Below are 57,671 nucleotides of genomic sequence, written 5' to 3' on the forward strand. Positions count from 1 at the left end.
TTGCACCGGCCTTTTCTCGTTTTTAACAGTGTGTAAAAGTGTGATAGTTAATTTAATTTTTTTATTTTGCTACAACAGTTTTATGCATTCTTTTAAATAGTCATTTGGCTGTTTAATTCTAAGCAATTCTATCGTCGAGGTTAACGATGACTTATTCTTTAACAGAAAAGAAACGAGTCCGAAAGGATTTTGCAACACGTCCATCCATTCTTGAAGTTCCTTATTTGCTCTCATTGCAAAAGGGTTCTTTCCATGATTTTCTTCAATTAGACAAAAAACCTTTAGAGCGAAAATTAGTTGGTTTGCATGCCGCATTTGCGTCGGTGTTTCCTATTCATGGTGTTGCTGGAACAGCTGACCTTGAGTATGTAAGTTACCACATGGGACAACCAGACTTTGATGTTAAAGAGTGTAAGCAACGTGGCGTTACCTATGCGTCTCCTTTACGCGTAAAAATGCGTCTTGTGTTGTTTGACAAAGATGCACCAGCAGGTAAGCGTCCAGTTAAAGACGTTAAAGAGCAGGAAGTCTACCTAGGCGATATTCCTTTAATGACCGATAACGGAACCTTTGTTATTAACGGTACAGAGCGCGTTATTGTGACTCAGTTGCACCGTTCTCCAGGCGTTATTTTCGACAATGACAAAGGTAAGTCGCATTCTTCTGGCAAGTTATTGTTTAATGCTCGAATTATTCCATATCGTGGTTCGTGGTTGGACTTTGAGTTTGACCATAATGATTGTTTGTTTACTCGTATTGACCGTCGTCGCAAACTGCCAGTGTCGATACTGTTGCGTGCAATGGGTTATTCGAATGAAGATATACTCGGTAAATTCTTTGAATCTAATACGCTAAAGCTGACTAAAAAAGGCTTTGAGCTTAAATTTGTATTAGAGCAGTTAAAAGGTCAAACCGCAGGGTTTGATATCGAGCACGAAGGTGTCAAGATTTTAGAAGCCGGTAAAAAGGTTACTGCACGTAATCTTAAGGCGATTCAAGAATCTGGTGTGACTACGGTTATAGTCCCTAATGAATATTTGTTAGGAAAAGTATTGGCAACCGGTATTGTTGATAGTACTACTGGCGAGTTAGTTGCGCGCACTAATGATGTGTTGACAACTGAAACTATTGAGAAAATTTCGTTAATAAAAAATTGTCAAATTCGTATTTTGTATGTAGACGAACTTGAAAATGGTCCTTATATTTCAGATACATTAAATTTAGATTCAACGACTTCGCCGCTTGAGGCGCAGGTTGAAATCTATCGCATGATGCGTCCAGGTGAGCCACCAACAAAAGATTCTTCAGAAGCTTTGTTTAACAGCTTGTTTTTTGATGAAAGTCGATATGATTTGTCAGCAGTAGGACGCATGAAGCTTAATCGTCGTTTAGGCAGAAAGTCAAACGACGGTGCGGTTGTGCTTGAAAAAGAAGATGTCATCGAAGTGCTACGCGAACTTATTAATATTCGCAATGGTTTAAGCACAGTAGATGATATTGACACTTTAGGCAATCGTCGTATTCGTGCGGTTGGTGAGATGGCAGAAAACGCATTCCGTGTTGGTTTAGTTCGTGTTGAACGCGCTGTTAAAGAGCGTCTAAATCAGGCTGAAACTGATGGTTTGTTACCACAAGATCTTATTAATGCTAAGCCTGTTTCTGCTGCCATTAAAGAGTTCTTCGGTTCAAGTCAGTTGTCACAGTTTATGGATCAGGTAAACCCACTTTCTGAGATTACTCATAAGCGTCGTGTTTCTGCTCTAGGGCCAGGCGGATTAACGCGTGAGCGTGCTGGTTTTGAGGTGCGCGATGTTCACCCAACACATTATGGTCGTGTTTGCCCAATTGAGACTCCTGAAGGGCCAAACATTGGATTAATTAATACGTTAGCTATTTACGCTAAGACCAATGAATACGGGTTTTTAGAGACTCCTTATCGCAAAGTGGTTAACGGTCAGGTAACAGACGAAGTTGAATATGTTTCTGCTATTGATGAGGCGCAATTTGTTATTGCTCAGGCCAGTGCGAATATTGACGAAAACGGACGATTCGTTGACAACCTAATTTCTTCACGTCACCAAAATGAGTTTACATTGTCTTCATCTCAAGACGTTGACTATATGGATGTATCGCCTAAGCAGATTGTATCGGTTGCGGCTGCTTTGATTCCGTTTCTTGAGCATGACGATGCTAACCGCGCACTAATGGGTGCAAACATGCAACGTCAGGCAGTTCCTACATTACGTGCCGATAAGCCGTTAGTAGGTACAGGGATTGAAAAAACAGTTGCAATAGATTCGGGTGTTACCGTAATTGCAACCCGTGGTGGAGAGGTTTTATCCTCTGATGCAGCACGTATTGTGGTTCGTATCAATGCCGAAGAGATTAAGGAAGGTGAGTCAGGGGTTGATATTTATAACTTGGTTAAATACCAACGTTCAAACCAAAACACTTGTATTAACCAAAAGCCGATTGTAAAAGCCGGTGATGTGGTAAGACGTGGAGATGTTTTGGCTGATGGTCCTTCTACCGATTTAGGTGAGTTGGCTTTGGGTCAAAATATGCGTATCGCGTTTATGCCATGGAACGGTTACAACTTCGAAGACTCGATTTTGATTTCAGAGCGCGTTGTTCAAGAAGATCGTTATACCACCGTGCACATTGAGGAACTAACGTGTTTAGCTCGTGATACTAAGCTTGGGCCAGAGGAAATTACAGCGGACATTCCAAACGTTGGTGAGTCAGCATTGGCTCGTTTAGACGAGTGCGGTATTGTCTACGTTGGTGCCGAGGTTAAGCAAGGTGACGTTTTGGTTGGGAAAGTAACCCCTAAGGGTGAAACTCAATTAACGCCAGAAGAAAAATTGTTACGCGCCATTTTTGGAGAAAAAGCGTCTGATGTTAAAGACACTTCTTTGCGAGTTACTAAGGGAGTTGAAGGTACTGTTATTGATGTACAGGTATTTACTCGTGAAGGCATTCAAAAAGATTCACGTGCTTTAGCCATTCAGGCTGAAGAACTTTCAAAAATTCGTAAAGACATTGATGAGCAATATAAGATTTTAGAGAAAGATACTCTAGATCGAATTAAAGTTATGTTGCTAGACCAAAACTTAGTAAATGGAACTCAATTAACATCAGAGTATCTAGACAGTATTGAACGTCATAAGTGGTTCTCGTTAAACGTTAACGATACAGAAATTATGCGTCAGTTAGAGATGCTTGAAGCTCAGTTGAAAGAAAAACGCACCTTTTTTAACGATGCTTACGAAGAGAAACGTAAAAAATTAACACAGGGTGATGACTTAGCACCAGGTGTTTCTAAAATGGTTAAAGTATATGTTGCCATTAAGCGTCGTATTCAGCCGGGCGATAAAATGGCTGGACGTCATGGTAACAAAGGGGTTATTTCGCGTATTTGCCCAGTTGAAGACATGCCATATGACGAAACAGGTCGTCCTGTCGATATTTGTCTAAACCCATTAGGTGTTCCGTCACGTATGAACGTTGGGCAGATATTAGAAGTTCATCTTGGATTAGCGGCAGAAGGTTTAGGAACAAAAATTAACGCAATGTTGACGCGTAATGCTGACATAGCTGACATTAGAGGGTTTTTGCATAAAATTTATAATGAAAGCCAAGGACAGCTTGTTGATTTTTCTCAGTTTAGTGACAAAGAAATTATTGAATTATCTCATAATCTTAAAAAGGGTGTGCCGGTTGCATCGGCTGTATTTGATGGTGCATCTGAAGCTCAAATTAAGGCATTATTGCGCTTAGCAGATCTACCAGAATCAGGGCAAATGAAATTATTTGATGGTATTTCTGGTGAAGAGTTTGACCGCCCAGTAACGGTTGGTTATATGTATTACCTAAAGTTAAACCATTTGGTTGACGATAAGATGCATGCACGTTCGACTGGTCCATATAGTTTAGTGACTCAACAACCATTGGGTGGTAAAGCTCAGTTTGGTGGTCAGCGTTTTGGAGAGATGGAAGTGTGGGCACTTGAAGCGTATGGTGCGGCTTTCACTTTACAAGAGATGCTAACGGTTAAGTCGGACGATTTAAACGGGCGTACTAGAATGTATAAGAACATCGTTGATGGTAATGAGTATATGGAACCTGGTATGCCAGAATCGTTTAGCGTATTACGTAAAGAAATTCGTGCGTTAGGTATTGATATTGAGTTGGAGCAAGACTAAATGAAAGATTTACTCGGTTTTCTAAAAAACAAAATGTGTCTAGTGACTTTGATGCGATTAAAGTATCGCTAGCTTCACCAGAGAAAATTCGTTCATGGTCATACGGAGAAGTTAAGAAACCAGAAACGATTAACTACCGTACCTTTAAACCTGAGCGTGATGGTCTTTTTTGCGCCAAAATCTTTGGTCCAATTCGTGATTTTGAGTGCTTGTGTGGTAAGTATAAGCGCTTAAAGCATCGTGGTGTGATTTGCGAAAAATGTGGTGTAGAGGTTACACAGTCTAAAGTTCGTCGCGAGCGTATGGGTCATATTGATCTGGCGACATCTGTTGCTCACATTTGGTTTTTAAAGTCATTACCTTCTCGTATTGGTTTGATGTTAGATAAGACTTTAAAAGAAATTGAAGCAGTATTGTATTTTGAAGCCTTCATGGTCGTTGATCCTGGTCTGACACCTTTAGAGCCTTGGCAGTTATTAACCGAAGAAGAATATTTAGACGCATTAGATGAGCACGGCGATGAATTCGAAGCACAAATGGGTGCAGATGCAATCAAAAAGATGTTGCAGTCAATTGATCTTATTACTGAAGCCGAACGTCTTCGTGAAGAGATGGAAAGTACTAACTCTGAAACCAAGCAAAAGAAGATTTCTAAGCGTTTAAAGTTAATTGAATCGTTTAGCGGATCTGGTAATAAGCCAGAGTGGATGGTTTTAGATGTACTTCCAGTATTGCCACCTGAACTGCGTCCTTTGGTACCCCTGGACGGTGGTCGTTTTGCGACGTCTGACTTAAATGATTTATATCGTCGTGTAATTAACCGTAATAACCGTTTAAAACGTTTGTTAGATTTAATGGCTCCTGACATTATTGTTCGTAATGAAAAGCGTATGTTGCAAGAGTCGGTTGATTCGTTATTGGATAACGGTCGTCGTGGTCGTGCAGTTACCGGCACCAATAAGCGTCAGTTAAAATCACTTGCTGACATGATTAAAGGTAAGCAAGGTCGTTTCCGTCAAAACTTGTTAGGTAAACGTGTTGATTATTCTGGTCGTTCAGTTATCGTTGTTGGTCCAACACTAAGACTGCATCAGTGCGGGTTGCCTAAGAAAATGGCATTAGAGTTGTTTAAGCCATTTATTTTTAGCAAGCTACAAAAACGTGGTTTGTCGCCGACTATTAAAGCGGCTAAAAAGATGGTTGAGCAAGGTTTACCTGAGGTTTGGGATGTACTAGATGAAGTAATTCGTGAACACCCAGTATTGCTAAACCGTGCACCAACATTGCACAGATTAGGGATCCAAGCGTTTGAACCTGTTTTGATTGAGGGTAAAGCGATTAACTTGCATCCGTTAGTTTGTTCGGCTTTTAACGCTGACTTTGACGGTGACCAAATGGCGGTACACGTACCTTTGTCACTTGAAGCGCAAATTGAAGCTCGTACATTGATGATGTCAACTAATAACTTGTTGTCACCTGCAAACGGTGATCCAATTATTGTGCCTTCACAAGACGTTGTTTTAGGACTTTATTACATTACTCGTGAACGTATTAATGCGATTGGTGAGGGTAAGGCTTTCTCAAATTGGCAAGAAGTTCAACGTGCCATTGATGCCAAAGTTGTCCATGTACATACTCGTATTAAGTTAAAGGTGCATGAAACTGTTATCGATGAAGCAGGTGTTGAAACAGTCAGTTCACGTATTGTTAATACCAGTGCCGGTCGTGCTTTATTGTGTCGTATTTTGCCAAAGGGCTTAAGTTTTGATTTGTTAAATACAAATTTAACCAAGAAAAACATCAGTACAGTATTAAACACTTGTTACCGCGTACTTGGTCCAAAAGAAACCGTTGTGTTTGCAGATCAGCTCATGTATGCAGGTTTTAAATGGTCAACATTAGCAGGCCTGTCCTTTTGTTCAGATGACATGTTAATTCCTGATAATAAAGCCGGAATCATTAAGCGTGCAGAAGGGCAAGTAGAAGAGATTCAAAACCAGTTTGCTCAAGGTTTAGTAACCGAAGGCGAGCGTTATAATAAGGTAGTTGATATTTGGTCGCACACCAACGAATTGGTAACCAAGTCGATGATGGATGAGCTTCAATTTGAAACCGTGGTTGATGCCAGTGGAAACTCAGTACAACAAACTTCATTTAACTCGGTTTATATGATGGCGGATTCCGGAGCACGTGGATCAGTAGCGCAGATGCGACAGTTAGGTGGTATGCGTGGTCTTATGGCTAAGCCTGATGGTTCGATTATTGAAACGCCTATTACGGCAAACTTCCGTGAAGGATTAAACGTACTTCAGTACTTTATTTCGACCCACGGTGCTCGTAAAGGGCTTGCGGATACAGCATTAAAAACGGCAAACTCAGGTTACCTTACTCGTCGTTTAGTGGATGTTGCCCAAGATGTTGTAGTAACTGAAGTGGATTGCGGTACTGATAAAGGTATCTTGATGACGGCCAAGGTTGAGGGTGGCGATGTTGTCGTCACTTTAAAAGACACTGTGCTAGGTCGTGTTACGAATGAAGATATAGTCGCTCCTGATGGTACATTGTTGATTGAGCGTGGAACATTGCTTGATGAGCAGTTGGTCGCATTGATTGATGCGCATGCTGTTGATAGCGTTTTTGTTCGTTCACCAATGACATGCGAAACAAAGTTTGGTATTTGTAAGCAATGTTATGGTCGCGATTTGGCTCGTGGCCATCTGGTTAACATGGGTGAGGCTGTTGGTGTAATGGCGGCTCAGTCGATCGGTGAACCCGGAACTCAGTTAACAATGCGTACCTTCCACATTGGTGGAACAGCATCAGGTTCTGCAGCGCAAAGTCAGATTGAAGTTAAGCATACAGGTACTGTTAAATGGGATAACCTAAAAACGATTACCAACTCTGAAAAGCAAATTGTGGTTACTTCGCGTTCAGGCGAGGTATCTGTAATTGATGAGTCTGGCCGTGAAAAGGAACGCTATAAAATCACATACGGTAGTATTTTAGCAGTTCAAGATGGCGGTAAAATAACCTCTGGTGAGGTCTTGGCTCAATGGGATCCACACACGCACCCGGTAATTACGGAAGTGTCAGGGTCGGTTCAGTTTGGTAACTTTGATGGCACTGTTGAGGAGCACATTGATGAGCTGACTGGTTTAACTTCGTACGTAGTTAAAAGTGCAAAAGAGCGCACAACGGCAGCTAAAGAAATGCGTCCATATATTGCATTAGTAAATGCTTCTGGCGTAGCGATTAATTTCCCAGGTACTCAAACACCTGCGATGTATTATTTACCTGAAAACGGTATCGTCGTTGTTCAGGCCAATGTGAGTGTAGGGGCAGGTGATGTAATTGCTCGTATTCCTCAAGCGTCTTCTAAAAATAAAGACATTACAGGTGGTCTACCTCGTGTTGCGGACTTATTTGAAGCTCGTCAACCAAAAGAGCCATCTATCATGGCTGAAGTTCCAGGTGTGGTTGGGTTTGGTAAGGAAACTAAGGGTAAGCAACGACTATTAATTACACAAGATAGTGGTGAGCAATATGAAGCTTTAATTCCTAAGTGGCGTACGGTTAGTGTTTTTGAAGGTGAGCGTGTTGAAAAAGGTGATGTTGTAGTAGAAGGAAGTCCTAATCCACACGATATACTTCGTTTACTTGGTATTGAACGATTGGCTGAATACATTGTTGATGAAGTTCAAGACGTTTATCGTTTACAAGGGGTTAAAATTAACGATAAGCACATTGAAACAATTGTTCGTCAAATGCTTAGAAAGGTTGAAATCAAGACTTCAGGAGACACTGGTCTTATTAAAGGCGAGCAAACAGAGTATGCCAAAGTCATTGAGTTAAATGAAAAAGCGCGTGAAGAAGGTAAGGTTGAAGCTAGCTATGAACGCGTTCTATTAGGGATCACTAAAGCTTCATTAGCTACAGAATCATTTATTTCGGCTGCGTCTTTCCAAGAAACAACGCGTGTTTTAACACAGGCGGCAGTAAGTGGTAAGCGTGATAAGTTAGTTGGTTTAAAAGAAAACGTAATTGTAGGCCGCTTGATTCCAGCCGGTACGGGCTTTGCATATCACCAGGCAAGAAAAGTTGCTAGTGAAAAAACGTTGGATGAACTAAAGGCTTTTATGAAGCATGAGCATCCGGAAGATGTTACCGCTGATTCGGTGTCTGATGAAGAAGTGGTATTAGAAAACGAAGAGGCAGGTGTCTAAATCAAATAATAAATTCAAGTAGTTAAGGCTTGACTTATTGTTTGTGGGCAATTAGAATCCTCAGTCCTTAAGTGTATGACTATAAACGTTTACACTTAAGATTAAAATGTTAGAGTTAATCTCAAATTTGGAGAAAATGAATGGCTACAATTAACCAGTTGGTGCGTAAGCCGCGTAAAGATAAGCGTAAAGTTTCAAACGTTGCTGCGTTGCAGGCTTGTCCTCAGCGTCGTGGAGTTTGTACGCGTGTTTACACAACAACCCCTAAAAAGCCAAACTCTGCTCTGCGTAAAGTTGCGCGTGTACGTTTAACGAATGGTTATGAAGTTGCTTCCTATATTGGTGGTGAAGGTCATAACTTACAAGAACACTCGGTAATATTAATCCGTGGTGGTCGTGTAAAAGATTTACCTGGTGTGCGTTATCACACAGTGCGTGGTGCTTTAGACTGCGCAGGTGTTGCTAATCGTAAACAAGGTCGTTCTAAGTACGGTGCAAAGCGTCCTAAGGCTAAGTAATACCTTAAAATACGTTTTGCAATTTTAGTGTTATATTTATACCGGAAGAGTTAAGAATGGCAAGAAGAAGAGAGATACCAAAAAGACAGGTACTACCTGATCCGAAGTTTGGTGATGTAACGTTGACAAAATTTGTTAACATGTTGATGGTTAGCGGTAAAAAAGCCGTTGCCGAAAAAATTGTATACGATGCATTAGATGTTGTCGTTCAACGTAAAAATGGTGGTCAGCAAGCTTCTTTATTAAAAGATGCATTGGATAATATTGGCCCTATGGTTGAAGTAAAGTCACGTCGTGTGGGTGGTGCAACATATCAAGTACCAGTTGAGGTTCGTTCAGAGCGTAAAGTTGCTTTGGCTATGCGCTGGTTGGTTGATGCCGCTCGTAAACGCAGTGAAAAAGGTATGATGTTACGATTGGCTGGCGAGTTAAGTGACGCGCTAGACGGTCGAGGTTCAGCCGTTAAAAAGAAAGAGGATACACATAGAATGGCCGAGGCAAACAAAGCCTTCTCACATTTCCGTTGGTAATCTGATTGAGGCCCTAAATAGGGCCTTTGTTATTTATGTCATAAATAAAAGGTAAATAAAGTGGCACGTACAACCCCTTTAGAAAGATACCGTAATATCGGTATTATGGCGCACATTGATGCCGGTAAGACAACAACAACTGAACGTATCCTTTACTATACTGGTGTTTCTCACAAGATTGGTGAAGTTCACGATGGTAGTGCAACCATGGACTGGATGGAGCAGGAGCAAGAGCGTGGTATCACCATTACTTCTGCTGCGACTACTGCCCATTGGAGTGGTATGGCTAAGCAATACCCAACGCACAGAATTAATATTATTGACACACCTGGGCACGTGGATTTCACTATCGAAGTAGAGCGTTCATTGCGAGTTCTTGATGGTGCTGTTACATGTTTTTGCTCGGTAAGTGGTGTTGAGCCGCAATCTGAAACTGTTTGGCGTCAGGCAGATAAGTACGGCGTTCCACGTATGGGTTATGTTAATAAAATGGATCGTGCCGGAGCTAATTACCTAAATGTTGTTAAGATGGTGGTAGACCGTTTAGGTGCGAAGCCTGTTCCAGTACAATTACCTATTGGTGCCGAAGAGACATTTTGTGGGGTTGTTGATTTAGTCAAGATGAAGGCTATTTATTGGGCAGAAGAGAACATGGGTATGGAATATCGCTATGAAGATATTCCTGCAGACATGCTTGAACTTGCGCAAGAATGGCGGGAAAAAATGGTTGAAGCCGCCGCTGAAGCAACTGAAGAGTTGATGGATAAATATCTTAATGAAGGTGATTTGTCTGAAGAAGAGATAAAATTTGGTATTAGAAAGCGTTGTATTGCAGTAGAGATTGTTCCAATGTTCTGTGGTTCCTCATTCAAGAATAAGGGTGTTCAAACGTTGCTAGACGGTGTTATTGATTACATGCCTGCTCCAATTGATGTACCTGCTATTAAGGGTGAACTAGAAGATGGTACTCCCGAAGAGCGTCATTCCACAGATGATGAGCCTTTCGCATCATTGGCATTTAAGATTATGACGGATCCTTACGTTGGAACATTAACATTCGTTCGTGTTTATTCTGGTGTTTTAGCTGCGGGCAGCCCAGTTTATAACTCTGTAAAACAGAAGCGTGAGCGTGTAGGTCGTATGTTGCAAATGCATGCTAATTCACGTGAAGAGATTAAAGAAATTCGTGCTGGTGAGATTGCTTGCGTAGTTGGTTTAAAGGATACGACGACTGGTGATACATTATGTGATCCAGACAATAGAATTGTTCTTGAGCGCATGGAGTTTCCAGAGCCAGTAATTTCGATTGCCATTGAGCCGAAAACTAAGCAAGATCAAGAGAAAATGGGTATTGCATTGCAAAAGTTGGCAGCTGAAGATCCATCGTTCCGTGTTCATACGGATGATGAGACTAATCAAACGATCATATCTGGAATGGGTGAGTTGCATCTTGATATTATTGTAGATCGTATGAAGCGGGAATTTGGGGTTCATGCAAACGTTGGAGCTCCTCAGGTTTCATACCGTGAAACAATTAGAACAGCTGTTGAGGCTGACGGTAAGTTTGTTCGTCAGTCTGGTGGTCGCGGGCAATATGGTCACGTCGTATTTAAAATTGCACCACGTGAAGCAGGTGCTGGTTTTGAATTTGTTAACAGTGTTGTCGGTGGTACAGTGCCTCGTGAATACATTGGTGCTGTTGAGAAAGGTGCGAAGGCTCAGCTGGAGAACGGTGTTATAGCTGGTTATCCTATGGTTGATGTTAGAGTTGAGTTAATTGATGGTTCATACCACGATGTTGACTCAAACGAAATGGCATTTAGTGTTGCGGCTGGTATGGGTGTAAAAGCTGGGGTTCAAAAGCGAATCCAGTGATTTTAGAGCCTATTATGTCTGTAGAAGTCACTACACCTGAAGAATATATGGGTGATATTATCGGTGACTTAAACCGTCGTCGTGGATTGATTACTAGCATGAATGACATTCCAGCAGGTAAGGCCGTTAAAGCAGAAGTGCCTCTGTCTGAAATGTTTGGTTATTCAAATCAGATGCGCTCATTGACTCAAGGTCGTGCAAACTACAGTATGGAATTCTTGAAGTACAATGATGCACCGCGTAACATTCAAGAAGAAATTATAGCAAGTGCCAAAAAAGGCGCTTAATTAATAAAGTTATAAAGGTCTTATTTTTAAGGCCTTTAGCATAAAAGGTAATTAGATATGGCAAAAGCAAAATTTGAACGCGCGAAACTGCATGTGAATGTTGGAACCATCGGTCACGTTGACCATGGTAAGACAACTCTAACAGCGGCTTTAACAATCGTGCAAGGAAAGAAATTTGGTGGCGACATCAAAGACTTCGCATCAATCGATAACGCACCAGAAGAAAGAGAGCGTGGAATCACAATCTCTACTTCACACGTAGAATACGAATCAGAAACGCGTCACTATGCACACGTAGATTGCCCAGGTCACGCCGACTATGTAAAAAACATGATCACCGGTGCAGCGCAGATGGACGGAGCGATTCTAGTTTGTTCAGCCGCTGATGGCCCGATGCCACAAACGCGTGAACACATCCTGTTATCACGTCAAGTAGGCGTACCGTACATCGTAGTATTTCTAAACAAAGCCGACATGGTAGATGACGAAGAACTACTAGAGCTTGTAGAAATGGAAGTACGTGAGCTGTTAGACATGTACGAATTCCCAGGTGATGACACGCCCGTTATCATTGGTTCAGCCACACTAGCCATCGCTGGAGACACCTCGGAAATTGGTGCCCCTTCAGTAGAGCGTCTAGTAGCTGCATTAGATACCTACATTCCAGATCCAGTACGTGACACAGACAAGCCATTCCTAATGCCAGTAGAAGATATTTTCTCTATCCAAGGCCGTGGAACAGTAGCGACTGGTCGTATTGAAACAGGCATTGTAAAAGTAGGCGAAACAATTCAAATCGTCGGAATTCGTGACACGCAAGAAACCACGGTTACCGGTGTAGAAATGTTCCGCAAGCTACTTGATCAAGGACAAGCTGGAGACAACGTAGGTGTTCTACTACGTGGAACCAAGCGTGACGACATCGAGCGTGGACAAGTATTGGCGCACAAAGGCACAATCAAACCACACAATAAGTTTGAAGCTGAAATCTATGTATTATCAAAAGACGAAGGTGGGCGTCATACTCCATTCTTCAACGGCTACCGCCCACAGTTCTACTTCCGTACTACGGACGTAACAGGCGCATGTGAATTACCAGCAGGAATCGAAATGGTTATGCCAGGTGATAACGTACAGATGACTATTGAACTCATCAACCCGATCGCAATGGACGAAGGTCTACGTTTTGCGATACGTGAAGGTGGACGTACAGTAGGCGCTGGTGTAGTTGCCAAAATTCTTGCTTAATTGCAGGTTGTTGTAAGAAAAAAAATGGGAGCATTGCTCCCATTTTTTGTTTTTAAATAAAGGATTGTTTTAATTAAAATAAGTTGCTATAATCCGCTCCCTTAGTTTGCATGCTTGAATAAGTGTGTTTTCCTATACTTAAAAAATAAATGAGAATTAATTATGGCGACTCAGAATATACGTATTCGCTTAAAAGCGTTTGATCATCGTTTGATTGATCAATCAGCTCGTGAGATTACTGAGACAGCAAAAAGAACAGGTGCGCAAGTTCGTGGACCTATTCCTATGCCTACTCGTATAGAGCGTTTTACAATTTTGACATCACCACACGTGAACAAAGATGCTCGTGATCAGTACGAAATTCGTACTCACAAGCGTTTGTTAGACATTGTTGATCCAACTGAGAAAACGGTTGATGCATTGATGAAGTTGGACTTGGCCGCTGGTGTAGATGTTCAATTAGAATTACGCTAATCGTAATAAGGTCTTGTCATCAATCGTAATGACGGGCGGTTTTATAATAATGAGGTAATGATATGAGTATTGGTATCATTGGTAAGAAGATCGGAATGACACGTGTGTTTAGTGATGATGGTGTATCTACTCCAGTAACGGTTGTAGAAGTATCATCTAATCGAATTACACAAATTAAGTCAATATTGACTGATGGTTATTCTGCTATTCAAGTTACCACTGGTTCAGTTCACGCTGGACGTATTAATAAGCCTGCGGCAGGGCATTTCGCTAAAGCGGGTGTTGATGCAGGTCGTGGTTTGTGGGAGTTTCGTGTTGATTCAGAGTCAGAATTAGATGGATTACAAGTTGGCTCAGAGCTAACTGTATCACGCTTTAATGAGATTTCTGTGGTTGACGTAACTGGTACTACTAAAGGTAAGGGTTTTCAAGGTGGCGTTAAGCGTCATAACTTCCGTACTCAAGATGCTACCCACGGTAACTCACTTTCACACCGTTCAAACGGTTCAATCGGACAAAATCAGACTCCCGGGCGTGTTTTCAAAGGTAAGAAAATGTCAGGGCATATGGGTGATGTTCGTCAAACAACGCAGAACTTAGATTTAGTTAAAATTGATACAGAGAATGGTCTGTTATTGATTCGTGGAGCAGTTCCCGGGGCTAAAAATAGTACTGTCATTGTTCGTAAAGCTGTTAAGTAAGGTGGGCATGATGGATTTAAAATTAATTGAATTATCAAGTGGTAAAGAGTCAGGTTCTGTATCTGTGTCTGATGCTTTATTTGGTGTTGATTTCAATGAAGCGCTTGTTCACCAGGTTGTTACTGCTTATATGGCAGCTGGCCGTTCAGGTACTAAAGGGCAAAAGAATCGCGCTGCTGTGAGTGGTGGTGGTGCTAAGCCTTGGAATCAAAAAGGAACAGGGCGTGCTCGTGCTGGTACCAGTCGCAGTCCTATCTGGGTTGGTGGTGGACGTGCTTTTGCTGCTCAGAATCGTGACTTTTCACAAAAAGTAAACAAAAAAATGTATCGTGGTGCCATGCGTTCCATCTTTTCTGAATTGAATAGAAGCGGTCGTTTAATTATTGTTGATGAGTTTACGCTGTCTACACCTAAGACAAAAGAATTTAACGCTAAGTTGGCACAGTTAAATGTAACTGACGCATTGGTTGTTACTGAAGGTTTTGACGAGTATTTATATTTGTCTGCACGTAATCTTTATCATGCTGATGTTTGTGATGTTGCATCAATTGATCCAGTGAGTTTGGTAGGTTTTCAAAAATTATCATGACTCAAGGGGCTGTTAAGCGATTAGAGGAGCAATTAGCATGAACAATGAAAGAATTCTAAAAGTTTTGCTTGCTCCTCATGTTTCTGAGAAGTCGGCAATTATGGCTGATGCATCTGAGCAATACGTATTTAAAGTTGAGCCTACTGCCACTAAGATTGAAATTAAACAAGCTGTTGAGTCTTTGTTTGATGTTAAGGTTCAATCTGTTAACGTTTTAAATGTTAAAGGCAAGCGTAAAATATTTAAAGGTCGTAAAGGTCAACGCAATGGCATTCGCAAAGCAATCGTTCGTTTAGCTGCAGGTCAAGAAATTGATTTTGCTACTGCTGAGTAAGGAGTTCAAACATGGCAATTATTAAAAAATCAAAACCGACTTCTCCAGGTCGTCGTTTTGTCGTCAGTGTTGTGGAACCAACCTTGCACAAAGGTAAGCCTCACGCAGCATTGTTAGAAAAGCAGTCCAGATCAGGTGGTCGTAATAATAACGGTCGTATTACTGTTCGTCATCAGGGTGGTGGGCATAAGCAACACTATCGTTTAGTTGACTTTAAACGTGGCAAAGTTGGTATTCCAGCAACAGTTGAACGTTTAGAATATGATCCAAACAGAACAGCTCACATTGCATTACTTAAGTATGCAGATGGAGAACGTGCCTATATTATTGCACCAAAAAATTTACTTGCTGGTGCGACAATTGAATCTGGTGAGCATGTAGCAATCAAAGTTGGTAATTGTTTACCTTTACGCAATATTCCTGTCGGAACAGTTATTCATAACGTCGAGATGCGTCCTGGTAAGGGTGCTCAGATAGCACGTAGTGCTGGTACTTCTGCGTCTGTTGCTGGTAAAGACGGTGCATATGTTTTGCTAAAGTTAAGATCTGGTGAGATGCGTAAAATTCTTGCTGAATGTAAAGCAACAATTGGTGAAGTTGGTAATGCTGAGCATAGCCTACGTAAGCTGGGTAAAGCTGGTGCTAAGCGTTGGCGTGGTGTTCGTCCTACCGTTCGTGGTGTGGCTATGAACCCTGTTGATCACCCTCATGGTGGTGGTGAAGGTCGTACCTCTGGTGGTCGTCACCCAGTAACTCCGTGGGGTGTTCCAACCAAAGGTAAGAAAACTCGTAGCAACAAGCGTACTGATGGAATGATCGTACGTCGTAGAAACAAAAATAAGGATGGACACTAATGCCACGTTCAGTTAAAAAAGGACCTTTTGTTGATCTTCACTTGTATAAGAAAGTGACTGAGGCACAAGAATCTGGTAATAAACGTCCCATTAAAACATGGTCTAGAAGATCGATGATTCTTCCTGACATGATTGGGTTAACTATCGCAGTTCACAACGGTAAAGAACATATACCAGTTTTCGTTTCTGAAAATATGGTTGGTCATAAGCTGGGTGAATTCTCAATGACGCGTACTTATCGTGGCCATGCCGCTGATAAAAAAGCTAAACGATAATTAGGAGAACGTTATGCAAGTAAGTGCAACACATAAATTTGCTCGAATTTCTCCACAAAAAGCTCGTTTAGTAGTGGATTTAATCCGTGGTAAGGATGTTGAAACGGCAGTAAATATTTTGACTTTTAGTGATAAAAAAGCGGCAGATCTTATAAAGACTGTATTAAATTCTGCTATCGCTAATGCCGAAAATAATGAAGGTGCTGATATTGATGAGCTAAAGGTAACTGCAGCTTTTGTTAATGCGGGACCAATCATGAAGCGTATGCGCGCTCGTGCTAAAGGTCGCGGTAATAGAATCATGAAACGTATCAGTCATATTACTGTTACTGTCGGCGATAAATAAGGAGAATCAGAATGGGTCAAAAAGTACATCCTATCGGAATTCGTCTTGGTATCACTAAGGATTGGAATTCTCGCTGGTATGCAGATAGTAAAAACTATTCTGATTTCCTTATCAGTGATGTTGAAATTCGTAAAGAAATTAATCAAAAATTGTCACATGCGTCAGTTAGTAAAATTAATATTGAACGTGTTGCAAATGGTGTTCGCGTTACTATTCATACTGCCCGTCCGGGCGTTGTAATTGGTAAAAAGGGCGAAGACATTGAAAAGCTAAAGCAAGTGTTGATAGCTAAGACTGGCCTGCCAGTTAATATTAATATCGAAGAGATTAAGAAGCCTGAGCTTGATGCTAAGTTAGTAGCAGAAAGCATTGCTCAACAATTAGAAAAACGTATCCAATTTAGACGTGCAATGAAACGTGCTGTTGGAAATGCTATGCGTTTAGGTGCAGAAGGTATTAAGGTGAATGTTTCTGGTCGTCTAAACGGCGCAGACATTGCTCGTGCTGAATGGTATCGTGAAGGGCGTGTCCCGTTACATACATTTCGTGCTGATATTGATTATGCGACATTTGAAGCAGATACTACATACGGTAAGATTGGCGTCAAGGTTTGGATTTTCAAAGGCGAGAAGCTAGGTAAACTAGCACTTAATGATGATAATCAGTCTAAGGGCAAGAAAGGCCGTAATTAAAAGGATAACTAACTATGTTAATGCCTAAACGTACCAAATTTAGAAAAGTTCACAAAGGACGTAACCGTGGTTTGGCGCAAGTTGGAAACAAAGTTAGCTTCGGTGATTTTGGTCTTAAAGCCTTAGAACGTGGAAGAATGACTTCTCGTCAAATCGAAGCTGGCCGTCGAGTAATGACTCGTCACGTAAAGCGTGGAGCAAAAATCTGGATTCGAGTGTTTCCAGATAAACCAATTACCAATAAGCCTTTAGAAGTGCGTATGGGTAAAGGTAAAGGAAGTGTTGAGTACTGGGTAGCACAAATACAACCGGGAAGAGTCTTGTACGAAATCCAAGGTGTTGAAGAAAAATTAGCACGTGAGGCATTTGAATTAGCCGCTGCTAAGCTACCTTTTAAAACCCAAGTTGTAATTAGAACGGTGATGTAAATGACTGCTATAGAATTAAATCAAAAGTCTGTTGAAGAGCTAAAAGCTGAATTGCTTAATTTATTAAAAGAACAATTCAATTTAAGAATGCAACATGCAACTGGTCAGTTATCTAACTCTTCGCAATTAAGAACGGTTCGCCGTTCAGTTGCGAGAGTTAAAACCATCATTCGTCAAAAAGTGAGTAAATAAGAATGGCTGGTCAAGAAAGCAAAGCAAGAACAATGCAAGGTTTGGTTGTAAGTAACGGAATGCAAGATTCTATTGTTGTACTTACATCACGCTTCATTAAACATGCAAAATATAAAAAGTTTATTAAAAAATCTACTAAAGTTATGGCTCATGATGCTACAAATGTCTGTGGCGTTGGAGATACGGTAACCATTCAAGAATGTAAGCCTATTTCTAAAAATAAGTCTTGGACATTAGTTAGTGTAGATGTAAAAGCAAAAATTTAAGTTTTTAGACATTACTTAATATTTTCTGTTATAATTTGTAAATATTGAAACCGCTTTAAGAGTTAAGCCTGATTTTATTAGGAACTGACTTTTTTAGTGGTTTTTGTGCTGTAAGTAAATTATTTATGGATGGAGATCCACCATGATTCAGATGCAAACTGTGCTTGAAGTCGCTGACAATAGCGGTGCACGACGTGTCCAGTGTATAAAAGTATTGGGCGGCTCACACCGTCGTTATGCTCACATTGGTGACGTGATTAAAGTGAGCGTAAAAGAAGCTACGCCGCGTGGTAAGGTTAAGAAAGGCGATGTTTATAATGCTGTTGTAGTTCGTACTGCAAGTGGTGTTAGACGTCCAGATGGCTCACTTATTAAGTTTGATGGTAATGCTGCCGTTATGCTAAATAATAAACATGAGCCTATTGGTACTCGTATTTTTGGCCCGGTCACGCGTGAACTTCGTAACGAAAAGTTTATGAAGATTGTTTCATTAGCTCCTGAAGTTCTATAAGGAAAAAGTGATGAATCGTTTAAGAAAAGGTGATGAAATTATCGTTACTACAGGTAAAGACAAGGGTAAACGCGGTTCGGTTTCTAAAGTTTTTGCTGACGGTAAAGTTATGGTAGATGGTATTAATTTAGTTAAAAAGCATACTAAGGCAAATCCTACAACAGGATCAGCTGGTGGGATTATTTCTAAAGAAATGCCGATCGATGCCTCTAATGTGGCTTTAATCAATCCTGATACCAATAAAGCCGATAAGATTGGTTTTAAATTGGACGGTGATGTGAAAATCCGATTTTTTAAATCTACTGGTAAAGCGGTAAACGCTTAATTAAGGGTAGAACAATGGCAACATTACAAAAAAATATAAAGACCAAGTTGTTCCGATGTTAATGGAACAGTTTGGGTACAAGTCTCCAATGCAAGCTCCAAAGTTAACTAAAATAACCATAAATATGGGCGTTGGTGAAGCGATTGGCGATAAAAAAGTGTTGGATAATGCAGTTTCTGATATGGAAGCAATTTCAGGGCAGAAAGCTGTAAGAACTCTTGCTCGTAAGTCTGTAGCAAGCTTTAAAGTACGCGATGGTTACCCTTTAGGTTGCAAAGTGACTTTACGTGGCGAACAAATGTATGAGTTTCTTGATCGACTAATTAATATTGCTTTACCACGTGTAAGAGATTTTCGTGGTGTAAATCCGAAGGGATTTGATGGCCGAGGTAATTATAACTTGGGTCTTAAAGAGCAAATTATTTTCCCTGAGATTGAGTTCGAGAAGGTGGATAAAATTCGTGGAATGGATATTAACTTCGTCACGACTGCTAATACTAATGACGAGGCCAAAGCACTTTTAGAAGCCTTTAATTTTCCATTTAAGAAATAAGGGATTTTCTGATGGCTAAGCAATCAATGATTCAACGAGAAAAGAAACGAGCTGAAACAGTTGCTAAATTTTCTGCAAAGCGTGCTTTGTATAAAGAGCAAATTGTTAATATGTCATTAAGTTTCGAAGAGCGTATGGAAGCTATGGATAAGTTGCAAGAACTTCCACGTAATGCTTCTCCTGTTCGTCAGCGTAATCGCTGTAGAATTACGGGGCGCCCACACGGCGTATACAGAAAGTTTGGTTTGTCACGTAACATGCTACGTCAGTTAGCTATGCAAGGTGATGTTCCTGGTTTAAGAAAAGCCAGTTGGTAAGGATAATTATCTATGAGTATGTCTGATCCAATCGCTGATATGTTAACTCGCATTCGTAACGGCCAAATGGCTGGTCACGCTAGCGTATCTATGTCATCTTCAAAAGTAAAAGTAGCTGTTGCGAAATTGCTGGGTGATGAAGGTTATATATCTGCATTTAGTATTAAAGAAAATGATGGTAAAGCTGAGTTATCAGTTGATCTTAAGTATTTTGACGGTAAGCCTGTTATTGACATGATTAAACGTGTTAGTCGTCCAGGTTTACGAGTTTATAAAAACAAAGATGAATTACCTGAAGTCATCGGTGGTCTTGGTATCGCTGTAATTTCAACATCTAAGGGTATTATGACCGACCGTGATGCGCGTAAAGCTGGCATTGGTGGTGAGGTTGTTTGTTACGTAGCATAAGGAGTTAGGTATGTCTAGAATTGCGAAAGCTCCTGTTACGTTACCAAATGGTGTTGAAATTAGCATTAATGGTACAGAAGTAACAGTTAAAGGTTCAAAAGCGACCTTAACAAAAGTTATAAATTCAGCTGTCAATATTAATAACGTAGATGGTTCTATTGTTTGTACTCCGGTCGAGGGTGCAGCAAATGGTTGGGCGCAGGCTGGAACAGCTCGTGCTTTAATCAATAACATGGTTATTGGTGTTACAGAAGGTTTTGAAAAGAAATTACAGTTAGTTGGTGTTGGTTATCGTGCAAAAGCTGAGGGTTCTGTACTTGATTTGACCCTAGGTTTTTCGCATCCTGTAAAGCATATATTGCCAGCGGGTATTACTGTAGAAACTCCAACTCAAACTGAAATCGTTGTAAAAGGTGCTGATAAGCAAGTTGTTGGTCAAGTTGCTGCAGAAATCCGTGGATACCGTCCTCCTGAGCCTTATAAAGGTAAGGGTGTTAAGTATGCTGGTGAACGCATTTTACGTAAAGAAGCTAAGAAGAAATAAGGCTGGAAATTAATATGAATAAAAAAGCAGCCCGTCTTCGTAGAGCCAAGAAAACTCGTGGAAAAATTGCTGAACTTCAAATGCCTAGATTGTGCGTGTTTCGTACATCTCAGCACATTTATGCTCAGTTGTTTTCTGCCGATGGTACGCAAGTAATTGCTTCTAGCTCTACTGTACAAGCGGACGTTAAAAAGAAATTAGCAACACTGGTAATAAAGATGCCGCTAAAGCAGTTGGAAAGTCGATTGCATTAAAAGCAGTATCTGCTGGTATTACATCTGTTGCCTTTGATCGTTCAGGTTTTAAATATCACGGACGTATCCAACAATTAGCAGACTCAGCCCGTGAAAACGGTCTTGAATTTTAATAGAAGGATTTATTATGTCTTCACGTGAATTACAAGATGCATCTGATGGACTAATTGAGAAATTAGTGAACGTGCGTCGTGTCGCTAAAGTTGTAAAGGGTGGACGTGTGTTTGCTTTTTCAGCTTTAGCAGTAGTAGGTGATGGTGAAGGTCGTGTAGGTTATGGTAGCGGTAAAGCTAGCGAAGTACCTGTAGCGATCAAAAAAGCCATGGAAAAAGCTCGTCGTAATATGAAAGACGTTCAATTAAATAATGGAACAATCCAATACCCTGTTAATTTTAAGCAAGGTGCAGCAAACATTGTTATGTTGCCAGCGTCTGAGGGTACTGGGGTTATTGCTGGTGGTGCAATGCGTGCTGTTCTTGAAGCAGCTGGTGTAAAGGATGTATTATCTAAGTGTGTCGGGACAACGCGTCCGGTAAACGTAGTACGTTCAACAGTTAATGCTCTAACGGGTATGAACAGTCCTGAATACATTGCAGCTAAACGTGGTAAAACCGTTTCTGAAATCGTAGGTGGTTAACATGTCAGATAAGAAATTTGTAACTGTGACATTAGTTAAAAGTCCAATCGGTCGCCTGCCTAATCATAGAGCGTGTGTTGCTGGTCTTGGTTTAAGAAGAATGCACCATACTGTAACTGTTGTTGATACCCCTGCAAATCGTGGGATGATCAATAAGGTTTCTTATTTGTTAAAAGTAGAGGGTGCATAATTATGTTATTAAATTCTCTTAAGCCTGCAGATGGTTCAACATCTGAAAGAAAGCGCGTTGGACGTGGTCAGGGTTCTGGCTGGGGAAAAATGGGTGGACGTGGTCATAAAGGACAAAAGTCTCGTTCTGGTGGTATGCCAAGAATTGGTTTTGAGGGCGGTCAAATGCCTATTCAAAGAAGACTTCCAAAAGTAGGATTTTCTTCTAGAACTTCAGCTTACGTTACTGAAATACGTCTAGATACACTTTCTAAAATTTCGACAGATATTATTGATATTGCTGTTTTAAAGCAGCAGATTTAATTTCTGACAAAATTAAGGTTGTTAAGGTAATAAATTCTGGTGAGCTTACTAAAGCAGTTAAATTATCAGGAATTAAAGCCACTGCGGGTGCCAAGGCTGCTATTGAAGCTGCTGGTGGTAGCGTAGAAGCCTGATTATGAATAGTTCTATTGCATCAACAGGTATGAGTGATTTAAAGAATCGAATTCTATTCGTTTTAGGTGCGATAATCGTCTACCGATTAGGTACACATATACCGGTACCATCTATTGATCCGATTGCTTTAGCTGCAATGTTTGAACAGCAAAAGGGCACTATTTTAGACATGTTCAACATGTTTTCAGGTGGTGCACTTGAGCGTTTATCTATTTTCGCACTAGGAATTATGCCTTATATTTCGGCATCTATTATTATGCAGCTGTTAACGGTTGTTTCACCTACTTTAGAACAACTAAAAAAGGATGGTGAGCAAGGTCGTCGAAAAATAACGCAATATACTAGAATGGGAACGGTTGTTTTAGCAACTTTCCAAGGTTTAGGTGTCGCTATAGCCTTAGAATCCCAAAATATTAATGGCATGGCCGTTGTTATTGATCCAGGTCTTTTGTTTAAAATCACAGCAGTATTTACTCTCGTTGGAGGAACTATATTTTTAATGTGGTTAGGTGAGCAAATAACAGAACGTGGTATAGGTAATGGTATTTCTATCATTATCTTTGCCGGGATTGTTGCTGGTCTTCCTTCTGCCCTTGGTGGTACGTTTGAACAAGTAAATACTGGGGCAATGCATGCTATTACTGTTTTTATATTATTAGCATTAGTTTTTGCGGTCATTGCGTTTGTTGTTTTTGTAGAGCGCGGTCAACGTCGTATACCAGTTCATTATGCGCAAAAAATGCGTGGAAGAAAATTATATGGTGGTCAAGAAAGTCATCTACCACTTAAGTTGAATATGGCGGGTGTAATTCCTCCAATTTTTGCTTCTAGTATAATTTTGTTTCCAGCAACTCTTGGTGGTTGGTTTGGAGCTGCAGAGGGAATGGGTTGGTTAAAAGACATTGCTACCACAATGTCGCCTGGTCAACCTTTGTACGTATTGTTGTATGCTTTAGCGATTATTTTCTTTTGCTTTTTTTATACAGCAATAGTGTTTAATCCTAAGGAGACAGCAGACAATTTGCGGAAGTCTGGTGCTTATCTGCCTGGTATTCGCCCAGGTGCACAGACTGCTCGTCATATTGACGGTATCATGGGTCGACTAACCTTAGCAGGTGCTATTTATATAACAGCAGTTTGCTTGTTGCCAGAATTTTTAATTTTATATTGGAATGTTCCGTTTTACTTTGGGGGCACTTCTTTATTGATTATAGTTATTGTAGTTATGGATTTTATGACTTCAGTACAGGCACAAATGCAATCTAGTCAGTATGAAAGTATGATGAAAAAATCAAAATTAAAAGGTAAATAACCAATATTGGTTATAAATCTAGTATTTAGAGTGGAAGACGGGTATAATCGCTCGTTTTTCAGTAGATGGAATTAAAGGGAGCGTCAAAATGGCTCGTATTGCCGGCGTAAACATACCAGTAAACAAACACGTTGTTATTGGATTGACTTCGATCTACGGGATTGGTTCAACTTCAGCAAAAGCAATTTGTGTTGCTGTGAAAATTGATCCAAGCACGAAAGTTCGATTACTGACTGAAGACCAGTTAGAAGCACTTCGTTCAGAAGTATTAAATTTCACGATCGAAGGTGATCTTCGTCGTAAAGTATCTATGGACATTAAACGTTTAATGGACATGGGTTGCTACCGAGGAATTCGTCACCGTCGTAGCCTACCTCTTCGTGGGCAACGTACTAAGACTAATGCACGCACTCGTAAGGGTCCAGTTAGACCTATTAAGAGATAATGCGTAATTGCGAGATAAGATATGGCAAAACCAAATTCGCGTGTTAAAAAGAAAGTAAAACAAGTTGTTACCGATGCAATTGCACACGTGCATGCAAGCTTTAACAACACAATTGTGACAATTACAGACCGTCAAGGTAATGCATTGTGCTGGGCAACATCAGGTGGTAGTGGTTTTCGCGGATCACGTAAAAGTACCCCTTTTGCAGCACAAGTAGCAGCCGAGAAAGCTGGAATGGTAGCGCATGACTATGGTGTAAAAAACATGGAAGTTTTAGTAAAAGGTCCAGGCCCAGGCCGTGACTCAGCTGTCCGTGGTTTACACAGTGCTGGTTTCAAAATTACGTCAATTGCTGATGTAACTCCGATTCCACACAATGGTTGCCGTCCACCTAAGAAACGTCGCGTTTAATATTTGAGGTAAACATGGCTAGATATATTGGTCCAAAATGTAAACTTGCACGTCGTGAAGGTACTGATCTGTTTTTGAAGAGTGGTGTGCGTAGCATCGATTCAAAATGCAAGATTGATCAGTTACCTGGTCAACACGGTGCGGGTCGTAAGAAAGTTACTGAATACGGTTTACAGTTGCGTGAAAAGCAAAAAGTTCGTCGTATTTATGGTGTTCTTGAAAAGAAATTTCGTTTGTACTATCAAGAAGCTGATCGTCGTAAAGGTTCAACTGGTGTTAACTTGTTGCAAATCTTGGAAAGTCGTTTAGATAACGTAGTATATCGTATGGGTTTTGCTGCAACGCGCTCTGAAGCACGTCAGCTTGTTTCTCATAAATCAATTTTAGTAAATGGCAAATCGGTAAACATTCCTTCTTATGAAGTTAATGCTGGTGACACTGTTTCTATTAGAGAAAAGTCTCGTAACCAAAACCGTATCGCTTCTGCATTAGAATTAAATGCACAATCTGGTACAGTTTCTTGGATTGACGTGAATAAAACTGCATTTGAAGGAACGTTTAAATCTGTTCCAGATCGTTCAGATTTATCTGCTGATATTTCAGAAAACCTAATTGTTGAGCTTTACTCTAAGTAAACTTTGAAACGGAGATAACTTCTAATGCAAGAGATGTTGGAACAGTTGTTAACACCTCGCTTGGTTGATATTCAAAGATTGTCTGCTTTTCATAGTCGTGTGACTTTAGAACCACTTGAACGTGGTTTTGGTCATACTTTAGGGAATGCATTACGCAGAATCTTACTATCATCTATGCCTGGTGCAGCTATTGTAGAGGCCCAAATTGATGGTGTTTTACATGAGTACTCTTCTATTGAAGGTGTAAGAGAAGATGTTTTAGAAATTCTCTTAAATTTAAAAGAAGTTTCTGTAAAGCTACACACTAGAGACAGTGCTGAATTGTCCCTTAATATTAAAGGTCCTGCTGTTGTTTGTGCTTCTGATATTCAGTTAACCCATGATGTTGAAATTGCAAATCCGGATCATATTATTGCGCATGTTTCTGAAGGTGCCGTACTAAATATGACGATTCGTGTCGAAACCGGTATGGGTTATCGCGCTGCAGTACAGTCTGATTCTGATTCAGGTCATATTGGTGTATTGCGTTTAGATGCAAGTTTTAGTCCTGTTCATACTGTAAGTTATGAAGTCCAAAATGCTCGTGTTGAGCAGCGTACGGATTTAGATAAACTTATTTTGGATGTGGTAACTGATGGAACTTTAGATCCTGAAGATGCAATTAAACAAGCAGCAACGGTTCTTCATTATCAGTTAAATGCATTTGTTGATTTGAAACACAAAGAAGTTGTTACACAGGAAGAGGAAGAGAGTGAGTTTGATCCTATTTTCCTACAGCCTGTTGACGATTTAGAATTAACAGTACGTTCAGCAAACTGTCTAAAAGCAGAGCAAATTTATTATATTGGTGATTTAGTGCAACGAGCTGAGCCTCATTTGCTAAAAACACCAAACCTAGGTAAAAAATCTTTGCAAGAAATTAAAGATGTTCTTGCTCAAAGAGGTTTAAGCTTAGGGACTAAGTTAGAAAACTGGCCACCAGCAAGTTTGGTAAGTAAAGAGTCAGCTTAATATAAGGAAGCTATCATGCGTCATGGTAAATCAGGTCGTAAGTTAAATAGAAACAGCTCACACCGTAAGGCAATGTTTAAAAACATGTCTGCTTCACTTATCGAGCACGAAGTAATTCGTACTACGGTTGCAAAGGCTAAAGAACTTCGTGGAGTTGCTGAGCCTTTAATTACACTAGCCAAAGAAGATAGTGTACATAACCGTCGTACTGCATTTGCCCGTTTAGGTAATAAAGCAGCAGTTGGTAAATTGTTTCAAGAGTTAGGTCCTCGTTACCAAACTCGTCCAGGTGGATACATTCGCATTTTGAAGTGTGGATCTCGTCCTGGTGATAATGCGCCCATGGCCATTGTTGAGTTAGTTGACCGTCCAGTAGGAAGTTCAGCTGCCGCCGCTGAGTAATCAGTGTTTAAAAAGCCGGTCTTGACCGGCTTTTTTATGTCTTAATTTTTAGTTTTTTTATGTCTATAATTGTTGATACTCATTGTCATCTTGATGTGTTTCCCTCCCCAGTTTTTCATCAGCAATCTGCTGAGTTTTTGTCTATTCATCTCTCACCAATTTTTTTAACAATGGGTGTTTCTCGTTCTAACTGGTTAACAATTTTGCAATTGTCTAACAAATATCCTAATGTTTATGCATCTTTAGGCATTCACCCTTGGTATGTTAACGACGAATCACTGGTTGATTTATTAGAGTTACGCCATTTATTATCACAATATTCAGTGTGTGCTCTAGGTGAGATTGGCTTGGATTTTTCGGGAGATTATCGGTCAAGTCGAGTTTTGCAGATGGATGTGTTTTCTGAGCAATTAAAGTTAGCAGAGTATTTTAATAAACCCATTTCTGTGCATTGTAACAAGGCTCATAATGAAATGCTTGGGTTGCTTGGTACATACCGTGTTTGTGGTGTTATGCATGGTTTGGGAGCGAGCGTGCCTTTAGCGCAGCGCTACATTGAACTGGGTTTTAAAATTGGACTAAATGCTGTTTTAATGCGCGCTAATGCGGTGCGCTATCATCAGTTAGTTAGGCATTTTGGATTAGACTGCTTTGTACTAGAGTCGGATGCTCCAAATGTTCGTTTACCTGGTTGTGATACGAGTCATTTAACCGATATATTTCAGGTAGCCCTTAAAGTAGCAGAGTTAAAAAACAGGTCAGTTCAAGCGGTTTTACAGCAAACAACGGCGAATGCACGTTGTATTTTTGATTTTATAAAGTAGGGTTTATTAAATGCTTGATCCATTATTTGAACGCAGTGTTCTAGTTTTTAGTGAAGCAGGCCTGGTTAGATTACAAAACTCTCATATTTTGGTGGCAGGCGTGGGTGGTGTAGGTGGTTTTGTGGTAGAAGCTTTGGCGCGTGCTGGCGTGGGTCGGTTAACCATTGTTGATCATGATTCGGTTTCGGCGTCGAATAAAAATCGCCAAATCATCGCATTAAACTCAACGCTGGGTATGAATAAGGCTCAGGTTATGGCACAACGCATCGCTGACATTAATCCGGACTGCCAGGTGACTGTAAACACCTCTTTTTTGCGCCCTGAAGACATGGAGCCTTTGCTGAGCACGGGTTATGATTTTATGGTGGATGCGATTGACAGTTTAAATTGCAAGGTTGCATTGGTTGCGACTGCTGTGAAACTCAACCAGCCCATTGTTTCGAGTATGGGGGCAGGTCGACGTGTTGACCCCTCTAAAATTCACTTGCTGGACATCTCTAAAACACACGGATGTGCTCTTGCTCGCAATGTACGCCAGCGGTTAAAAAAACAGGGTATTGAAAAAGGCGTTATGACGGTGTTTTCAAGTGAATTGCCCCAGGCACCTGGCCCTATGGAGGCTATTGAAGGTGCTCGTGGCCGTGTGGTAAATGGTACGGCCAGTTACATGCCTGGTTTATTTGGTCTTATGTTGGCCGGTCATATTATTAAAACACTTACGAGTGACGCTACAGCCACTCAGGCAAAGGTCAAATTAGTTAAACAGTAATGGATAGATTCCACCTTGATTAACTAATTTATTGGCGTTTTCAATAACACCTGTATTTTGTAAAGTTTGAATTTTTCTTGAAATGACCGGTTGGCTTTGCTCAAACGCCATGCCTGAGGTCAGCTCGGGGTCGTATAAGATGGTTAAAAAAACATAATCCAGTCCGGTGAGCAGATCAAGTCGGCTGGCGTCATTGGCGACACTTGGTGTGACCCAGTCGGAATCGTTGGGTAAACCCATCATTTGGGTGGACTCTTCCACCACGCAGGCCGTGAGCAATCCACGGCTAAAGGCGTGGTCCACAGGGATAATAATGTCACCGCTAACGATGTTGTGCTGATTGTCTAGGTGCAAGGTGCCCATACAATTGCTTTCTCGACTTAGGTTTTTAACGCTGTCGTTGTTGACTTGTTTAATAACGCTGGCGTATTGCGCGTCTTTAAGCAGATGAATGGTTAGGTTAGCGTTGCCTTCTGTTGGGGCAATGGCGTGCCCGGTGATGCTGGCTAAATGTTTAAAGTGTTCATTAAACAAGGTTTCAACCATGGGATTGTTTGGAAGCTCGTGGTATTTAAAGCGGTATAAGATAGGTATTTGCCATTTTAAAATGCGTTTTTCGGTGGTCTTGTATTCATTTTTTAGGGCGATTTCGTTAAACGCTTTTTGAATATAGCGCGGATTTTGCCAGTCGTTGTGCATGCTGAATGCACTGTTACTGTAAAACGTTAAAAAGGTTATGACCAGGCCTGGTAAGACTGCAAATAAGATGGATTTCACTTTAATTACCTTTTAGGAGTTTGACCAGGCCTGGTTAGATTGATTATTTAAGCAATTTTTTAAGATAGTGCCCGGTAAACGACTCTGGGTGGTTAGCAATTAACTCTGGTGAGCCGGCGGCCAAAATTTGGCCTCCACCCGAACCGCCTTCTGGACCTAAATCAATGACCCAATCGGCGGTTTTAATTACGTCTAAATTGTGTTCAATAATCACAATCGTGTTGCCTTGATCGCGCAAATGCCTAATGACTTTAAGCAACAGCTCAATGTCGTGAAAATGCAATCCAGTCGTGGGTTCGTCCAAAATGTACAGGGTATTGCCGGTGTCGCGTTTGGACAATTCTTTGGCCAGCTTAACGCGTTGCGCTTCGCCGCCCGATAAGGTAGTCGCACTTTGCCCCAATTTAATGTACCCCAAACCTACCTCAAGCAACATTTGCAGTTTGCGGGCAATCATCGGAATCGCATCAAAAAAGGCGCGCGCGTCTTCTACGGTCATCTCTAGGATTTGGTGAATGTTTTTGCCCTTGTACTGCACCTGCAACGTTTCTCGATTGTAGCGTGCGCCATGGCACACGTCGCACGGCACATAGACATCGGGTAAAAAATGCATTTCAACTTTCAGTACGCCATCGCCCTGACACGCTTCACAACGCCCGCCTTTAACGTTAAAACTAAAACGCCCCGGGGTGTACCCTCGCGTGCGTGATTCGGGCGTGGCCGAGAGCAGTTCGCGGATAGGGGTAAACAGCCCAGTATAGGTGGCCGGGTTAGAGCGTGGGGTGCGACCGATGGCACTTTGGTCAATGTTGACCGATTTATCAAATAAATCCATGCCCAATACGGCTTCGTGTGGCGCGGGTTCGTGCAGTGCGCCGTTGAGCATGTTGGCGGCTAATTTTGACAGTGTGCCGTTAATCAGCGTGGATTTTCCTGAGCCGGATACACCCGTTACACAGGTAAGCAGGCCAGCGGGAATGTGTAAATCGACCTTTTGCAAGTTGTGGCCACTCGCGCCTTTAATGGTGAGCCATTTGTCTTTTTGTGGCTGCAAGCGTTCGCTGGGAACCTCTATTTTTCGTGTACCGTTTAAAAACTGTCCGGTGAGTGAATTGGGGTTGTCCATGACCTGTTGTGGTGTGCCTTGCGCCATAATGCGCCCACCATGAATGCCCGCGCCAGGACCAATGTCCAGCACATAGTCGGCGGCGCGAATGGCGTCTTCATCGTGCTCGACCACAATGACCGTATTGCCTAAATCGCGCAGGTGCATCAAGGTGTCCAATAAGCGGTCGTTGTCGCGTTGATGTAACCCAATGGAAGGTTCATCCAGTACATACATCACCCCTACCAGGCCTGCGCCAATTTGGCTGGCCAAGCGAATGCGCTGGCCTTCGCCGCCCGACAGCGTGTCGGCACTGCGGTTTAAGGTTAAGTAGTTTAGGCCAACGTTGACTAAAAAGGTTAGGCGATCGTGCACTTCTTTGGTGATTTTGCTGGCGATTTGGCCTTTAGCACCTTCTAAAGTTAGGGTGCTAAACAGGGTGTGCAAGTCACCCACCGGCAAGCTGGTGAGTTGTGGCAAGCTGTGGTTGGCGATAAACACATGGCGCGCCACCTCGTTTAAACGCGTGCCACCGCAACTGCTGCACGGTTTGGTGATGCGGTATTTGTCGAGCTCATCGCGCACGGTTTTACTCTCGGTTTCGGCAAAACGGCGCTCCATATTAGGCAGCACGCCTTCAAAACGCCGCGTGTCGCTGTATTTGCCGTGTGGCAGTGCAATTTTGTCTTTGCCCGAGCCAAATAAAATGATGTGCTGATGCGCGGTCGATAGGCTTTGCCACGGCGCTTCAATGTCAAAACCATAATGGTCGGCTAAGGCTTTAAGCAAATCGTAATAATATTTATGGCGACGATCCCAGCCTCTAATCGCGCCGCCGGCCAGACTTAGCTCTGGGTGGGTGATTACGCGTTCGGGATCAAAACTTTCTTTTACGCCCAAACCATCGCAGGTGGGACACGCGCCGTGCGGGTTGTTAAACGAAAAAATACGCGGTTCGAGCTCGGGCACGCTGTAACCGCAGTGCGGACACGAAAATTTTTCTGAGAACATCAACGCAAAATCGTCTTCTTCGTCCATGGGCAATACTTGAGCGATTCCGCCCGCCAAACGCAATGCGGTTTCAAACGATTCCGCCAAACGCTGTTTTAAGTCCTCGCGAACTTTAAAGCGATCAATCACCACTTCGATGTCGTGTTTTTTGTTTTTATCCAATACCAGCGTGCCGTCTAGGTCGTGCACCACGCCGTCCACACGGGCGCGAATATAACCTTGTGCTTGCAGTTCGTCTAATAATTGGTGGTGCTCGCCTTTTTTACCGCGGATGATGGGGGCAATCAGCAGACATTTGGTGCCTTCGGGCAGGCTTAATGTGTGGTCAACCATTTGACTGACGGTTTGCGCCTCTAGGTCACAGCCGTGCGTAGGACAACGTGGCGTGCCGGCGCGGGCAAACAACAGACGCATATAGTCGTAAATTTCGGTGACGGTTCCCACGGTAGAACGCGGATTGTGCGAAGTGGATTTTTGTTCAATTGAAATGGCCGGTGACAAACCTTCGATGTGATCGACATCGGGTTTTTCCATAATGGATAAAAATTGGCGCGCATAAGCCGACAGAGATTCAACATAACGGCGTTGGCCTTCGGCGTAAATGGTGTCAAACGCCAGTGAGGATTTTCCCGAACCCGACAGGCCGGTAATCACAATCAGCTTGTCGCGGGGCAAGGTAACGTCGATGTTCTTTAGGTTATGAGTGCGCGCCCCACGAATAATAATCTCTTCTAACATGCTGAACCGTCTACTGAATGGAATAAAAACCGCATTATACCAATATTACAACCATTAAAGGCGTTGCCGGACGTTTGAGCTCGACCGAATCAGTCAAGCAGAAGAATCGTACCGGACACTTGCACACCCAGCGTGCTTTTGCCCGACTCTAGCGCGGGCTGTGCGGCGCTTGCAAGGCTCATTTCGGCGCGTGCAAATCTGGGTTGAGGCATAAGTCCGTCGTTTAATGTGTTGATCTGACTGTGCAAAATGCGCAGGCTTTGCGCGCCAAAGCTTTGGCGAATGAGTTCGGCTTGCTGTTTAAAACGGCTAATCGCCTGGGTGGTAAATTGCTCAAGCAGCGACTCTGTGCGAGCTTTTGAAACGGTAAACTGCATGGACTGATAAGTGACGTGCGGTTGCAGTTCGCTTAACACTTTGACCAGGCCTGGTTGATTGTCTAATTCAATGGTTAACGTTTGCTGGCCGTTCCAGTGACTGATAAGATTGTTTTTAGCGTAGGCTGGGTGAATCGAGTAATTGGACGTTTGTGCGGTAATGTCTGGGTAGCTTTTTAAAATGTGCAACGCACGCTGCATCGCCGGATTAATGCTGTCGGCGACGGCCTGCGCGCTATCGCCTTGCGCCACGCGATGAAACTGCACGCTTAAACGGTCGTTATCAACCGACTCGCTGTGGGTCACGGTAAAATCGACTTTGTGGCCAAGCGGCTCGTTGGCTTGAGCCATTGGTGTATGAAGGAGTGTGGCGATTATAAAAAGGCCAGCAAGCCCTAAGCGCGCGCGAAGCGGCCAGAGATTAAAAAGGACGTTAGGTAAAAATCGAGTTGAGAATCGGTGTAATAAAACTGTGTGCGTCATGTTTAAAACTCCTTTAAGTCGTGTTGTAAGCCGGTGATAACCATCAGACACTTAATTATAGCCCTCACAAAAATAATTCAAATTGATAATGCTATAATCTCTGGTTTAAATTTAAGTGCGTATTTGGCTAAATCCATTGTTATTGGCAAATGGGTTTGGCTTTTGAACCAAAAGGACCTGTTCATGTCTATCCCACAACCCAACGCTATGAGCCCGCTTGAGCGTCGCGCGACGTTTTCGATAGCCGGCATTTTTTCAACGCGAATGCTGGGTCTGTTTATGATTTTTCCGGTGTTTGCGCTGTTTGCCGAAGAAGAATTTAGCAATATTACCGGTCTGCAGATTGGTTTGGCTATGGGGATTTATGGCTTAACCCAAGCCTTTTTGCAGATTCCGTATGGCATGTTGTCCGATAAATACGGTCGCAAACCGTTAATCATCGTTGGGATGTTTGTGTTTATGCTGGGCTCGATTATTTGCGCTTTAGCCAGCTCGATTGAAATGATGATTATTGGCCGTGCTATTCAAGGAATGGGCGCGGTTGCGGCGGTGTTAATGGCCTCGGTGGGCGATTTGGTGACCGAGCAATTTAGATTGCGCGCCATGTCGATTGTGGGGTTGACCATCGGTTTGTCGTTTACGCTGTCGCTGATGGCCGGCCCCATCTTGGCCTCGTGGTTTGGCGTGCGCGGGATTTTTTGGGCGATCGCTTTGTTGGCCGTGATTGGTATGGTCGTCACCTGGTTGGGTGTGCCACAAATAAAAAACCAAGTGTTTCAACGTGAAGCGCAAACCGACGTGGGTCAATTTAAAGAAATTTTGCAAAACAAACAATTATTACGTTTGGACATGGGCGTGTTTATTTTGCACGCCATTCTTACGGCCATGTTTGTGGTGGTGCCGCTAACGTTACGTGATTCGGCCGGTTTAGTGGTGATGGACCATTGGCATGTGTATTTGCCGGTCATGCTGCTGTCGTTTGCGCTGATGGTGCCGTTTATTATTCAGGCCGAAAGCCGTGGCCGTATGAAGCCTGTGTTTGTCGGTGCGGTGCTTACTTTAGCCTTATCGCAGTTGGGCTTTTTGTTTTTTGGGCAAAGTTTTTGGTCACTGTTTGCGTTACTGCTTATCTTCTTTACGGCGTTTAATTTGCTTGAAGCCTCACTGCCGTCGTTGGTGGTTAAGCTGTCGCCCGCCGATAAAAAAGGCACGGCCAGTGGTGTTTATTCCACCAGCCAGTTTTTAGGCGCGGCGGTAGGCGGTGTTTTGGGAGGCTATTTTTATCAGCATTACGGTTATAATGGTGTCTTTGCATTTACCGCACTGATTGGCTTTATGTGGTTTGTAGCCGCTATGAGCATGCAAAAACCCTTGCCATTAAGCATCGCTTCGGTCGCCATTGGCGTGGTGCAGCCAGAAGACGTCGCGTTATTAGAACAAAAAATGTTGGCGTTTGACGGTGTGTACGAAGCGGTAATTCGCGCAGATGAACAGCGCGCCTATTTTAAAGTAGACAGACAAATTATTAATGAAGCGGGTTTGATTCAATACATTGAACAAAGTCGATAAAGTCCCATTACCGGTTTTATAAACGAGAGAGAGAACACGATGCGTGGAGTTAACAAAGTAATTTTAGTCGGCACCTTGGGTGCTGATCCAGAAGTAAAATACGCCGCCAACGGCAACGCCATTGCCAATTTAAGCGTGGCCACCAGCGAAGAGTGGAACGATAAAGCCACGGGTCAAAAACAGCAAAAAACCGAATGGCATCGCATCAGCATTTTTGGCAAGTTGGCCGAGATTGCTGGGCAATACCTTAAAAAAGGTTCGCAAGTCTATTTAGAAGGTAAATTGCAAACCCGCAAATGGCAAGATCAAAGTGGCCAAGACCGTTACACCACCGAAGTGGTGTTAAGCGGTTACGAGGGTGTTATGCAAATGCTCGGTGGCAATACCGGTGGTCGTCAAAGTGATACGGCGTTTGATCAATCTGGTTTTAACCAAGCACCACCGGCCAGACAAGCCGCGCCCATGGGCAATCCAAACGCCGGAAATCAGGGGATGCAACCGCACTATCAGCAACCCATGCAGCAAGCTCCTATGGGCAATCCAATGAACAATCAAATGGGTCACGCCGGGCAAGGTTTTGGGGGGCAGCCTGCGCAATCGGCACCACAACCACAGCGCGCACCAGCGTACGCGCCAAATGATTTTGACGATGACGATGTGCCATTCTGACGTATACTTGATGGTGTGTTGTTAAATTTCCAAAGCCTGCAAATTGCAGGCTTTGCCGTTTTTAGGATGTTCATGTGCAAGGTCTTAAAATAAACTTCAAAACAAATTATTGGGTTTGACCAGGCCTGGTCGAATGAGTATTTTCCAATACAGTGCGATTAATAATGCAAAGCCGGCCATCCAGCTAAATTGACTGAGTTGAATCCATAATAGGGTTTGCTTGGCAAACAACAGCGGAAAAATCACGCGCAATACCGCCGCCAAGGTCAGTGCGATAAACACCCATTTAAGCTCCAGTGTAAGACCCAGCACACTAAGACTTGGTGGCTGCAAAATAGAACGTTGTGTGTGTCCAAGGCTTATTCTGGCCAGCATCGCTGAGCACAAAAGCCCAACCCCGCCGGCAGCTAAGGCGTGAATGGCTAGGCTGGTGCTCAGCCAATTTAAATGGGCAAAGCCTAATAATATAAGACCTAAGGTGATAAACCCATAAGCCAAATGCAGCGGCCATAATAAAATTTGTGTCCAAATTTTATGCTGGTACCAGCGCACGCCCCGATAGGCAAACAACGCGCTCACGCCCCACGCCAACAGGCTCGTAACCAGAAGGTTGGGCCAAATAATCACCGCCAACATAAGCGCTAAAAAACCCAGCATGGCGGCGTTATCCAGCCAGTTCTGCGGTTTAAGGGGTGCTAATTGCAACGATTTTTCGGTAAAAAACGGTATCATCCGCGCCATCATCGTGAGGTTAATGGCTAAAATGACAAACAGCCCGGCGGTTAGAATGTTGGCCAGCGTGCTTAAATTCGTGCTTGAAGGCGACATAATCAGCCCATAAAATAGCGCGTTAAGCGTCAGTAATGCGGCAAACAAACCGACCAGGCCTGCTTGTGTCCACAGGCGTTTTTTAATAATAGGCCAGGCAAACAAGGCCAGTAAACCCGCGTTAAAGCCTAAATCAAACAGTGCAATCCAGCCGATGGGCAAATTTATTAAATAGCCTAAACGTGCTAAACCCCATAGCGTAAAAATAACCGCCAGCGGCAGGCCTCGCGCCGAGTTCATGCCACTCCAATTAAGAACGGCGGTTAATAAAAAGCCCGTCACAATAGCAAGAGCATAACCAAAAATCATCTCATGAGCGTGCCAGTCAACCGAGCTTAAACCGGAAAACGCTAGGCTGGGATGGGTAAACTGCCAAGTCCACATAAACATAGCGACCAGCGCAAACACCGCACCGCCTAAAAAGAAAGGTCTAAAAGCACGTTCAAAGACGGTGTGAAACATGGTTTTTCCTTAAAAAATTAGAACTATAAAAGATGCATCTTATTTGAATCTTTAGTATTCTGTCAAATCTAGTCTTTAAACGCCGCGTAGGAGGCCGTTATGCAACTGACCAAACAGACCGATTTTGCTTTTAGAGTCTTAATTTATTTAGGCACCGCGCCCGAGTCGTGGGCGACCATTCAAACCATTGCCAGTGATTTTTCTATTTCAAAGAGTCATCTAATGAAAGTGGTGCAAAAACTTGTACAGCACGGTTACGTGAGTGCTTTGCGCGGGAAGCATGGCGGCATTAAGTTGGCGCAAGCTCCGAGTCCATTACCTTGCGTGCTGTTATAGAGCGCATGGAAACCACGCTAGACCCGATAAATTGTTTTGAGCCACCCTGCGTGTTAGGCCAAGGCTGTGCGTTAAAGCGTTTTTTATGGCAGGCCAATGGGCACTTTTTAACGTATTTAGAACAGGTGACCTTGGCCGATATTTTGCCAAGTATGCGACCGGTTGAATTTTCACTTAACCGATTAACGACGGAGCGTGTGCTATGAAATTTTTCAACGATACCCAGCGCGCGGTTGTGCTTCGTTTTTATTAAAACGCCGTGATTAGTTTGACATGACCTTGTTCATTTTAGGGTGTTTTTAGCCATGAGTATGCTTATTGGCTCAATCTATGCAAGCACAGCGCGCATTATATTCAGGCGCAACAGTGTTACAAAATTGACCAGGCCTGCTACCGTGCAAGCAAGGTCGCATAAGATTTTAATAATTTAAAGGAACTTTTAACATGATCAAATATTGGCGTATTGGGGTTTCTTTGTTGGGGGTAGGCTTATTGGCTGTGTTGTTTTACACTCAAATTTTTTTGCCCAAATCTACTTACCAAACAACCCAACCTATTCAACAAGATTTTGACGTGTGGGTGTCGGGCATCGGCAACTTAGATGCCCAATTTATTTATCCGCTGGGCTTTCCGGTTACAGGGCGATTATTAGGGGTGTATGCCGACCAAGGGAGTCGGGTTAGCCCTAATCAGTTATTGGCGCAATTGGACGATAACGAACTCAATGCCACGTTCAATGAAGCGAAAGCCATCCTAGCCAAAACCAAGTTGGAAACTCAATTTACCCAGCAAGAACTTAAAGTGTCTCAAGAACAGTTCGATTTTAACGAACTCACCTTTGAACGTTACAGACAAATGTTAGTCAAAAGCAATGTCTCTAAAGAGCAATTTGACCAGGCACGCAGTCAAATGTTGCAATCTAAAGTTGCCCTAGAAATGGCCAAAACCCATTTGGAGTTGACCCAACTCGAAAGCCAGCGCGTGCAAAAAAGCCTAGAAGTCATTCAAGCCAAGTTAGCGTTATTAAAAATGGTTAGTCCGGTTGATGGTATTGTTATAGAACGCCTGGCCGAGGCTGGGCAAACCGTAGGGGCGGCCCAGACGGTTCTTAATATTTTAGACCCCCAATCTTTGTGGGTAAAAACCTATATTGATGAACGCATCAGCGGCACTTTGGCGGTAGGTCAGATGGCCAAAATTGTTTTGCGTTCTTTGCCCAATCAAGTGCTTAGCGGACAAGTAAAGCGAGTAGATTTTCAAAGTGACCCGGTCACCCTAGAGCGTGTGGTGTATATTGGGTTTGACCAACCTTTAAAACAGGCGTTTTTAAAAGAACAAGCCAAGGTGCAAATTCTTACCCACACGCTGCCAAAAGTGGCTACTTTACCCAACACCACCTTAAGTTACTACCAAGGAACACAAGGCATTTGGTGGGTGCAACGCAACAAAGCACAATTTTCTGCCATCGAGTTTTTAGCCGCCAATGATCATCAATTTGCTTTTAATGCCCAGCTGCCCGCTGATGCGCAAGTTATAAAACCTGATAAAAGTAAAAAGCCACTGTATAACGGCGCCAATGTTTACCATGATTAATCTCGCCTACAAAGACATTCAACACACGCTAAGCAAATTTTTGGTCACGGCGATGGGCGTAGGCATGTTGTTGGGCATTGTGCTCATTATGATTGGGGTTTATCGTGGCATGGTGGAAGATGCACGCATTTTACTCAACGACATTCACGCCGATTTATGGATTGTGCAGCAAGACACGCTGGGGCCATTTGCCGAATCTTCAAGGCTGTATCGTGATCTTGAGGACTCTTTAAAAGCGCTAGAAGGCATCGATAAAACGGCGGCACTCACGTTTCAAAACCTGCAAGTTTTTGACAGCCAACAAAAAGCCGTTCGAGTTCTAGCGGTTGGCTATGACCCGATGGGCGACTATCCCATCATCAATCCTAGCCGCTTAATAGAAGGCCGTTCACTGCACGCGCAACATTATGAAATGGTAGTGACTGATACAACAGGTTTAAAGTTGGGTGAAAAAATAGCCATCGGTCGAGAAATTTATAGCGTGGTGGGCTTGACGCAAGGAACCGTGTCTTCCAGTGGCGACCCTATTATTTATGTGAGCTTAAAAGATGCGCAACAAATGCAATTTTCATATTCCAACCCCCAAATCCGCGCCGATAGAGCACGCGGTGTTCAGGACAAAACGCCACAATTGGTCAATACGATTGTTGCCAGTTTAAAGCCTGGTTATTTACCGGATGCGGTCATTCATTTTATACAAGGTTGGAAATACCTCACCGTTTACAGCCACGAACAACAAAGCCTAATCTTAAGCCGCAATGTGATCGAACGCTCTTCTAAACAAATAGGACTCTTTACCTTAATATTAGTGGTGGTGAGTGGCATTATCATCGGTCTGATTATCTATACCATGACCTTGGAAAAAATGAAAGAAATTGCCATTATGAAACTCATCGGCATTCCTAACTATCAAATTATTAAGATGATTATGCAAGAAACCCTTATTTTAGGCACACTCGCTTTTGCTTTTGGCAATCTGTTTGCCTATTTGATTCACGGCAATTTCCCCAAAAAAGTCCTGTTACTTTGGCCAGATGCATTTATGTTGTTGAGCGTGATTTTAACCGCGTCTTTATTAGCCTCTTTGGTTGGCGTGTATAAAGTAGTCAAAGCCGATCCTTCAACGGCTATTGGTGGTTAAGATGATAAATACCCGCATTAAGATCGAAAACCTTTACAAACATTTTGGCGAGGGTGATAATCGTAGCGACATTATTAAGGGCGCCAATTTTTCGGTTGATCAAGGTGAGTTGGTGGCTTTGGTTGCCCCCAGTGGCGCAGGTAAAAGCACCCTTTTGATGATGATTGGCTGCGTGCTTGAACCCAGCAGCGGTCAAATTTGGCTGGGCGAAGAAAAGGTGTTTGACAACCGCTGGCTCACACGCAACACCCGCGCCATTCGCCGCGAAAAAATTGGCTTTATTTTTCAAGCGCACTATCTCATCCCCTTTTTAAATGTGTTGGACAATGTGCGCCTGCTGCCACTTAATAATCATGAAGATGAGGCCATCGTTACCCAAAGAAGCATCGACCTTCTCAACTATTTAGGGCTGGGCGACAAACTACACGCCCAATCCAGCGATTTGTCGGGTGGGCAAAACCAACGAGTGGCCATTGCCCGGGCGCTCGCAAACCAACCACAAATCATTTTGGCCGACGAACCTACTGCCGCCCTAGATTTTGAACGCGCCCTCAGTGTAGTGCAACTGTTAAAACAACTGGCCAAAGAACAAGCCGTGGCGATTATTATGGTCACCCACGATGACCGCCTGCTGCCTTATTGCGATAGAGTGCTCAAAATTGTAGACGGTTTGGTAGAATCGCATGCAAACCTATCCCTTGCCTGACCGTTAATGCGAGCGCCGTTAACTCGTGCAAAGGCCTCAATCAATAGCTTTGATTTTAGAGAGTGTGATGAGAAAGGTTTTTACCATTGCATCAAGTTTACATTTTTGGTTTGATGGGGGTGTTTTTGATGTTTACAAACAAAAACGGCCAAGTCCATTGGTCTTGCGCTCGATGGACTTGGCCGTTGCGGGCAGGGCTTATGTACGATTATTTATCCGCAATGCGCTCTTGCATTTTGGTGCGCATTGCTGGGTACACTTCTTTGATTAATTTAGTGTATTGCTCTTCGGTTAAGAGCTTTTTCATAAACTGGTGGCAGGCCATTTTGCCTTCCATGATTTTAGCGCGCAACTCAGCAATTTCGGCGTGACGTACTTTCATTGCGGCTAAGTCTTCACCGGCTAAAGCAGCGTCGTGTGCAGCGGCTTCTAGTTTAATGATTTTTTCGATGACCATTTTGCCCTTAGCGGCTTTGTCATCTCTAAACGCAGTCAATTTAGTGCACTGTTCAGCGGTTAAGCTCAGTGCTTCTTGGTTCATCATTACGACTGGAATAAAGTTTGGCATGTAGTTGCTGTGAAGGTTGGCGCGAATCGATTCAATTTTAGGCTGAACTTTTTCACACGTTGCACCAGCTTCAGCAGCATGGCTGATAGCGGGAGAGAGCGTTAAGCTTGTTAAGGCGGCAACTAATAATATTTTATGCATGATTTTATCCTTATAAATTATATGGTTAATGAGTGGTTTTTATTCACTCTTGGTAAACATACTAGCATAAAATTCGTCATCATCAAATAAACTTATATTGGCATTTAATTAACTTGGTGTATTTATACCAGGCCTGGTGAGGTTTATTTGTTTAAGCTTATTAAGATTTTGGTGGTTGTGTCGATACGTTATAAACACAGGGTTTATAACGCGGTTTGGTTATTTGAGATGCGATGTAAGGGCATTTGTAAATGATGGTTTAGAGTAGGAGGCTTAAATGAAAAGCACCAAGCCAGTTTCACCAGCGGTAAAGTATTTTTTACCCAATTAGAAAAGCGTTCGGATGAGCTTATGCTCGATTCGGCACATCAAAAAGAGCGCCTTCAAGAGGTGCCATTTGACGATGTTGAAGTTTTTTTGCGCCAGATTATGACGCAAAACATTTTTATTCACACGGTGGGTGTTAACGGCAAGCACGAGTCAACCATTTTGGCCAAGGCAGTTTTTAGCATGAATAAGGTGGTGCGACTTTATTACAGCACCAGTTTTGACGAAACCCAATCGGGATTTATTAGAATTAGACCCGACGTAGAGCAACAATTAATTGTGGTGGAGCGCTTGCACGGTTACCGCAGCACGCCAGAGATTTTGTACGCCAGTCACGAGCAAGCACACGTTATTAGGTATGTGGTGCGTTGGTTGTTGCGGCGTATAGATTGGAGCAAAACTAAGTTGACTAATTTGGATTTGTATAAGCGTTATATAGAACAAGAGCAAGAAGAGTATTTAGCAAAAATAGCTCAAGAAGAGTTGGCGCGCCAGGAGGCCGAAGTGGCCCAAGTGATAAAAAAACACGCCAAACAACTGCCAAAAAGAATCGTAGCGCCGCATCTGTAACAACGGTTTTAACGTTGATTAATGCGTGCGATTCACCGCCAAATCGGCCAAGGCCAATAAAGCGGTTTTAATGGGGCTGGGTTGTAAATCGTTTAAAGCCTGCTTAGACAATGTGGCTTCGTGTTGGGCGCGTTGCAAGGTGAACGCAATTGCACCAGAGCGTTTAATAATATCGGTAACTTCACTTAATAGCGCAACCCCTTCAGTTTCAATGGCGCGACGCACAATGGCTTTGTCTTCGGCGCTGCCGTTTTCGAGCACAAAAATAATGGGTAAAGTAGGCTTGCCTTCGGCTAAGTCATCACCAATATTTTTGCCTAACTCTTCTTCGTTGGCGGTGTAATCTAAGGCGTCGTCCACTAATTGAAACGCCGCGCCTAAATGGCGACCATAGTCTATAAATGCCGATTCTAGTTGTGGCTGATTAGCCAGAATAGGCCCCATTTGGGTAGCCGCTTCAAACAGCTTGGCGGTTTTGCGGTGAATCACTTCCATGTAGCGCGCCTGAGTGGTGTCGGCATCGTGGCAATTAAGCAGTTGCAAGACTTCCCCTTCGGCAATCACGTTAGTGGCTTGCGACATCACTTGCATAATGCGCAATAGACCTGGTTCAACCATCATTTCGAACGAACGTGAATACAAAAAGTCACCCACCAGTACGCTGGCAGCATTGCCCCAGACTTCGTTGGCAGTTTTATTGCCACGGCGAGTGTCTGATTCGTCCACCACGTCGTCGTGCAAAAGGGTTGAGGTGTGAATAAACTCGATAACGGCGGCCATAAGAGTATGGTGCGAGCCTTGATAACCGCAGGCGCGCGCGCACAGCAAAACCAATAATGGACGTAAGCGTTTACCGCCACTGTTAATAATGTAGTGGCCAATTTGGTTAATGAGCACCACGTCCGACGACAGACGTTGGAGGATGAGTTGGTCAACAGCGTCAATATCGTCTTGAACTAACGCACGGATTTCAGATAACGTCATAGGCTTTTGGCCAGTTGGCCGACTCATAGATAATGGCAAGGCGGCTATTTTAGTATGAATGCAGGACGCATACTAGGTTTTGGATGGTGTGGATTGGGGTTTTTTATTTAGACACGCAATTATTTACGCTTTTTTGATAAATAATTTTGACCTATTTTTAAAAAGTCTATATAATTTCGCCTTTGCCATTATTGGCTAGTTAACCAGAATTTTTAGAATCCGGGAGAAGTTCCATGTACGCGGTAATCAAAACCGGTGGTAAGCAGTATCGAGTTCGCGAAGGTCAAGTATTACGCATTGAATCTCTGAATGTAGAAGCAGGCGATGCAGTTGAATTTGACGAAGTATTGATGGTGGGTGAAGGCGCTGACATTAAAGTTGGTATGCCTTTTGTTGAAGGTGCAAAAGTTGCAGCAACCGTTGAATCAAACGGTCGTGGCAAAAAAGTAACCATCATCAAGTTCCGTCGTCGTAAGAACAGATCTAAAACTAAGCAAGGCCACCGTCAGAACTATACTGAAGTTAAAATCGGCAAGATTTCAGCTTAATTAATTTGAACGTAAACAGGCGTTGCTTCTGAGTAGGGGGCAGCACTGTTAATAAAAGGACTATACCATGGCTCATAAAAAGGCAGCAGGTAGTACTAGAAACGGTCGTGACTCCAATGCAAAACGTTTAGGTGTTAAAGCGTTTGGTGGTCAAGAAGTTTCAGCGGGTAGCATCATTGTTCGTCAACGTGGAACTAAATTTCACGCGGGTGTAAACGTTGGTCGCGGTAAAGACGATACCTTATTTGCAAAAGCGGCTGGTCAAGTTGCTTTTGTTAAAAAAGGTAAGCCATTACGTACCTTCGTCACAATTGTTTCTGAATAATTCAGGTTCAATTTGAATGAAAACGCCCCGCATTGACGGGGCGTTTTTGTATGCGTTATTCCCATAACCAGGCCTGGTGAGTTTAAAAATCGTTTAAAAACCCTTTAAATAGGTTTTTAATACGGTTAAATACGCATAGGTTTGGGTGGTTTTCTGGCTCGAATGTTTCATGAATTTGTGCTGAGATTGCGCAGAGCATTGGTTTCAAAAGGAAATTTTCGAAGGCGTGCCGTATCCATGATTACGGCCAACTGAGAAAATATTTTTTGTGGAATCAAGGAGCAAGCAAGATCGGTCAATTTTGTGAAATATTCGGGCTAAAGTTAGGGTATTTAATTTGCCCCGTTTCACGTTTTAAACTCAAAAAAAGGAAGTAACATGCAATTTGTAGATGAAGCCCCTATCCGTGTCGAAGCCGGTCGCGGCGGTAACGGCGTGGTTAGTTTTCGCCGTGAAAAATACATTCCTTTTGGTGGGCCAAACGGCGGTGACGGGGGCGATGGCGGCAGTATCTATTTAATTGCCGACCGTAACGTAAATACGTTGGTTGATTTTAGATACATCAAACATTACAGCGCGCAAAATGGCCATTCGGGCATGGGACAGCAAAAGTCGGGTTGCGCGGGTGAAGACTTGGTGATCCGCGTGCCCGTAGGCACCAAAATTACCGATGTGGACGCCGATGAGGTGTTGGGCGATTTGACCGAACACGGTCAAACCCTTTTGGTGGCTCAAGGCGGCCGTCACGGTTTAGGCAATATTCACTTTAAGAGCAGTAAAAACCGTACACCGCGCCAATGCACGTCTGGAGAAGACGGCGACGATCGCAATTTATTGCTTGAGTTGATTGTTTTGGCCGATGTGGGTCTATTGGGTATGCCCAATGCCGGTAAGTCGAGTTTAATCAGTGCCGTTTCGGCGGCACGTCCTAAAGTGGCTAACTATCCGTTTACCACTTTGTACCCCAATTTGGGGGTGGTGCGCGTGTCACCAGAGTCGAGTTTTGTAATTGCCGACATTCCTGGCTTGATTGAAGGCGCGTCCGAAGGCGCTGGTTTAGGCATTCAGTTTTTAAAGCATTTATCGCGTACAGGCTTGTTGCTGCACGTGGTGGACATCGTGCCCGAAGACGCCTCTGACCCGGCACAAAATATTGTAATTATTCAAAAAGAACTCGAAAAATACAGTGACGAGTTATTGGATAAAGAGCGCTGGTTGGTGCTTAATAAAATCGACTTATTGCCAGAAGACGAAGCGCGTGCGCTGTGCGAGCGTATTGTAAGTGACATTAAGTGGCAAGGTCCGGTGTATCAAGTATCAGCCGCACAACGTCAAGGCACGCTTAAATTGGTGCAAGACATTGCCTATGCGTTAGAGCGCAACCGCAAAGTGGACGACGAAGAAGAGCCGATGCGTGCCAGCGTGCCGGTAGATGAAGATTTTGATTTTTAAAGTGCGGGCGGCAAGACAGGATGAATCGTTCACAATTAAAGCAAACTAAACGCTGGGTGGTTAAGCTGGGCAGTGCCCTGTTAACCGACGACGGTCAAGGGTTAAATTTAGACGCGCTTGAGTTATGGGTGGCGCAAATTGTTGAGCTGCAACAACACGGTGTTGAAGTGGTGATTGTCTCTTCGGGTTCGGTGGCCGAAGGCATGCAACGTTTGGGTTGGTCGGCGCGTCCTTCGGCGCTTAACGAGTTACAAGCCGCCGCCGCTGTGGGGCAGATGGGCTTAATTCAGGCCTACGAATCTAAGTTTGCCAAATACGGCATTCGCACCGCACAAATTTTAATGACGCACGACGATTTATCCAATCGCAAACGCTATTTAAACGTTAAAAACACCATTCAAACCTTATTAGAATACCGAGTGGTTCCCATTATTAATGAGAACGACACGGTGGTAACCGACGAAATTCGCTTTGGCGACAACGACACCTTAGCGGCGTTAACCGCCAACTTAATTGCAGCGGATATTTTGGTTATCTTGACCGATCAGCAAGGTTTGTACGACGACAATCCACGTCAAAATCCCAACGCCAAGCTGATTATGGAGGCGCAAGTCAGTCGCAAAGACATTGAGGCGATGGCCAGTCCAGAAGGCGGTGCATTGGGCAAAGGCGGCATGTACACCAAAGTGATGGCCGCTAAGCGCGCGGCGCGTTCGGGTACAGCCACGTTAATTGCTTCGGGACGCGAACCGGCCATTTTGCCCAAATTGTTTTCGGGACAAGCCTTTGGTACGTTGTTAATTCCTGATTTAGAGCCGTTAACTGCACGCCAGCAATGGTTGGCCGGACATTTGCAAGCCAAAGGCACGCTGGTGTTGGACGACGGTGCGGTGGCCATGTTGCAAACCTCGGGTAAAAGTTTATTGCCCATTGGCGTTAAATCGCAAATTGGACAGTTTCAGCGCGGTGAGATGGTGGTGTGCTGTGACTTGCAAGGCCGCGAAGTGGCGCGCGGTTTGGTGAATTATCCCGCCAACGAATCGCAAAAAATCTTAGGTAAATTGAGCTCACAAATTGAAGCCATTTTGGGCTACATAGACGATGAGTCGTTAATTCACCGTGATAATTTAGTGCTGTCTGAATAGCGCGTTTCTATCTTGTAACCAGACCTGGTCAATTCCTACCAGGCCTGGTTAACGTCTTTTATACGCTGTTTTTGCGTCAAAAACCTTGAATATTGTTCTGTATGTCTATATTGAGTTGACTTGAATGCGCAGATGGCTAAAATTGTTAGCACTCTGCTATGACGAGTGCTAAACCCGTCTGGCGTTCCCAAAATTTATTATCCAATTATTTATTTCAATGACTGTTAATAGGAGACACCTGATGAACATTAAACCTTTGCAAGATCGCGTCGTAATTCGCCAAGTTGAAGAGGCTAAAGAGTCCTCTGGCGGTATTTTGTTACCGGGTTCTGCACAACAAAAGCAGACTATTGGCGAAGTGGTTGCGACCGGCCCAGGTAAAGTGGCTGACAATGGCACGATTATTCCAATGACCGTTAAGGTAGGCGATAAAGTTCTTTTTGGCCAATACTCTGGTCAAGAAGTAAAAGACGATGCCGGCAAGCCTTTAATGGTGATGCGTGAAGATGACATTATTGGCATCGTGGGATAAGAATTTTACGCCCCACTTTTTAAGATTGATAGAACTTACTACAACAGAATTAAAGGAAAACCCAACATGGCAAAAGACGTCAGATTCGGAATGGATGCACGCGAAAAAATGGTTGAAGGGATTAACATTCTAGCCGACGCAGTAAAAGTAACCTTAGGGCCAAAAGGCCGTAATGTGGTATTAGAAAAATCGTTTGGCGCACCTTCTGTGACCAAAGACGGTGTTTCTGTGGCGCGTGAAATTGAACTTGAAGACAAGTTTATGAACATGGGCGCACAAATGGTAAAAGAAGTGGCTTCACAAACCAACGATGTGGCCGGTGACGGTACCACAACCGCCACTGTATTAGCGCAAGCCATTGTCCGTGAAGGCATGAAGTCGGTTGCGGCCGGTATGAACCCAATGGATCTTAACCGTGGTATTCACAAAGCGGTTGAAGCGGTCGTTGAGCAAATCAGATTAATGGCACAGCCTTGCACCACCAAAGCGTCTTGGGCGCAAGTAGGTACTATTTCAGCCAACTCCGATTCAAGCATTGGCGCGATGATTGCCGAAGCGATGGAACGCGTGAGCACTGAAGGCGTGATTACAGTTGAAGAAGGTTCTTCATTAACCGACGAGTTGGTGGTAGTGGAAGGGATGGAATTTGACCGTGGTTATTTATCACCGTATTTTGTCACCAACCAAGAAAAAATGGTGGCTGAATTAGACAATCCATACATCTTATTGCACGACAAAAGAATCTCTAACATTCGTGAATTGTTGCCGACACTTGAAGCCGTTTCTAAAGCCGGTCGTTCACTGTTGATTATTGCTGAAGACATAGATGGCGAGGCACTTGCCACTTTAGTTATTAACAACATGCGCGGCATTGTGCGCGTAGCGGCTGTTAAAGCGCCTGGTTTTGGTGAGCGTCGTAAAGCGATGTTACAAGACATTGCCGTATTAACCGGTGGGACATTGATTTCAGAAGAAGTTGGCTTGTCGTTAGAAACCGTAACGTTAGACCTTTTAGGTCAAACTAAAACTGTTTCAGTTGGTAAAGATTCTACTAAGCTAATTGATGGCTTGGGATTAAAAGCTGAAATTGAAGGTCGTTGTGCGCAAATCAAATCACAACTTGAAACCACAACATCTGATTACGACAAAGAAAAACTGCAAGAGCGTTTGGCTAAGTTGTCTGGTGGAGTTGCTGTCCTTAAATTGGGTGCGGCCACTGAGATGGAAATGAAAGAGAAAAAAGATCGTGTTGACGATGCTTTACACGCCACGCGTGCTGCGGTTCAAGAAGGAATTGTACCAGGCGGTGGGGTTGCATTAGTGCGCGCTAAGTCAAGAATTAACGTAGTGGGCGACAATGCCGATCAAAACGTCGGGATTCAAATTGCTCTGCGTGCAATGGAAGAACCAATGCGTCAAATCGCGGCCAACTGTGGTTTAGAAGGTTCTGTGATTGTAAACAAAGTAATGGAAGGCGAAGGCAACTTTGGTTTTGACGCGGCAAAAGAAATTTATTGCGACATGCTAGAAGCGGGTATTATTGACCCAGCTAAAGTAACACGTTCGGCTTTGCAAAATGCCGCATCGGTTGCAGGCTTGGTGTTAACCACTGGCGCGGCCATCGCTGATTTACCGGCTAAAGCCGGCAGTTCATCCGAAGGTGGCATGGGCGGCGGAATGGGCGGAATGATGTAATTTGCTGTTATAGGGTGCAAATCCTATGCGCATTACACACGCACGCTGTGTTTAAAATGTATTTAAGCGTTGTTTAAAAGCTGTTTAAAAGCTGTTTAAATTCTTAAATCCGGCACAAAAAAATCCCGCACTGGTTGCGGGATTTTTTTTGTCTGCGAATGCGTTAATAGAACACTTTGTCCGTTTGCATATGTAGGGTGCCAACCCATGTATTGCACCCGTGCTCAGTTTTTATTCAGTCAAAGCGATTGCATAAGAGCCATCTTTGTCGTGGGTTTCCTGACCCGTAACGGGCGGGTTGAACACGCACACCATGCGCATGCCAACGCCCTTGTTGGCCTTTAAAATGTGAGCATCATGTTCATTAAGTGCATACACTGTGCCTTCACGTATGGGATGCGTTAGGCCATTTTTTTTCTCTACAATCTCACCTTCACCGGCAATACAATACACTGCCTCCAAATGGTTTTTATAGCATAGATGCAATGCTTCACCGGGTTTAATCAAGGTGTCGTGCAACGAAAATCCCATGCCCTCTTTTGCCAGTAATAAACGTCGGCTGTTCCATTGCGCTGACTCCACGTCTGCACTTGTGCCAATAACATCATCGTATAGGTTTTTAACAATCATAAAGAGACTCCTGCTTGAGGTGATTGTGCTTGTAAGCGACGTTTTTCTAATACCTGTGCCGTAGCATGTTCTAAGACATCAAAGCCCTCATTAATTAAGGCTTCGGTGATGATTAAGGGGCCTAAAAACTTAATAACATCGCCGCTTGCGCCGGCGGTTTCAATAACCAAGCCGTCTAAAAAGGCTTGCGCGCAAATCTCGCTGGTAAGACTGGCATCTTTAAATTCGGCACCCCAAATCATGCCATGCCCACGTATTTCACGAATGTGCGGAGCAAAGCTCAACGCTAAATTTTGCATACGCTGTTCAACCAGGCGTGATTTTTCTTTAATTTGTTGAGAAAAGGTCTTATCAGACCAGTAGTGATTAATGGCAACCGTTGCAGCCACAAAGGCCAAATTATTGCCTCTAAAAGTCCCTGAGTGTTCTCCTGGACACCATTTGTCGAGTTCAGGTTTAAGCAATACCAGCGACATAGGGTGGCCGCCGCCAATCGATTTAGAAAGCGTGATAATGTCGGGTTGAATATTGGCTCTTTCAAAGCTAAAAAAGTCACCAGAACGCCCGTTACCTACTTGAATTTCATCGGCTATTAGCAAAATGTCAAAGTCATCACAAATCTTACGCAGTGCTTGGAGCCATTGCGGGCCGGCGACATTAATGCCCCCTTCGGCCTGGATGGTTTCGAGCACAATCGCAGCAGGCAATTCGGTTCCGCTCGAATCATCGCTTAAAATTTTGTGCAGATAGGCAATCGTGTCTACTTTATCGCCTAAATAATTATGAAAAGGCACCTGGGTTGTGTAGCCAGGCACGCCATAACTTTCATCGTGGTAATAACGGTTGCCGGTAATGCTCAGTGATCCCATTGACATGCCATGAAAACCATTTGTAAATGAGATGACTTGTTTACGCCCCTTAACTTTACGGGCAATTTTTAGAGCGGTTTCAATGGCGTTGGTGCCAGTTGGTCCAACAAATTGCAGTTTGTATTCGAGGTTTCTGGGCTTAAGAATGTGGTTTACAAAACCTTCAATAAACGAACGTTTGGCAATGGTTCCCATATCCAGCGCATGACCAATGCCGTTGTGTTGCAAATATTCAATAACCGCGTCATTGATAAGAGGGTTATTGTGGCCATAATTTAGCGCGCCCGCACCGGCAAAAAAATCAATATAACGTTTACCCGATTCGTCCCATATTTCGGCCATTGTAGAGGTGGCAAAAATGGTTGGAAAAGAACGGATGTAACCGCGAACTTCAGATTCGTATTCGTTAAAAATAGACAATGACATAAGGAGATTCCTTTAAGAAAAGTTACCCAAAAGTGAGGTAACTAACGGTTGATGGGTTGGCGAGGAAAGGATATAAAGCGTTTCGGCTTCATGGGTGTGTTCACCAAAGTGCGAGCGTTCAATAAAAGGCTCGGTGGTTAAATGCAGATTGTGCGCATGAGCCAACCAAGCAAACAAACCCTGCGAAGCCTTGTTGGAATCACTGATGGTGCAAGTTAGTTGGGTAATGCCGGCAAATCGGTTGGTTGCATTGGTTGTATTGCTGACACCAAGTGGTGCTGTACAAAAGAGTTGCTGTAATAGGGCATTAAGCAGAGCTTTAGCTAGCCCTTGGCCGCGCATAGACTGTGCCACAGCAACTTGCCAAACAAACAGGGTTGTTGGGTTGTTGGGTTGAATATAAGCCGAAACAAAGCCAACTACCTGTTTGTTTTTCAATGCCACCATGCACGTATCGGCAAAGTGCGACGCTTGCAGTAAATACAAATAGTGTGAGTTTAAATCCAATGGCGTGCACGATTGAATCAATTGGTAAATGGCCGCGCCATCGTTCAAAACGGGTGGTCTAAAATGAATCTGTGGATGCGTGTTGTGAGTCATGTTCTCCTACAAAAAATTCAGTGAGTGTTTACTAAGATGGAGAGTTTTACGGTGCGGTTCATTGCCTAAAACAGGCAAAAAGCAATATTGATATATGATTGAATGAAGAATCCAAAGGTGTCGCGTAATAAGTTCTTTGAGGGCGTGCCGTTTGAATACATTAGACCAGCCATAATCAAGAAAAGAGGGGCGTTTAAACGCAAGTAACGGGGAATGTTCTACTGCTAAAAAAAAGATAAAAAACCTTTGTGGTTGAGTTGATTCTTTTAAAGCATAACAAAAATAAATTTATTTATCAACATGTTAGCTAATATTCTTGTTATTTAGACTGCTAAAGAGTGGTTTTAAGAAAGGCTTTAAACCCTTTAAAAGCGCCTATAATTAAAGGGTTGGCAGTCATTAAAGCGTGGGTGGTTTGCCGGCTTAATACAAGGCGTAAATAAGACGTGATTGTGTAATTAAATGTGTTTTGATTGGGTGTTTTTTACTAAGCAGTCTTTATAAAAGCAAATATTTTCAGCCGTAAATTGACCAGGCCTGGTCAGTTGACTGTTGAAAATATTGGCACGTATAAGTTCAGGTATTTTAAATAAGGTTTACGGTTTAGCGGGCGCGGCAGGGCTATTAAAAAATAAAATGCCGGTACAAAGGATTGACAAGGCTTTAAGGGCTGGGTATATTATGTACCAATTTGATACATAATTAATCTAATTGTCTTATTCAGAGTGTTAATTTGAGTTAATCCGCTTTAGGTTTTACCGTGGGTTTATTGTTTTTAGCAATTTCAAGTAATTGATTGTACGTTACTTCGTCAATTTTATTGCTCTGATCGGCAAGTAAAATATCGCTTAAAATCGCGTGAAGTTGCTCATGTTTATCAGGAAGCATTTCTTTAGACCCAGAGAATTCTGGTGGGTCTAAAAAGCTATGGTCAATGTCTAACCAAAACTCAGAAATGCAAAAGCAGCGTTCAATATGTCTAGCCAGCCTTTCACCAATGTTTCGAGTAGGGTTTTTGCCCACAAAACGACTGACTTGCGTTGGGCTTCGTTCAATTTGGCGAGCAAACTCCATCATAGAGCCTGCATGTTCAACCAACAAAACACAGCTTTGTCGGCGAATTTCGTGAATGTTTTTCATATTTAGTGCAATATTAAAGAGAGACGTTTGAAATTACATCTGCAGGTGGTGAATTAAGTGATAAATGACCTTATAGAAATTGCCTATACCAGTAGAACGGTTAAAGCATTACCGTTGGAACAATTAAATTGTATTCTTAAAGAGGCACGTGAATTTAACGTAGCTAATAATATTACCGGATTATTGTTATATAAAGATGGCTCGTTTTTTCAAGTGATTGAAGGCACGGCTCAAACAGTTGAAATATTATATCAGAATATTCAACGCGATTTACGCCACAAAAATGTACGAACGTTGTATCAAAAACCGTTAATGGTCAGAAACTTTACAGATTGGGCGATGCTGTTTCATGATATTTCGAGTTTTGAGGCCGACGGGATTACGCCTGTTGTGAATAATATGCATGGTTACTTACCATTCGATTGTCCTGAAACGTCGTTAGATCAATGGGTCAAACCCAGCGTTGCACGAGTGCTGATTGAAGCATTTAGGCATCACGCTTAACGATGTGTTGCCCCAATGACTTTGATGGCAGAGTGGTTTTTTAAGGAAGGGCAATGAAACGACCAGGTAAAAAAATTGAACAGAACGAAATGGGCTCAGAAACGTTTTTGGGTTATGTGGTGGGAATCGGTGCTTCAGCCGGCGGATTAGAAGCCTTAGAACGCTTTTTTTCGACGTGTCCTTACGATTCAGGTTTAGCGTTTGTGGTGGTGCAACATTTATCACCAGACCATAAAAGCATGATGGCCGATTTATTATCACGATACACTAAAATGCCTATTCATCTGGTCGAGCATGGTATGTTAATACGCGCCAATTGCGTGTATTTAATTCCGGCTGGTACCTTAATGAGAATTGTAAATCATCATTTTCAACTCACACCAAAATCACCGCACATTTTTACGCTGCCCATCGACATCTTTTTAAATTCATTGTCTGAAAATTATCACGCGCACGCTATTGGCGTAATTTTGTCGGGTACTGGTTCAGATGGTACTCGTGGGGCTTACGCGATTAATGACGAGGGTGGATTTTTATTAGCCCAAGAACCTGCCTCTGCTAAGTTTGATGGCATGCCCAACAGTGTGATTGCAACAGGCCTGGTAGATGAGATTTTACCGGCCGAAGCCTTGGCCGCGCGCATTATCGCCCATACCATCAACCCACAAAAAAAGGTTGCCTTGCCCATTGCGGCCATTAATGAAAGACCCTTTGACGAAGATTCGGCATTAGAAATGATTTTTCAACGCCTTGCCCAGTCAGGTGGTGTGGATTTTCACGATTATAAAATGGCCACAGTCTCGCGCCGTTTAGAGCGCAGAATGCAGGTTAAACGCATCGCTAATGTTCAAGATTACGCCCTGTTACTAGAAGAAGACTCTGTTGAAGTTGCTAATTTGCGTAGGGAGTTGTTTATTCCTGTCACCAGCTTTTTTAGAGATACGTTAGCGTTTGCTGAGTTGTCTAAAGTGGCTGTGCACAACATCGTTTTAAAAGTCCCTGCGGGCGAAACGATTCGAGTTTGGTCAGCGGGTGTTGCTACGGGTGAAGAGGTTTATTCGATTGCTATGCTGTTTATGGAGGCGTTTGAGCAGGAAAAACGTTGGCCTAATTTAAAAATATTTGCAACCGACGCTAACCCGCTTATTTTAGAAATGGCCGCCGCAGGACAGTACCCAGAATCGATTGCCGCCGAATTGACTCCGGAACGCTTAGAGCGGTTTTTTTATAAAACGGGGTCGTCATTTACCATTAAGCCTGAGTTAAGACAATGCGTTGTCTTTGCGCGCCATAATTTGCTGGTAGACCCTCCGTTTACGCGCATGGATTTAGTTTCTTGCCGCAATACCTTAATTTACTTTAAAGCCGAAGCCCAAGTTAAAGCATTGCACCGATTGCAGTATGCCACCAAGGCAGAAGGCTATTTATTTTTAGGGTCTAGTGAGTCTTTGGGGGGAATGAACAAAAGTTTTACCACCTTAAGCAATAAATATAAATTATTTCAGAGAAATCAAGCTAGCCTGCCTTTTGTGCTCGAGGCTAATATTGGTGAAAATAGTTTATATCTTCCACAAGTGGTTAAACGCAATAAAAGCAACTTAAGAACGCGGGTTTTAAATGACATTTCACTGATAGATGAGTCTACGGCAAGTTTGTTAAAAGCCTATGCACCACCGTCTATTTTGGTGAATGAACGCCATGAAGTCATTCATATTTTTGGCGACTTGCAATCGTATTTAAAGTTGCGTGAAGGTTCGGCCAGCTTAGACATTAATCGTGTTTTGCCCGAGGTGCTGGTGTCGGTCGTGTCGGCTTTGCTGTACAAAGCCTTTAAGGATAAAACCACGCTTTATTCTGATATGGTAACGTTAAAAGCCAATGACCAATCACAACGAACGTTACGGCTTTGCGTAAGGCCGGTACACATTGAGTCAGATGATCGATATGCGCTGGTGGTGTTTGAAGAACAAATGTCCAAATCGGCCATAGATTTTAAAGTGGTTGATATTGACGCTCAAACCAGTGAGCGCATAGAGGTTTTACAGCTAGCCTTAGCGGCCACGCGTGAGAGTCTTCAGGCTACGATTGAAGAGTTAGAAACTTCTAACGAAGAGTTGCAAGCCACCAACGAAGAGTTGATGGCCTCTAATGAAGAGCTTCAAAGCTCTAATGAAGAGCTCCAGTCGGTTAATGAAGAAATGAATACGGTGAATGCTGAGTTTCAAGAAAAAGTTTTGCGCCTTAATCAAGCAAATGCCGATTTAGACAGTATGGCTAAAGCGGTGGGCGTGGCCACTATTTTTGTAGATCCGCAATTGCAAATAACGCGTTTTACCGCCGATGTAGTGGGTTTGTTTAAATTACGCGACACCGACATTGGGCGGCCATTAAGCGATATTAGGCACACGTTGCACGACACTGATTTAACCCATTATTTTGAAACCACGCTCAAAACCGGACGGGTGTTTGAGCAAGAAGTGAGCAGTGAAAACGGCCACACTTATTTGCTTAGAATTTTGCCTTACCATGTGCCTTCATCTCATCTTCCTGGCGCAGTAGCCACCTTTACCGATGTAAGTGCCATACAAGACAAGTTGCGCCTACAAGCCATATTAAACGCCTTACCTGAGCATTTGGCGGTCTTGGCTCACGATGGCAGCATTGCCATGGTGAATGAAGCATGGCGTCGTTTTGCCAAAGCCAACGGCGACCCACTTTTATTGCATTCGGCTGAGGGCAGTAACTATTTAGAAGCCTGTCAGATTTTAGACGAGTCGGCTCAAACATCTTCTAATAAAGGGGACGATAATTCCGACCTTGTTTCTGCCCAAAAAGCCTATTTTGGGGTTAAAGGCGTTTTAGAAGGTCGACTTGCCTTTTTTAGCCACAAATATCCATGCCATAGCCCAACCGAAAAACGCTGGTTTGTCATGAATGTAGCGCCCATTTTAGGTCAGTACGAATACGGCGTGGTGGTGAGTCACAACAATATTACAGCTTGGGTTGATGAATAATCTCATGAGTGAACGTTTAAACAATCAACCGGATCCAAGCCACAATACACTTACTGAGCAAGAACGCTCTTCGTTGCGTGAAAAAGCCTTGCAGGCATTGTCTAACGGCGATTTGCAATTGCAGGGCATTACCCAAATACAACAGGCTACATTAGACAGTGTGTTTGAAGAGTTGCGAATTTATCAAGCCGAATTAGAAATTCAAAATCAAACATTACGCTTAGCGCAAACTCAACTGCAATTAAGTCAAACACTGTATCAAATGCTGTTTGAATCATTGCCCATGGCAGCCCTGGTGTTAAATTCAATGGGGGTGATTGTTCAGGTTAATAATGAAGCCATGCGGTTGCTGGTATTGTCCCAACGTCGGCACTTGGTTAATCACTCTATTTATCGTTATATAGCGCAAGAAGGCGCTAGCTGGCTGGCGCATCGGCTAACTCAGGGGCACACACACACCATATCAGAGCAGCAAATGGAGGTCTATACCGCACAAGGCACCCAGTTGGTGGCCGCCCATTTGGTTCGATTGCCTATTGATTCTATGCAAGCGCAATCGGAGCATAAATTTATAATTTTGCTGGCCGATTTAAGCCTAGAAGTTGCTAAACAAGAGCAATGGCAATTGTTTGAATCCATTATTAACAACAGCCCAACTTTAATTTACGCATTTGACCGCGAGGGGCAATGCATTTTAGCCAATAACAAAATGGTTGAGCAGATGGGTTTAAGCGACACGTCTGAAATCATAGGAAAAAATAGAGTCGATATCATTAACTCACAAGATGCCAATGTGCATTTTGAAAATGACGGCTTGGTCTTTTCAACCGGACACTCTATTGGTTTTGAAGAAGGTTTTTTACATCAAGAACATCAGCGCTATTATCTAAGCAATAAGTTTCCCCTCAAAAATCTTAATAATGAAATTTATGCAGTCGCGGGTATTTCGTTAGACATTACCGAACAGCGAATGAGTGAAATTCGTTTAAAAATTGCCTTACAGGTTTTTTCACAGGGGCAGGAAGGTATTTTAATATGCGATCATAATCAGCAAATACTGTCGGTTAACCATGCGTTTGAGGCGATTACTGGCTTTAGTGAAATTGAAATGATAGGCAAAAATCCACGAATTTTAGCCTCTGGCAAACACCCTTTGTCTTTTTACCAATCCTTGTGGCAGTCACTTTTATCTGACGGTAAGTGGTCGGGTGAGATATGGAACCGACGCAAAAGTGGCGATGTTTACCCGCAGTTTTTAACCATTAGTTTGGTGTACGATTCGTTTGGCCAAGTTACACATTATTTAGGTGTTTTTAGCGACATTACTGCGCGCAAAGCCGCCGAAGAAGAGATTCAATATTTAGCCTTTTACGACTCTCTCACCGGCACGGCCAATCGGTTTTTATTGCGCGAGCGTGTAGAGCAAAAAATAAGAGAGGCTGATCGCAACGAATTAGAATTTGCTATTTTGTACATTGATTTAGACCACTTTAAAGAAATCAACGACGTTTACGGTCACGATGCTGGGGACGCATTACTTAAAAAAGTCACGTCCAGAATTTTGGATCAAATTCGCAAACAAGACACATTAAGCCGTATTGGAGGTGATGAGTTTGTGTTAATGCTGGATGAAATTAACAGCACGCAAGCTCTTTACACAGCACAAAAAATTGTATCACTTTTGGTTGCTCCTTATTTTATTGACGGCTTAGAAATGAATATTTCAGCGTCCATTGGTTTGGCTATTTATCCCGAACATGCGCAAGACTTTGACTCATTGCTAAAATATTCGGACGTGGCGATGTATCAATCTAAAACCAATGGCCGCAATAGTTGCACGGTCTTTGAAAATTGGATGATTAAAACCTCGCAAGAGTTTATTACCATCGATGTAGCGTTGCGTAACGCCATATTGGCACAGCAATTACAATTGGTTTTTCAGCCGCAAATTTCGTTTGTAACCCAGCAAGTTGAAGGTTTCGAGGCTCTGTTGCGCTGGACGCATCCCGATTTAGGTGAAGTGTCGCCAGCGATTTTTATTCCCATTGCCGAAAAGTCCGATTTAATTGTTGAGATTTCTGACTGGGTCATTCAAAAAAGTTTAGACACCTTGAGCCACCTTCAATCAGAAGGTTTTATTGCGCCTTGTATTAGCGTAAATATTTCTGCGCGTGAGTTTATTCACCCCAACTTTGTGGGGCGAATTAAAAGGCACTTGGAGCGATACCCCACTTTAAAACCGGCCTGTTTAGAGCTTGAGTTAACAGAAAGGGTTGCTATACACGAGCCCGAAAAAGTAAGGAATATTTTTGAGCAACTCAATGCAATGGGGGTTTTACTGGCTTTAGACGATTTTGGTACAGATTATTCTTCGCTTAACACGC

The 57,671-nt window shown here is 43.0% G+C and carries 55 protein-coding genes and 6 pseudogenes (1 of these 61 only partly in view); 51 read left to right on the top strand and 10 right to left on the bottom strand.

Annotated features, from left to right (window positions below; genetic code table 11):
• Positions 1–146 precede the first annotated feature (146 nt).
• The 35 genes and pseudogenes from rpoB (at position 147) to EP181_RS01635 (ending at position 28,022) form a co-directional block, all read left to right on the top strand.
• Positions 147–4,205 (top strand): DNA-directed RNA polymerase subunit beta, encoded by a 4,059-nt coding sequence (gene rpoB, locus EP181_RS01465; protein WP_127470082.1) that lies wholly within the window; start codon positions 147–149, stop codon positions 4,203–4,205.
• Positions 4,206–8,428, top strand: a pseudogene (rpoC, locus tag EP181_RS01470) (DNA-directed RNA polymerase subunit beta').
• Between the two features lie 140 nt (positions 8,429–8,568).
• A complete protein-coding gene (gene rpsL, locus EP181_RS01475) occupies positions 8,569–8,946 on the top strand; it encodes a 30S ribosomal protein S12 (protein ID WP_127470084.1) in 378 nt (125 codons plus the stop codon).
• Positions 8,947–9,002: 56 nt separating this feature from the next.
• Positions 9,003–9,476: a 30S ribosomal protein S7 gene (gene rpsG / locus EP181_RS01480; protein WP_127470085.1), complete on the top strand. Its 474-nt coding sequence runs from the start codon at positions 9,003–9,005 to the stop codon at positions 9,474–9,476.
• A gap of 60 nt (positions 9,477–9,536) precedes the next feature.
• Positions 9,537–11,638 (top strand): annotated as a pseudogene (gene fusA / locus EP181_RS01485) (elongation factor G).
• A gap of 57 nt (positions 11,639–11,695) precedes the next feature.
• Positions 11,696–12,886 carry an elongation factor Tu gene (tuf, locus tag EP181_RS01490; RefSeq protein WP_127470077.1) on the top strand — a complete coding sequence of 397 codons (1,191 nt, stop codon included), beginning with the start codon at positions 11,696–11,698 and terminating at the stop codon, positions 12,884–12,886.
• Positions 12,887–13,048: 162 nt separating this feature from the next.
• On the top strand, positions 13,049–13,360 hold the full coding sequence (gene rpsJ, locus EP181_RS01495) for a 30S ribosomal protein S10 (protein WP_127470086.1): 312 nt from the start codon (positions 13,049–13,051) through the stop codon (positions 13,358–13,360).
• A gap of 62 nt (positions 13,361–13,422) precedes the next feature.
• Positions 13,423–14,061: a 50S ribosomal protein L3 gene (gene rplC / locus EP181_RS01500; RefSeq protein ID WP_127470087.1), complete on the top strand. Its 639-nt coding sequence runs from the start codon at positions 13,423–13,425 to the stop codon at positions 14,059–14,061.
• A gap of 10 nt (positions 14,062–14,071) precedes the next feature.
• Positions 14,072–14,691, top strand: a pseudogene (gene rplD / locus EP181_RS01505) (50S ribosomal protein L4).
• Complete coding sequence (rplW, locus tag EP181_RS01510) at positions 14,688–14,984, top strand: 50S ribosomal protein L23 (RefSeq protein WP_127470088.1); 297 nt, start codon at positions 14,688–14,690, stop codon at positions 14,982–14,984. The pseudogene rplD and the gene rplW overlap by 4 nt, the downstream one beginning before the upstream one ends.
• Positions 14,985–14,995: 11 nt before the next feature.
• On the top strand, positions 14,996–15,838 hold the full coding sequence (gene rplB, locus EP181_RS01515) for a 50S ribosomal protein L2 (protein WP_127470089.1): 843 nt from the start codon (positions 14,996–14,998) through the stop codon (positions 15,836–15,838).
• The gene (gene rpsS, locus EP181_RS01520; protein WP_127470090.1) at positions 15,838–16,113 is read left to right on the top strand and encodes a 30S ribosomal protein S19; all 276 of its coding nucleotides are present in this window, start codon (positions 15,838–15,840) and stop codon (positions 16,111–16,113) included. The genes rplB and rpsS overlap by 1 nt, the downstream gene beginning before the upstream one ends.
• A gap of 13 nt (positions 16,114–16,126) precedes the next feature.
• A complete protein-coding gene (rplV, locus tag EP181_RS01525) occupies positions 16,127–16,459 on the top strand; it encodes a 50S ribosomal protein L22 (protein WP_127470091.1) in 333 nt (110 codons plus the stop codon).
• A gap of 11 nt (positions 16,460–16,470) precedes the next feature.
• Complete coding sequence (gene rpsC, locus EP181_RS01530; RefSeq protein WP_127470092.1) at positions 16,471–17,151, top strand: 30S ribosomal protein S3; 681 nt, start codon at positions 16,471–16,473, stop codon at positions 17,149–17,151.
• A gap of 14 nt (positions 17,152–17,165) precedes the next feature.
• The gene (gene rplP, locus EP181_RS01535; RefSeq protein ID WP_127470093.1) at positions 17,166–17,579 is read left to right on the top strand and encodes a 50S ribosomal protein L16; all 414 of its coding nucleotides are present in this window, start codon (positions 17,166–17,168) and stop codon (positions 17,577–17,579) included.
• Positions 17,580–17,771 (top strand): 50S ribosomal protein L29, encoded by a 192-nt coding sequence (gene rpmC, locus EP181_RS01540; protein WP_127470094.1) that lies wholly within the window; start codon positions 17,580–17,582, stop codon positions 17,769–17,771.
• Positions 17,772–17,773: 2 nt separating this feature from the next.
• The gene (gene rpsQ / locus EP181_RS01545) at positions 17,774–18,037 is read left to right on the top strand and encodes a 30S ribosomal protein S17 (RefSeq protein ID WP_127470095.1); all 264 of its coding nucleotides are present in this window, start codon (positions 17,774–17,776) and stop codon (positions 18,035–18,037) included.
• Positions 18,038–18,179: 142 nt separating this feature from the next.
• Positions 18,180–18,548, top strand: a complete 369-nt coding sequence (rplN, locus tag EP181_RS01550) for a 50S ribosomal protein L14 (protein ID WP_127470096.1) — start codon at positions 18,180–18,182, stop codon at positions 18,546–18,548.
• Between the two features lie 10 nt (positions 18,549–18,558).
• A complete protein-coding gene (rplX, locus tag EP181_RS01555) occupies positions 18,559–18,873 on the top strand; it encodes a 50S ribosomal protein L24 (RefSeq protein WP_127470097.1) in 315 nt (104 codons plus the stop codon).
• 22 nt (positions 18,874–18,895) lie between these two features.
• Positions 18,896–19,426 (top strand): 50S ribosomal protein L5, encoded by a 531-nt coding sequence (gene rplE, locus EP181_RS01560; RefSeq protein WP_269471161.1) that lies wholly within the window; start codon positions 18,896–18,898, stop codon positions 19,424–19,426.
• An 11-nt stretch (positions 19,427–19,437) separates the two neighbouring features.
• Positions 19,438–19,743, top strand: a complete 306-nt coding sequence (gene rpsN / locus EP181_RS01565; protein WP_127470099.1) for a 30S ribosomal protein S14 — start codon at positions 19,438–19,440, stop codon at positions 19,741–19,743.
• 12 nt (positions 19,744–19,755) lie between these two features.
• Positions 19,756–20,151, top strand: coding sequence for a 30S ribosomal protein S8 (rpsH, locus tag EP181_RS01570; RefSeq protein WP_127470100.1), 396 nt, complete (start codon positions 19,756–19,758; stop codon positions 20,149–20,151).
• A 10-nt stretch (positions 20,152–20,161) separates the two neighbouring features.
• Positions 20,162–20,695 (top strand): 50S ribosomal protein L6, encoded by a 534-nt coding sequence (gene rplF / locus EP181_RS01575; protein WP_127470101.1) that lies wholly within the window; start codon positions 20,162–20,164, stop codon positions 20,693–20,695.
• A gap of 14 nt (positions 20,696–20,709) precedes the next feature.
• Positions 20,710–21,062: pseudogene (gene rplR, locus EP181_RS01580) on the top strand (50S ribosomal protein L18).
• Positions 21,063–21,076: 14 nt separating this feature from the next.
• The gene (gene rpsE / locus EP181_RS01585) at positions 21,077–21,586 is read left to right on the top strand and encodes a 30S ribosomal protein S5 (RefSeq protein ID WP_127470102.1); all 510 of its coding nucleotides are present in this window, start codon (positions 21,077–21,079) and stop codon (positions 21,584–21,586) included.
• A gap of 1 nt (position 21,587) precedes the next feature.
• The gene (gene rpmD / locus EP181_RS01590; RefSeq protein WP_127470103.1) at positions 21,588–21,776 is read left to right on the top strand and encodes a 50S ribosomal protein L30; all 189 of its coding nucleotides are present in this window, start codon (positions 21,588–21,590) and stop codon (positions 21,774–21,776) included.
• Positions 21,777–21,778: 2 nt separating this feature from the next.
• A pseudogene (gene rplO, locus EP181_RS01595) lies at positions 21,779–22,212 on the top strand (50S ribosomal protein L15).
• A 2-nt stretch (positions 22,213–22,214) separates the two neighbouring features.
• Positions 22,215–23,525 (top strand): preprotein translocase subunit SecY, encoded by a 1,311-nt coding sequence (gene secY / locus EP181_RS01600; RefSeq protein ID WP_127470104.1) that lies wholly within the window; start codon positions 22,215–22,217, stop codon positions 23,523–23,525.
• Between the two features lie 88 nt (positions 23,526–23,613).
• Positions 23,614–23,970, top strand: a complete 357-nt coding sequence (rpsM, locus tag EP181_RS01605) for a 30S ribosomal protein S13 (RefSeq protein ID WP_127470105.1) — start codon at positions 23,614–23,616, stop codon at positions 23,968–23,970.
• A 21-nt stretch (positions 23,971–23,991) separates the two neighbouring features.
• Positions 23,992–24,381, top strand: a complete 390-nt coding sequence (gene rpsK, locus EP181_RS01610; protein WP_127470106.1) for a 30S ribosomal protein S11 — start codon at positions 23,992–23,994, stop codon at positions 24,379–24,381.
• Positions 24,382–24,395: 14 nt separating this feature from the next.
• Positions 24,396–25,016: a 30S ribosomal protein S4 gene (gene rpsD / locus EP181_RS01615; protein WP_127470107.1), complete on the top strand. Its 621-nt coding sequence runs from the start codon at positions 24,396–24,398 to the stop codon at positions 25,014–25,016.
• A gap of 24 nt (positions 25,017–25,040) precedes the next feature.
• Positions 25,041–26,027 carry a DNA-directed RNA polymerase subunit alpha gene (locus EP181_RS01620; RefSeq protein ID WP_127470108.1) on the top strand — a complete coding sequence of 329 codons (987 nt, stop codon included), beginning with the start codon at positions 25,041–25,043 and terminating at the stop codon, positions 26,025–26,027.
• Between the two features lie 15 nt (positions 26,028–26,042).
• Positions 26,043–26,429: a 50S ribosomal protein L17 gene (gene rplQ, locus EP181_RS01625; RefSeq protein WP_127470109.1), complete on the top strand. Its 387-nt coding sequence runs from the start codon at positions 26,043–26,045 to the stop codon at positions 26,427–26,429.
• A 59-nt stretch (positions 26,430–26,488) separates the two neighbouring features.
• Complete coding sequence (locus EP181_RS01630; RefSeq protein WP_127470110.1) at positions 26,489–27,253, top strand: TatD family hydrolase; 765 nt, start codon at positions 26,489–26,491, stop codon at positions 27,251–27,253.
• Between the two features lie 10 nt (positions 27,254–27,263).
• A complete protein-coding gene (locus tag EP181_RS01635) occupies positions 27,264–28,022 on the top strand; it encodes a tRNA threonylcarbamoyladenosine dehydratase (RefSeq protein WP_127470111.1) in 759 nt (252 codons plus the stop codon).
• Here the strand turns inward: EP181_RS01635 and EP181_RS01640 are convergent.
• From EP181_RS01640 to EP181_RS01650, 3 genes are all read right to left on the bottom strand, one after another.
• Positions 28,008–28,799 (bottom strand): DUF2927 domain-containing protein, encoded by a 792-nt coding sequence (locus EP181_RS01640; RefSeq protein WP_127470112.1) that lies wholly within the window; start codon positions 28,797–28,799, stop codon positions 28,008–28,010. The genes EP181_RS01635 and EP181_RS01640 overlap by 15 nt on opposite strands.
• A gap of 43 nt (positions 28,800–28,842) precedes the next feature.
• Complete coding sequence (gene uvrA, locus EP181_RS01645; protein WP_127470113.1) at positions 28,843–31,653, bottom strand: excinuclease ABC subunit UvrA; 2,811 nt, start codon at positions 31,651–31,653, stop codon at positions 28,843–28,845.
• 89 nt (positions 31,654–31,742) lie between these two features.
• A complete protein-coding gene (locus EP181_RS01650) occupies positions 31,743–32,513 on the bottom strand; it encodes an SIMPL domain-containing protein (RefSeq protein ID WP_127470114.1) in 771 nt (256 codons plus the stop codon).
• A gap of 183 nt (positions 32,514–32,696) precedes the next feature.
• Between EP181_RS01650 and EP181_RS01655 the strand changes: the two genes are divergently transcribed.
• Together EP181_RS01655 and ssb are read left to right on the top strand one after the other, a co-directional pair.
• Entirely contained in the window at positions 32,697–34,082 is a 1,386-nt protein-coding gene (locus EP181_RS01655; RefSeq protein WP_127470115.1) for an MFS transporter, read from the top strand.
• A 39-nt stretch (positions 34,083–34,121) separates the two neighbouring features.
• Positions 34,122–34,751 carry a single-stranded DNA-binding protein gene (ssb, locus tag EP181_RS01660; RefSeq protein WP_127470116.1) on the top strand — a complete coding sequence of 210 codons (630 nt, stop codon included), beginning with the start codon at positions 34,122–34,124 and terminating at the stop codon, positions 34,749–34,751.
• A gap of 96 nt (positions 34,752–34,847) precedes the next feature.
• Here ssb and EP181_RS01665 read toward each other — a convergent pair whose 3' ends face one another.
• Positions 34,848–36,041: an NnrS family protein gene (locus tag EP181_RS01665; protein WP_127470117.1), complete on the bottom strand. Its 1,194-nt coding sequence runs from the start codon at positions 36,039–36,041 to the stop codon at positions 34,848–34,850.
• A 99-nt stretch (positions 36,042–36,140) separates the two neighbouring features.
• On the opposite strand from EP181_RS01665, the pseudogene EP181_RS01670 reads away from it, so the two are divergent.
• The 4 genes and pseudogenes from EP181_RS01670 (at position 36,141) to EP181_RS01685 (ending at position 39,817) form a co-directional block, all read left to right on the top strand.
• Positions 36,141–36,583, top strand: a pseudogene (locus EP181_RS01670) (RrF2 family transcriptional regulator).
• A 238-nt stretch (positions 36,584–36,821) separates the two neighbouring features.
• Positions 36,822–37,970: an efflux RND transporter periplasmic adaptor subunit gene (locus EP181_RS01675; protein ID WP_127470118.1), complete on the top strand. Its 1,149-nt coding sequence runs from the start codon at positions 36,822–36,824 to the stop codon at positions 37,968–37,970.
• Positions 37,963–39,111 (top strand): ABC transporter permease, encoded by a 1,149-nt coding sequence (locus EP181_RS01680; protein ID WP_127470119.1) that lies wholly within the window; start codon positions 37,963–37,965, stop codon positions 39,109–39,111. The genes EP181_RS01675 and EP181_RS01680 overlap by 8 nt, the downstream gene beginning before the upstream one ends.
• A 1-nt stretch (position 39,112) precedes the next feature.
• Positions 39,113–39,817 (top strand): ABC transporter ATP-binding protein, encoded by a 705-nt coding sequence (locus EP181_RS01685; RefSeq protein WP_127470120.1) that lies wholly within the window; start codon positions 39,113–39,115, stop codon positions 39,815–39,817.
• A gap of 208 nt (positions 39,818–40,025) precedes the next feature.
• Here EP181_RS01685 and EP181_RS01690 read toward each other — a convergent pair whose 3' ends face one another.
• Complete coding sequence (locus EP181_RS01690) at positions 40,026–40,526, bottom strand: hypothetical protein (protein ID WP_127470121.1); 501 nt, start codon at positions 40,524–40,526, stop codon at positions 40,026–40,028.
• A 351-nt stretch (positions 40,527–40,877) separates the two neighbouring features.
• On the opposite strand from EP181_RS01690, the gene EP181_RS01695 reads away from it, so the two are divergent.
• A complete protein-coding gene (locus EP181_RS01695) occupies positions 40,878–41,423 on the top strand; it encodes a hypothetical protein (protein WP_194073979.1) in 546 nt (181 codons plus the stop codon).
• 18 nt (positions 41,424–41,441) lie between these two features.
• Here EP181_RS01695 and EP181_RS01700 read toward each other — a convergent pair whose 3' ends face one another.
• Positions 41,442–42,407 (bottom strand): polyprenyl synthetase family protein, encoded by a 966-nt coding sequence (locus tag EP181_RS01700; RefSeq protein ID WP_127471727.1) that lies wholly within the window; start codon positions 42,405–42,407, stop codon positions 41,442–41,444.
• A gap of 233 nt (positions 42,408–42,640) precedes the next feature.
• Between EP181_RS01700 and rplU the strand changes: the two genes are divergently transcribed.
• From rplU to groL, 6 genes are all read left to right on the top strand, one after another.
• Positions 42,641–42,955, top strand: a complete 315-nt coding sequence (gene rplU / locus EP181_RS01705; RefSeq protein ID WP_127470122.1) for a 50S ribosomal protein L21 — start codon at positions 42,641–42,643, stop codon at positions 42,953–42,955.
• A 67-nt stretch (positions 42,956–43,022) separates the two neighbouring features.
• Positions 43,023–43,280, top strand: coding sequence for a 50S ribosomal protein L27 (rpmA, locus tag EP181_RS01710; protein WP_127470123.1), 258 nt, complete (start codon positions 43,023–43,025; stop codon positions 43,278–43,280).
• A 378-nt stretch (positions 43,281–43,658) separates the two neighbouring features.
• Complete coding sequence (cgtA, locus tag EP181_RS01715) at positions 43,659–44,732, top strand: Obg family GTPase CgtA (RefSeq protein ID WP_127470124.1); 1,074 nt, start codon at positions 43,659–43,661, stop codon at positions 44,730–44,732.
• A gap of 20 nt (positions 44,733–44,752) precedes the next feature.
• Entirely contained in the window at positions 44,753–45,877 is a 1,125-nt protein-coding gene (gene proB / locus EP181_RS01720; protein ID WP_127470125.1) for a glutamate 5-kinase, read from the top strand.
• A gap of 241 nt (positions 45,878–46,118) precedes the next feature.
• Positions 46,119–46,409, top strand: a complete 291-nt coding sequence (locus EP181_RS01725) for a co-chaperone GroES (protein WP_127470126.1) — start codon at positions 46,119–46,121, stop codon at positions 46,407–46,409.
• A gap of 66 nt (positions 46,410–46,475) precedes the next feature.
• Positions 46,476–48,104, top strand: coding sequence for a chaperonin GroEL (gene groL / locus EP181_RS01730; protein WP_127470127.1), 1,629 nt, complete (start codon positions 46,476–46,478; stop codon positions 48,102–48,104).
• A gap of 231 nt (positions 48,105–48,335) precedes the next feature.
• On the opposite strand, the gene EP181_RS01735 is transcribed toward groL, so the two are convergent.
• The 4 genes from EP181_RS01735 to EP181_RS01750 all read right to left on the bottom strand — a co-directional run bounded on the left by EP181_RS01735 (position 48,336) and on the right by EP181_RS01750 (position 51,769).
• Positions 48,336–48,734 (bottom strand): ectoine synthase, encoded by a 399-nt coding sequence (locus EP181_RS01735; RefSeq protein WP_127470128.1) that lies wholly within the window; start codon positions 48,732–48,734, stop codon positions 48,336–48,338.
• Complete coding sequence (ectB, locus tag EP181_RS01740; protein ID WP_172959659.1) at positions 48,731–50,029, bottom strand: diaminobutyrate--2-oxoglutarate transaminase; 1,299 nt, start codon at positions 50,027–50,029, stop codon at positions 48,731–48,733. Before ectB ends, EP181_RS01735 begins: the two co-directional genes overlap by 4 nt.
• Positions 50,030–50,041: 12 nt before the next feature.
• Positions 50,042–50,629, bottom strand: coding sequence for a diaminobutyrate acetyltransferase (ectA, locus tag EP181_RS01745; protein ID WP_127470129.1), 588 nt, complete (start codon positions 50,627–50,629; stop codon positions 50,042–50,044).
• Between the two features lie 738 nt (positions 50,630–51,367).
• Entirely contained in the window at positions 51,368–51,769 is a 402-nt protein-coding gene (locus EP181_RS01750; RefSeq protein WP_127470130.1) for a hypothetical protein, read from the bottom strand.
• Between the two features lie 57 nt (positions 51,770–51,826).
• Here EP181_RS01750 and EP181_RS01755 point away from each other — a divergent pair, with 57 nt between their 5' ends.
• The 3 genes in view from EP181_RS01755 to EP181_RS01765 are tightly spaced (at most 53 nt apart) and all read left to right on the top strand, a layout consistent with a single transcriptional unit that may run on beyond the window.
• Complete coding sequence (locus EP181_RS01755; protein ID WP_127470131.1) at positions 51,827–52,273, top strand: BLUF domain-containing protein; 447 nt, start codon at positions 51,827–51,829, stop codon at positions 52,271–52,273.
• Between the two features lie 53 nt (positions 52,274–52,326).
• Entirely contained in the window at positions 52,327–55,287 is a 2,961-nt protein-coding gene (locus EP181_RS01760) for a chemotaxis protein CheB (RefSeq protein WP_172959660.1), read from the top strand.
• 4 nt (positions 55,288–55,291) lie between these two features.
• Positions 55,292–57,671 carry the 5' portion of an EAL domain-containing protein gene (locus EP181_RS01765; RefSeq protein ID WP_172959661.1) on the top strand. 266 nt of this gene lie beyond the right edge of the window, so 2,380 of the gene's 2,646 nt are visible here — the first part of the coding sequence; it begins with the start codon at positions 55,292–55,294; its stop codon lies off the right edge, out of view.

Origin of the sequence: Thiomicrorhabdus aquaedulcis, from assembly GCF_004001325.1 — a bacterium.
Lineage (GTDB): Bacteria > Pseudomonadota > Gammaproteobacteria > Thiomicrospirales > Thiomicrospiraceae > Thiomicrorhabdus > Thiomicrorhabdus aquaedulcis.

Excerpts from the sequence above, each read along its gene's own strand:
- rpoB (WP_127470082.1), top strand. The coding sequence starts at position 147 with ATGACTTATTCTTTAACAGAAAAGAAACGAGTCCGAAAGGATTTTGCA.
- rpsL (WP_127470084.1), top strand. The coding sequence starts at position 8,569 with ATGGCTACAATTAACCAGTTGGTGCGTAAGCCGCGTAAAGATAAGCGT.
- rpsG (WP_127470085.1), top strand. The coding sequence starts at position 9,003 with ATGGCAAGAAGAAGAGAGATACCAAAAAGACAGGTACTACCTGATCCG.
- tuf (WP_127470077.1), top strand. The coding sequence starts at position 11,696 with ATGGCAAAAGCAAAATTTGAACGCGCGAAACTGCATGTGAATGTTGGA.
- rpsJ (WP_127470086.1), top strand. The coding sequence starts at position 13,049 with ATGGCGACTCAGAATATACGTATTCGCTTAAAAGCGTTTGATCATCGT.
- rplC (WP_127470087.1), top strand. The coding sequence starts at position 13,423 with ATGAGTATTGGTATCATTGGTAAGAAGATCGGAATGACACGTGTGTTT.
- rplW (WP_127470088.1), top strand. The coding sequence starts at position 14,688 with ATGAACAATGAAAGAATTCTAAAAGTTTTGCTTGCTCCTCATGTTTCT.
- rplB (WP_127470089.1), top strand. The coding sequence starts at position 14,996 with ATGGCAATTATTAAAAAATCAAAACCGACTTCTCCAGGTCGTCGTTTT.
- rpsS (WP_127470090.1), top strand. The coding sequence starts at position 15,838 with ATGCCACGTTCAGTTAAAAAAGGACCTTTTGTTGATCTTCACTTGTAT.
- rplV (WP_127470091.1), top strand. The coding sequence starts at position 16,127 with ATGCAAGTAAGTGCAACACATAAATTTGCTCGAATTTCTCCACAAAAA.
- rpsC (WP_127470092.1), top strand. The coding sequence starts at position 16,471 with ATGGGTCAAAAAGTACATCCTATCGGAATTCGTCTTGGTATCACTAAG.
- rplP (WP_127470093.1), top strand. The coding sequence starts at position 17,166 with ATGTTAATGCCTAAACGTACCAAATTTAGAAAAGTTCACAAAGGACGT.
- rpmC (WP_127470094.1), top strand. The coding sequence starts at position 17,580 with ATGACTGCTATAGAATTAAATCAAAAGTCTGTTGAAGAGCTAAAAGCT.
- rpsQ (WP_127470095.1), top strand. The coding sequence starts at position 17,774 with ATGGCTGGTCAAGAAAGCAAAGCAAGAACAATGCAAGGTTTGGTTGTA.
- rplN (WP_127470096.1), top strand. The coding sequence starts at position 18,180 with ATGATTCAGATGCAAACTGTGCTTGAAGTCGCTGACAATAGCGGTGCA.
- rplX (WP_127470097.1), top strand. The coding sequence starts at position 18,559 with ATGAATCGTTTAAGAAAAGGTGATGAAATTATCGTTACTACAGGTAAA.
- rpsN (WP_127470099.1), top strand. The coding sequence starts at position 19,438 with ATGGCTAAGCAATCAATGATTCAACGAGAAAAGAAACGAGCTGAAACA.
- rpsH (WP_127470100.1), top strand. The coding sequence starts at position 19,756 with ATGAGTATGTCTGATCCAATCGCTGATATGTTAACTCGCATTCGTAAC.
- rplF (WP_127470101.1), top strand. The coding sequence starts at position 20,162 with ATGTCTAGAATTGCGAAAGCTCCTGTTACGTTACCAAATGGTGTTGAA.
- rpsE (WP_127470102.1), top strand. The coding sequence starts at position 21,077 with ATGTCTTCACGTGAATTACAAGATGCATCTGATGGACTAATTGAGAAA.
- rpmD (WP_127470103.1), top strand. The coding sequence starts at position 21,588 with ATGTCAGATAAGAAATTTGTAACTGTGACATTAGTTAAAAGTCCAATC.
- secY (WP_127470104.1), top strand. The coding sequence starts at position 22,215 with ATGAATAGTTCTATTGCATCAACAGGTATGAGTGATTTAAAGAATCGA.
- rpsM (WP_127470105.1), top strand. The coding sequence starts at position 23,614 with ATGGCTCGTATTGCCGGCGTAAACATACCAGTAAACAAACACGTTGTT.
- rpsK (WP_127470106.1), top strand. The coding sequence starts at position 23,992 with ATGGCAAAACCAAATTCGCGTGTTAAAAAGAAAGTAAAACAAGTTGTT.
- rpsD (WP_127470107.1), top strand. The coding sequence starts at position 24,396 with ATGGCTAGATATATTGGTCCAAAATGTAAACTTGCACGTCGTGAAGGT.
- EP181_RS01620 (WP_127470108.1), top strand. The coding sequence starts at position 25,041 with ATGCAAGAGATGTTGGAACAGTTGTTAACACCTCGCTTGGTTGATATT.
- rplQ (WP_127470109.1), top strand. The coding sequence starts at position 26,043 with ATGCGTCATGGTAAATCAGGTCGTAAGTTAAATAGAAACAGCTCACAC.
- EP181_RS01630 (WP_127470110.1), top strand. The coding sequence starts at position 26,489 with ATGTCTATAATTGTTGATACTCATTGTCATCTTGATGTGTTTCCCTCC.
- EP181_RS01635 (WP_127470111.1), top strand. The coding sequence starts at position 27,264 with ATGCTTGATCCATTATTTGAACGCAGTGTTCTAGTTTTTAGTGAAGCA.
- uvrA (WP_127470113.1), bottom strand. The coding sequence starts at position 31,653 with ATGTTAGAAGAGATTATTATTCGTGGGGCGCGCACTCATAACCTAAAG.
- EP181_RS01650 (WP_127470114.1), bottom strand. The coding sequence starts at position 32,513 with ATGACGCACACAGTTTTATTACACCGATTCTCAACTCGATTTTTACCT.
- EP181_RS01655 (WP_127470115.1), top strand. The coding sequence starts at position 32,697 with ATGTCTATCCCACAACCCAACGCTATGAGCCCGCTTGAGCGTCGCGCG.
- ssb (WP_127470116.1), top strand. The coding sequence starts at position 34,122 with ATGCGTGGAGTTAACAAAGTAATTTTAGTCGGCACCTTGGGTGCTGAT.
- EP181_RS01665 (WP_127470117.1), bottom strand. The coding sequence starts at position 36,041 with ATGTTTCACACCGTCTTTGAACGTGCTTTTAGACCTTTCTTTTTAGGC.
- EP181_RS01675 (WP_127470118.1), top strand. The coding sequence starts at position 36,822 with ATGATCAAATATTGGCGTATTGGGGTTTCTTTGTTGGGGGTAGGCTTA.
- EP181_RS01680 (WP_127470119.1), top strand. The coding sequence starts at position 37,963 with ATGATTAATCTCGCCTACAAAGACATTCAACACACGCTAAGCAAATTT.
- EP181_RS01685 (WP_127470120.1), top strand. The coding sequence starts at position 39,113 with ATGATAAATACCCGCATTAAGATCGAAAACCTTTACAAACATTTTGGC.
- EP181_RS01690 (WP_127470121.1), bottom strand. The coding sequence starts at position 40,526 with ATGCATAAAATATTATTAGTTGCCGCCTTAACAAGCTTAACGCTCTCT.
- EP181_RS01695 (WP_194073979.1), top strand. The coding sequence starts at position 40,878 with ATGCTCGATTCGGCACATCAAAAAGAGCGCCTTCAAGAGGTGCCATTT.
- EP181_RS01700 (WP_127471727.1), bottom strand. The coding sequence starts at position 42,407 with ATGACGTTATCTGAAATCCGTGCGTTAGTTCAAGACGATATTGACGCT.
- rplU (WP_127470122.1), top strand. The coding sequence starts at position 42,641 with ATGTACGCGGTAATCAAAACCGGTGGTAAGCAGTATCGAGTTCGCGAA.
- rpmA (WP_127470123.1), top strand. The coding sequence starts at position 43,023 with ATGGCTCATAAAAAGGCAGCAGGTAGTACTAGAAACGGTCGTGACTCC.
- cgtA (WP_127470124.1), top strand. The coding sequence starts at position 43,659 with ATGCAATTTGTAGATGAAGCCCCTATCCGTGTCGAAGCCGGTCGCGGC.
- proB (WP_127470125.1), top strand. The coding sequence starts at position 44,753 with ATGAATCGTTCACAATTAAAGCAAACTAAACGCTGGGTGGTTAAGCTG.
- EP181_RS01725 (WP_127470126.1), top strand. The coding sequence starts at position 46,119 with ATGAACATTAAACCTTTGCAAGATCGCGTCGTAATTCGCCAAGTTGAA.
- groL (WP_127470127.1), top strand. The coding sequence starts at position 46,476 with ATGGCAAAAGACGTCAGATTCGGAATGGATGCACGCGAAAAAATGGTT.
- EP181_RS01735 (WP_127470128.1), bottom strand. The coding sequence starts at position 48,734 with ATGATTGTTAAAAACCTATACGATGATGTTATTGGCACAAGTGCAGAC.
- ectB (WP_172959659.1), bottom strand. The coding sequence starts at position 50,029 with ATGTCATTGTCTATTTTTAACGAATACGAATCTGAAGTTCGCGGTTAC.
- ectA (WP_127470129.1), bottom strand. The coding sequence starts at position 50,629 with ATGACTCACAACACGCATCCACAGATTCATTTTAGACCACCCGTTTTG.
- EP181_RS01750 (WP_127470130.1), bottom strand. The coding sequence starts at position 51,769 with ATGAAAAACATTCACGAAATTCGCCGACAAAGCTGTGTTTTGTTGGTT.
- EP181_RS01760 (WP_172959660.1), top strand. The coding sequence starts at position 52,327 with ATGAAACGACCAGGTAAAAAAATTGAACAGAACGAAATGGGCTCAGAA.